Source organism: Embleya sp. NPDC056575 (assembly GCF_042793325.1).
Classification (GTDB): Bacteria; Actinomycetota; Actinomycetes; order Streptomycetales; family Streptomycetaceae; genus Embleya.
The window spans coordinates 32,823-90,493 of the sequence record NZ_JBHTVA010000043.1; the positions used below are offsets into that span (position 1 = coordinate 32,823).

A 57,671-nucleotide genomic window follows, 5' to 3' on the forward strand; every position below is an offset into this window, starting at 1 on the left:
CCAGACGGCGGGTTTACAAAAACTTAAGCCTACCGGGGCGGGGGTGCGCTTCCCGCCCCACGCCCCCGGGTGGTCCGCCCCATCCTCTGGCCCCCCCCCCGCGGCAGGTCATGGGACCGTCGATCATCGGCCGGTGGTCATTCCGTGGAGATCGCGGCCAACACGTTCATCCGCGAGGCCCGCAGCGCGGGCAGCAGGGCGGCGAGCAGGCCGACCACCCCGGCGCCGACGACCACCGCGGCGATCGTCCCCCACGGGATGGTCAGCACGTCCAGGCCCTGCGAGGCGAGCATGCGCTGCGCCGCGACACCCCAGCCCACCCCGAGCGCCAGCCCCAGGACCGCGCCGAACACCGCGATCACCGCCGACTCCAGGCGGATCATCCGCCTCAATTGCATCCGCGACATGCCGATCGCCCGCAGCAGTCCGATCTCGCGCGTGCGCTCGATCACGGACAGCGCCAGTGTGTTCACCACCCCCAGGATCGCGATGATGATCGCCAACCCGAGCAGGCCGTAGACGAGCCGCAGAATTATGTTGGTCTGATCCTGCACGGTCTGTTTGTAGTCGGCCTGATCGCGCACTTTCACCTGCGGGTAGGGCTTGAGCGCGGCCTCCAGCGCGGCCCGTACGGTCGAACTCTTGGCCCCGTCGGCGACGTTGGCCATGATCACCGAGTCGAGCAGGTCCGGGACGAGCTTGGCCAGCGTGTCCAGGCCGACCACGCCGGAGCCGGCGGCCGCGAGACCGATGCCCTCGTCGTCGATCACCGCGCCGACCCGCAACTCGGCGGTCCGGCCGTTGGGCGTGCGCAGCGTCACCGTGCCGCCGACGCCCAGGTCGTGCTTGTTCACATAGGACTTGGGCAGCGCGATCCGCCCCGGGGCGAGCCCGTCGGGGGCGGTGCCGGCGGTGTACTTCTGCTTCAGCATCGCGTCGATGCCCGGATCGGCTCCGGTCACCGTGATGGTCTCGGACGATCCGTTGAACAGCACCTTCGCCTCGGTCTCGCGCTGGCGCACCACGTTGCTCACGCCGGACACCTTGCGCACCGTCTCCGCCACGTCGTGCGTGAAGTTGAGCCCGCCGTCGCTTTCCAGGGTGTAGTCGGCACCCAGGCGCTGGTCGATCTGCTTGCCCACCGAGTCCTTCATCGACGTGGCCACCACGGACAGCGAGGCGACCAGCGCCACGCCGATCATCAGTGCGGCGGCGGTGGCGCCGGTGCGGCGCGGATTGCGCAGCGCGTTTTCCCGGCTGAGCCGGCCGACCGTGCCGAACAGGCGCGGGAACGCCCCGGCCAGCCACGGGATCACCGCGCGGGCCAGCACCGGCCCGAGCACGATGAAGCCGACCAGGGTGCCGATCAGGCCACCGGCCAGGGCGAGCCCGTGCGCCGCGTCCAGCTTGGTCGCGGAGGCGCCGACCGCCAGGCCGATCGCGCCGAGCACGGTGACCGCGGTGCCGCCGACGGCGCGCCCGCGCAGCGACTTCGCGGGCGGCGCGCCGGCCTCGCGCAGTGCCGCCATCGGGCTGACCCGGGCCGCCCGGCGCGCGGGCAGGTAGGCGGCGACCAGGGTCACCACGACTCCCACCGTGTAGGCGATGATCGGCGTCGCGGGTTCGATCACCAACGGGGCGCCCTTGAGGTCGACCCCGAGTGACTTCATCAGCGTCAACAGGCCCTGGGCCAAGCCGAGTCCGCCGAGCAGGCCCAGCGTGGAGCCGACCACCGCGAGCAGCGTCGCCTCCACCAGCACGGAGCGGTTCACATCGGCCCGACCGGCGCCGATCGCGCGCATCAGGCCCAACTCGCGCGTGCGCTGGGCGACCAGCATCGAGAAGGTGTTGAAGATCAGGAATGTGCCGACCAGGAGCGAGACACCGGCGAAGCCGAGCAGTGCGTACTTGACCACGTCGAGCGCTTGACCCAGGTCGGCCGAGGCGGCGTCGGCCTCCTCCGCGCGGGTCCTGACGTCGACGTCCCCGCCCAGCTTGGCGACGACCCGCGCCTTCAGCTCCTTTTGGTCCACGCCGGGCTCGGCGGTCAGCGACACCGACGTCACCATGCCCGGCTTGCCGAGCAGCCGATCACGGGCGGCGACGCCGTCCAGGAACAGCATGGTCGTGCCGGGGTTGATCGTCTTGAAGTCGGCCAGGCCGACCACGGTCGCGTCGAACGCGCCGGGCGCGGCGACCACGTGCACCTTGTCGCCCAACCGCACCTTGTTGTGGTCGGCCGAGTCGCTGTCCAGGATCACCTCGCCGGGACCCTGCGGCGCCTTCCCGTGCTCGAGCACGACGGGGGATTGCTTGGTGGGGAACCAGTCGGCGGCCTGCACCTGGGGATCCGAGGTCAACCCGACCTTCTTGCCCTTGCCGTCGATCACGATCACGTTGGTGACCGTGATGTCGGGATGCGCGTCGGCCACGCCCGGCACCGAACGGGCGGCGGCCACGATCGAGTCGGGCACGGTCGGCTGCTGGCCGCTCTTGCCGAGCCGGTCCTCCCGGAACTCCTTCTTCGGCTTGACCGTGACATCGGCCGCGGCGGTGCGCGAAAGGTCGTGGAACGTCTTGCCGATCGTGTCCGTGAACATCAGCGTGCCGGCCACGAACGCGACCGAGAGCAGGATCGCCAGCGCGGACAGGACCATGCGCGCCTTGTGGGCCAGGAAGCTGCGGAGCGTCGCCTTGAGCATGTCGGCGCCTCAGTTCGCGGAGCGGGCGAAGCGCTGCATGCGCGCGAGCACGGTGTCGGAGGTCGGCGACAACATCTCGTCCACGACTCGGCCGTCGGCCAGGAACAACACCCGGTCCGCGTAGGAGGCCGCGTTCGGGTCGTGGGTGACCATCACGATGGTCTGGCCCAGGTCGTAGACGCTGCTGCGGAGGAAGCCCAGCACCTCGGCGCCGGAGCGCGAGTCGAGGTTGCCGGTCGGCTCGTCGCCGAAGATGATCTGCGGTTTGCTCGCCAGCGCGCGGGCGCACGCGACACGCTGCTGCTGGCCGCCGGACAACTCGCTCGGTCGGTGCCTGAGCCGATCGCGCAGGCCGACGGTCTCGATGACGGTGTCGAGCCAGGCCCGGTCGGGCTTGACCCCCGCGATGTCCATCGGGAGCGTGATGTTCTCCAGCGCGGTGAGCGTGGGCAGCAGGTTGAACGCCTGGAAGATGAAGCCGATCCGATCCCGCCGCAGCCGGGTCAGGTCCCGGTCCTTGAGCCCGGTGATCTCGGTGTCCCCGATCCAGCTGTGGCCGGAGGTCACCGAGTCGAGGCCGGCCAGGCAGTGCATGAGGGTGGATTTGCCGGACCCGGAGGGGCCCATGATCGCGGTGAACCGGCCGCGGCCGATCTCCACGTCGACCTCGTCGAGCGCGACCACGCGGGTCTCGCCCTCGCCGTACCACTTGCTCAGCGCCCGGCAGCCGGCCGCATTGCCCTTGGCCCGATCCTCGTGATCGATGCGCCGGTACGCGTCGAGTTCGGCGGGCCCGCCCGACGGGGAGGTCGGGGTCGGGGGGCGCCGGCGGTTTCCGGGAGACATGCGGGGTGCTCCTTGCGGTGGGGGTCCTGACTACCTCCCCAGCCTTCGCCCCGGGCGGGTGCGCCCGATAGCCGCGAACGTGGCCACCGCCGTCACTAAAGTTGCATCCAAGATTTCCTTTGTTGTCGAAAAGTCGCCCGACCTCACGCCGTCGACGTCAGCCGGGCCAGCACCAACCCGCCCACGATCAGCACCAGCGCCGCAATCCGTCCCGCACTCAGCGTGTCGTGCTGGATCGTGATGCCGAGGGTGATCGCGCCGACGGTGCCGATCCCGGTGAACGCGGCGTACGCGGTGCCCACCGGCAGGTCCCGCATGGCCACCGACAGCAGATACACCGCCGTCGCGCCGAGCACGAAGCAGATCACCGTCGGCAGCGGCTTGGTGAATCCCTCGGTCGGCTTGATGCTCTGCGACCACACGACCTCGACGAGGCCCGCCGCGAGCAGGATCAACCAGGCCATCAGTGCCCCTCCACGAGTGCGCGTCCCAGCTCCGCGGCGCGCTCCAGCGCCTCCGCGTGCGAGGAACGGTGCTGCTCGAGCCGCTCGGCCAGCGCCGGGTCGACGAGCGAGTTGGTCAGTTCGGTACCGAGCACGATCGCGTCCGTGACGGCGTAGTGCCCGGTGAAGAAGTCCAGGAGATAGCGCGTCTGGTGGTCGAACGGCGCCCGGGGGGTCCCCGGCAGGTAGGACCCACCGCGGGCGGAGGCGACCACGAAACGACGCGGCGCGAGCGACATCTTCGGGAAGGTGACCTGGTCGATCCACGCCTTGAGCTGCGCGGACACGCCGAAGTTGTACATCGGCGCGCCGATCAACACGACGTCCGCGGCGACCAGTTCGGCCAACAGCGGCTCGACCGTGGCCCATGCCTTGCGCTGCTCGGGCGTACGCACGGCCCGCGGGTAGTCGGCGATCGCGGTGATTCCCTCGCGCAACATCGTGTCGCAGATCTCGGTCCACGCCTGGTCGATCGGCGGGACCGGCCGTGCGGTGAGGTCCCGGTAGGTGTACTCGGCGTCCGACCGCGCGCCGCGCCAGGCGTCGGCGAAGGCGGCGCCCAGGGTCCGCGAGAACGAGTCGGCGCGGGCGCTGGAGTCGAGGTGGAGCAGGCGAGGCATGGTCACTCCCGAGGTCTAAGTGGACGGGCTGTCCGCTTCATGGGTGAGACCGTAACAGGCAAGCGGACATGCCGTCCACTTAACCGATCGCACCGCCTCGGGTCGTCCTCGGATAAATGGACGCGGCGTCCACTTGCTGGTTAGGGTGGGGATCATGACGAAACGCACCGACTTGCTCACCGGTCTCCCGGTCGCCGCGGACGGTGCGGCGCCGCCACGGGAACGTGCGGACGCCGCCCGCAACCGGGCCCGTGTGCTGGCCGCGGCCGAGGAGCTGTTCGCGACCGGCGATCCGGCCGAGGTCACGATGGAGGACATCGCCAGGGCGGCCGGCATCGGCCGCGGCACGCTCTACCGCCGCTATCCGGACCGGGCCTCCATCGCCCGCGCCCTCCTCGACGAACACGAACGCGCGTTGCAACACGAAATCCTGCGCGGCGCACCGCCGTTGGGCCCGGACGAGGCGGACCCGGCGGCCCGCCTGGCGGCCTTCTACGCGGCGATGGTCGACCTCCTGGAGCGGCACGTACACCTGCTCCTGGGCGCCGAGACGGGCAGCGCCCGCTACCGAACGGGCGCGTACGCGTTCTGGCACACGCACGTACGGGTCCTGGCCGCGGGCACCGCAGACCCGACAACCCTCGCCGACGTGCTTCTGGCCCCACTGGCCCCCGAGCTGTACCGCCGCCAGCGCGACCAGCACATCGAACCGGCACGGATCAAGGCGACTCTGGCGACCTTGGCGCACGCGATGTTGTCGGCGGCTCCGGGGGAGGAGTCGGCGGCGACGTAGCCGGGTGAATCCGCGTGCGATCCGGAGCGTTGGTCGACGTGCTCGGGCGGCGGCGGTGCAGGTCGGGCGGACAGGTCCCGGGGCCGGGGTCGCGGGGTGAGCGCGACGGGGCGGCGGAGTCGCAGGGTGTGCGTGTCGGGGGGGCGGAGGCGAGGGGTGAGGGTCCGGTCGTCGGGTCGGGGCGACTCGGACGTTGGGCGCTCATACTGGGTGCCACGGCTTGGAGTGCACGGTCGATGTGGGGATCGGGGCGGAGCGCGGTGGATCCGGTGCAGGGGCGGTTGTTGGCGACGGCGATCGGGGGCGCGTTGCGGCGGTTGACCGCGCCGCCGGCGGGGGCGCGGCTCGTGGACGCGCCCGTGCGGATGGGTGGGAGGGTGGCGCGGCGGCGGGAGCGGCGCGAGGTGCGTACGGCCGACGTGGATCGGCTGACCCGCACGCTGACCCTGCGACTGGCCGATGTCGAGCCGGACTTCGCCCGCTTGGCGCCGGCCGAGGGTGAGCGCATCGTCGCGGCGGTCGTGCGTACCCTCGACGGCACCGTGACCATGGACGACGTCCAGGCCGCGGGCCTGGATCCGGCCGCGCTGCGGGTGCGGATGGAGGCCCGTGTCGAGGCGTCGGCGGAGCGCTCGGCGCCGCTGTACGGCGTGTTGCTCGACGAGTGTTGCGTGCAGATCGTGGACTTCTTCACGAAGCAGCCTGAGTTCCTGGCCCGGACCATGGTCGAACAGGCGTCGGGGCAGGCCGAGTTGTTGCGCCGGGTGCCGGAAGCGGAGTCGATGGACGAGGAGTTCGCCCGACGCTACTGCGCCGGCCTGCGGGCCAAGTTGGACCAGGCCAGGCTGTTCGGGGTCACCGAACTCGATCCGGAGGACAGCACATACGAGTTGACCACGGCTTACGTGAGCCTCGTGGTGCAGACCCGTCGCGACCCGAGGCCGCTGCGGCGGTGGGACGACGAGACCGCGCAGGCGGACACCACGCGCAGCCTCCTCGAAGACGCCCTCGCCCGCCGCGACCGCATGGTCCTCGAAGGCCCGGCCGGATCGGGCAAGAGCACGTTGCTGCGCCGGCTCGCGGTGCACGTGGCCTCCGGCGATCTGCCGGACCGGCTGGCGTCCTGGTCCGGGCGGGTGCCGTTCCTGTTGAAGCTGCGGGCGATGGTGGTGGACGACCGGCTGGTGCTGCCGAACGTCGCCGACTTCGTCACCGCGTCCGGGTCGACGCTCGGCGGCGAGCAGCCGCCGGGGTGGGCGGCCCGCCGGCTGCGGGCGGGACGGGCCGTGGTCTTCGTCGACGGCCTGGACGAACTGCCCGACGAACACCGGGCGGACGCCCTCGACTGGGTGGAACAGCTGTGTGTGGACTATCCGGACGCGGCCTACCTGCTCACCTCCCGACCCCGAGTGTTGTCCGAGCGGCGGCATCGACGGTTCCGGGAGGCGGGCTTCGTCGCCGGTGAACTCCAGCCCATGTCGAGCGCGCAGGTCGAGCTGTTCGTCGACCGCTGGCACCGCGCCCAGCCCGGAGACCCGGACGATCTCGCCGCCTGCGCCGAGCAGTTGAAGCACACCCTGGACAGCCGCCGGGACCTGGCCCGACTCGGTACGAACCCGCTGCTGTGCGCGCTGATGTGCGCCCTGCACCGCCACGCCGACCAGGCCCTTCCCGAAGGCCGCACCGAGTTGTACCGCTCGGCGATGGCGATGCTGCTCGGCGGCCGGGAACGAGCGCGGCGCATCTCCACGAGCCGGGTGCGTCTCCAGCCGACGCAGATGGAGAAGGTACTGGCCGCGCTGGCGATGTGGATGACCCTCAACGGCCGCCGATCGATCCCGGATCGGGTCGCGACGTCATGCGTGGCCGACGTGCTCACCCGATTCCGCCAGACGATCGAACCGCCCTACACCGCCCGGGAGGTGCTGGACAGCCTGGTCGACCGCAGCGGCCTGCTCCAACAACCGGAGGCGGACGTATACGAGTTCCGGCACGCGAGCTTCCAGGACTACCTGGCGGCACTGGAGATCATCCGATCGGAACACGTCGACCATCTGATCAACCACGCCCACGACCCGCTCTACCACGACGTGTTCATCATGGCGGTGGGTAGGACGCAGGACGACCCACCCCGGCAGCGAGACTTGCTGGACGGGCTGATCACGCGGGCGGACAAGGACGAGAAGCACCGTGCTCGCTTGTGGCTGCTCGGCGCCGCGTGTGTGGCGGGTGCGAGCATGGTGGATCCGGAGCGAGCGCGGAGATTCCGGGACGAGACCTCCGATCTGTTGCCGCCCATGACGTGGACGGGAGCCGGTCATCTGGCCGCCGCCGGCGAGTTCGTCGTCGATTTGCTCGTCGACCTGACCCGAGATCGGCAGGTCTCCGACAGCGAGGCGCGCGCCATCGTGCGAACCGCCGAACTGATCGGCGGCGACCAGGTGATTCCGCTACTGACGCGCTTCCGGGGCCGGACGTCTGCGTCGGTTCGGTTGGCGCTGATCGGAGCCTGGGATGCGGTGTCGGATCGGGACCGATACTACGAAACAGTCCTGAAGCACGTAGATTTCCGCAACTGCGGCGTGCAGGTTCAGGATTCGGCGATGCTGGAAGCATTGTCGGGTCGCACGGACGTGCGGACTGTGCTCTTGTCTGCCGGGATGTCGGAGATCCCGGTACAAAGCCTGTCCACCTTGCCGAAGCTCGAGATGCTCGGCGTCGGTGACACCCTGATCACGGACCTGAGCCCGCTGGTGGCGCTGCCGCGCCTGACGGAGCTGAGGCTGGGACCTACTCAGCTCTCGGATCCGATGGTGTTGGCCCGACTCCCCTGGATCGGCAGCCTGTACTGCGGCCACCCGTCATTCGAAGACTTGGGGCTGCTGCCGGATGCGGAGCATTTGCGGCATCTCTACCTGCACGACACGCTGATCACAGACCTGTCGCCGCTGCGGAAATATCCGAGGCTGGAGACTCTCGGCATCGTGCGCACGCGTGTTCGCGATCTGAGTCCGCTGCGCGGATTACCCGACCTCACACGTCTGTTCGCCGATGGGTCCCCGGTAGGGGACATCTCGCCCCTGGCAGCGTCGTCTCGCCTGACCGAGCTGGGCATCTGTGACTGTCCCACGACCGATCTGACCCCCCTGGTCGATCTCCCGGCTCTGGACTGGCTCCGGATCGACGAATCCCAGCGACGGCACCTGGGTGCTCTCGGTGAGCATGTCGCGAGGGGCCGAATCACCCTGGACGTCTCAGCCGGCATGTCGCGCACCTGACGCCTCCCCGCCGCACCTCACCCCTCCGACGGCGTAGCCACCCGCAGCCGGTTCCCGTCCGGATCCCGCAGACGCACCTCCCGCGCCCACGGCTGCTCCTCCACCACCACGCCGAATTCGCGGGCCACCTCATCCACGTCGGCGACCCACACGTACACCAGCGTGTCCGGGGTCGCGTCGCCGGTGTGTTCGCTGAGAAACAGCTTCACATCGCCCCTCGCGACCTCGACGAAGGCCGGCAGGTGCGGCTCGAACCGATGCTCCCACTGCTCGACGAACCCCAGACGGCCATACCAGGCAACGGACACGGCGGCATCGACCACACGCAAAATCGGGATGACCTGTTCCCTCATACCGCCCACCCTCGCACCCCACTCCGACATCCGACCGGTTCCTCGCCGAGTGCCGTGTCATCCGAGGGCCAGAGGGTAACGGCTCGGCGGAGGCAGCGGGCGGCCCGCTCGGTGCCCATCACACTCACCATCCGCATCCGTGGAGGACCCATGGCCATCGCGTCCGTCAATCCGGCGACCGGGGAGATGATCGAGGAGTTCGCCGAGATTGGGGAAGCCGAGATCGATGCTCGGATCGGGCGGGCCGATGAGGTGTTTCGGGGGCATCGGGGGGACTCGTTCGAGTCTCGGACTCGGTTTATGCGGCGGGCCGCCGATCTGCTGGATGCGGAGCGGGATGAGGTTGCGGCGGTGATGACTGCCGAGATGGGCAAGACGCTGGGTGCCGCTCGGGCCGAGGTGGGCAAGTGTGCTCGGCTGTGTCGGTTCTATGCGGATCGGGCGGCCGGGTTTTTGGCGGATGAGCCGGCCGATGCCGATGCCGTGGGGGCTCGGCGGGCCTATGTGCGGTATGAGCCGCTCGGGCCGGTGTTGGCGGTGATGCCGTGGAATTTTCCGTTGTGGCAGGCCATGCGGTTCGCGGCGCCCGCGTTGATGGCGGGTAACACCGGGCTGCTCAAGCACGCGTCGAACGTGCCGCGTACCGCGCTGTACATGGGGGAGCTGTTCACCCGCGCCGGGTTTCCCGAGGGGGCGTTCCAGACGTTGTTGATCGGGTCGAAGCTGGTCGAGCGGGTGTTGTCGGACCCGCGCGTGGTGGCCGCGACGCTCACCGGCAGCGAGGGGGCCGGGCGGTCGATCGCGGCGATCGCCGGGCGCGAGTTGAAGAAGACCGTGCTCGAACTGGGCGGTTCCGACCCGTTCCTGGTGTTGCCCTCCGCCGATGTCGAGGCCGCCGCGCGGACCGCGACCACGGCTCGGACCCAGAACAACGGGCAGAGCTGTATCGCGGCCAAGCGGTTCATCGTGCACACCGACGTGTACGACGCGTTCGCCGAGGCGTTCACGGCGAACATGGCCGCGCTCCGGGTCGGCGACCCCACCGCCGAGGGCACCGACGTCGGCCCGCTCGCCCAGGAGCAGGGGCTGCGCGACGTCACCGCGCAGGTCGAGGACGCCCGGGCCAAGGGCGCCCGGATCCGGTGCGGCGGCGAGCGCCCGGCCGGCCCCGGCTGGTACTACCCGCCGACCGTGGTCGCCGACCTGACCCCGGACATGCGGATGTACACCGAGGAGGTGTTCGGGCCGGTCGCCGGGCTGTACCGGGTCGCCGACCTCGACGAGGCGATCGACCTCGCCAACGCCACCGCGTTCGGCCTCGGGGCCAACGCCTGGACCACCGACGAGGCCGAACAGGCCCGCTGTATCGCCGAGTTGGCCGCCGGGGCGGTGTTCGTGAACGGCATGGTCACGTCCTACCCCGAACTGCCCTTCGGCGGGATCAAGTCCAGCGGCTACGGCCGCGAACTCGCCGCGCTCGGCATCCGCGAGTTCTGCAATGCCAAGACGGTCTGGGTGGGTGGCGGGTGAGCGGGCGCGCGCTCGCGCCGGCGAGGCGCGTCGGCGCTACCGCTGCCGGATCACCGCCTCCTGCACCACCGAGGCCACCAGTACGCCGTCGTGGTTGTAGAACTCGCCCATCGCCAGCCCGCGCGCGTCCTGCGCGGACGGGGACGCCTGGGCGAACAGCAGCCACTCGTCGGCCCGGAACGGCCGCAGGAACCACACCGCGTGGTCGAGCGAGGCCATCTGGAGTGTCGCCGGGTTGGTGATGTACGGCTTCGCGGCGGTGCCGGCCAGGGTCAGGTCGGACATGTAGGTCAGCCCGCACACGTGCAGCAGCGGGTCGTCGGGCAGCTGCTTGGCGGCGCGCATCCACACCCGCTGGTGCGGGATGCCGTCGACCATGTGGGTGCCGGGCGAGCGGTCCTCCGGGACGAAGCGCAGGTCCATCAGGAGCCGGGTCTGCGACTCCTCATAGTGCGCGCGCTCCTCGGCGGACAACTTCTCGTACGGGTCCGGCAGGTCCTCCGGCAGCGGTACGTCGGGCATCGCGCGGCGGTGTCCGGGGGTGTCCTCGGCCACCTTGAAGGACGCCGACAGGGTGAAGATCGCCGCGCCGTGCTGGACGCCGGTCACGCGCCGGGTCGCGAAGGAGCGCCCGTCGCGGACCCGGTCGACCTGGTACACGATCGGCGCCGTGGTGCTGCCGGGTCGGAGGAAGTAGCTGTGCAGCGAGTGCACGTGCCGCTCCGGGACCACCGTGCGGCCCGCGGCGACCAGGGCCTGTGCGGCGACCTGGCCGCCGAAGGCGCGCAGCGGGGCGCCCGCGTGGCACCAGCCGCGGAAGATGTTCTCCTCGATCTGCTCCAGCCGCAGCAGGTCGAGGAAGGTCTCGGCCCGGCCCGGGCCCTCGTCGGCAAGATCGTGTTCGCTCACCCTGCCCATGATGGACTACGGCCGCTCGGGCCGTCGCTCAGCCCGTCGCCGGCCGCCCGCCCCACCCGTCGCTCAGCCCGTCGCGCTCAGGAGGGCCTTCACGATCGGTCCGGCCGACTGCCCGCCGGTCACGCCCCCCTCGACCCAGACCGCCACCGCGATATCGCCCCGGTAGGCGACCATCCAGCCGTTGTTGGGCCGGCCGCCGCCGACCTCGGCGGTGCCCGTCTTGGCGCCCACGTCGCCGCTCAGGCCGCCGAGCGAGGCGCGGGCGGTGCCCTCGGTGACCACCGCGCGCATCAGTGTGCGCAACTGCCCGGTCACGGCGGGGGACAACGAGTTCGGGGCCCGCCACAGGCCCTCCTGGTCGGTGAGCAGGTGTGGCTGGCGGAAGGTGCCGGACTTGGCGGTGGCCACCACCGAGGCCATGGTGAGCGGGTTCATCTGTACCTGCCCCTGGCCGATCATGTTCGCGGCTTTCATGGTGTCGTTCGACGCGGCGGGCACCCGGCCGTCGAACGAGACGATCCCGGTCTTCCAGTCGCCGCCGATGCCGAAGCAGTCGTGCGCCATCGTGGACAGGTCCGCGCCGGTGAGCTTGCCGGACAGGTTGGCCATGGTGGTGTTGCAGGACTGGGCGAAGGCCAGCTTGAAGCTGCCCTCCGGGAACGCGCGGCCCTCGGAGTTGGTGAACCGCATGCCGCCCGCGTCGGCCGATTCGGGGCAGCCCACCTTCTCGTCGGGGCCGACCACGCCCTTGGACAGCAGCGTGGCGGCCGAGACGATCTTGAACGTCGAGCCGGGCTGGGTGGTGGCCAGGAAGGCGTTGTTCTGGCCGGCGGCAGGGTTGTTGGCCACCGCGACGATCTCGCCGGTGCTGATCCGCACCGCCGCCAGCGACGCCGTCCGCGACTCGCCCTCGACCGCCCGCTCGGCCGCCGTCTGGAGGTGCGCGTCGAGCGTGGTGCGGATCCCGCCGTCCCGGGGCGCGGCGGTGACCGGCTCGCCGAGCGTGGCGAGTTCTTTGACCGGGGCCCGGGTGGCGGCGTCGACCAGTCGGACCACGCCGCCCGGCTTGGCCTGCTCGCCGGGCTTGGCCTTGCTCGCCAGGCCGGTACGGATCGCGGCCAGGGACGGGTTGTCGGTCGGGGACAGCGCCGTACCGTCCTTCGCCCGCAACACGTCGCCGCCCACGCCGCCCTGGTTGGGCGCCAGTTCGAGCGAGGTGCCCGAGGTCAGCTCCGGGTGCGGGGTGGCCGGGGACCAGGCGACCAGGTAGCCGCGATCCGCGCTCCTGGCCACGTCCAGGGACCCGGTGTACGACCAGTCGCCGGCGGATCCGAGGGTCAACTTGGCGGTGAACGGCACCGGGACCGTCCCGTCCGGCCGCGCGGAGGCCGGCTCGCCCGCGGTCAGCGTGCGGGCGGTGACCTTCAGCCCGTCGTTCAGGGCCGGCAGCGCCGTGGACGCGGCGGTCGCGTCACTGGTGAGCCGGGCCGCGCGGGTCCAATTGCCCGCCTGCCATTCGCCGAGGAATAATCGCGCGGCGTCGAGCGGGCTCCGCTCGCCCCGAGCCGCGGTCTCGCTCGACCGCGCGGTCGGGGTCGAGACGTCGTCGTCCTTCAGGAACGAGTAGGCCCCATAGCCGGTGCCGAGGACCAACACCAGGGCCAGGACCAGGAAAATCCAACCGCTCCGGCGTCTGGCCCCGCCGTGGTCCGCGTCGTCGTAGCCGCCGAATCCGCCGTACTCGCGGTCGTCGCGCTCTTCGCTCCGGTAGTGCTCTGCGTCGTGCATGCCCACCCCCATGCGGTGCCGCCGACTCCGGCGGCAGGGGCGTGAGTTTACGGGCCCGCCAAAGAGTCGGTGGGCATCAGGGCCCTTTTGCCCCCGAGAGGAAAGCGCACGTGTTCGAATGACGAGCCGTTCGGCGGCCCGGGGCGGACGCCCCGGGATCACGTCGTCAGCAGCGTCGCCAGCCGGGTCGTCAGCTCGTCGGCCCGCACCGCCATCACCCGGAACGACTCGATCGGCTCGCCCATCGGGTCGTCGAGTTCGTCGGCGGGACGGGCCAGTCGGCTCGCCGGTCGCCGCGCGTCCACCCCGGCCACCCAGTCGGCGAGCGGCAGCGCGCCGCGCGGACCGAACGCCTCGCCCAGGCGCACCAGTTCGCCGAGCAGGAAGGTGCGCGGCAGGGCGTCGGCGGCAAGGGCTTCGATCGCCCAGTGGTGCTCGCGGGACATCCCGATCACCAGGTCGGCGGCGCGCAGCAGCTCGGCGGTGAGCTTGCGGCTGCGGTGCGCGGGCGGGTCGATGCCGTGCTCGATCAGTACCAGCGCGCTGTTGTCCGCCATCGGCCGGGCGTTCCAGTCGATGGTGCCCGCCGAGGACACCTCGCTCGGCAGCGCGGACCCGGCCAACCGGCCGCGCAGCATGGCCTCGACGACGGGGGAGCGGCAGATGTTCCCACTACATACGACCAGCACCGATGCAGTCACGCTGCGGATCCTAGAAGGCCGCGAGCGCGGTCCTCGGGTCGCCCCCGGGGCGGATCCCGGGCGGATCCGTACGGGGATGACGGGTGATCAGTAGGCTGACCGCGCTGAGGGGGCCAGGAATCGGCGCAGTGAATGGGGCGAGGGCTTGTTCGGGATCATCCGGCCGTGCCGGCATCGACTGTCGGAGAAGTTGCAGAGCGAGTGGATGGCGCACCTGTGCGGCATGTGTCTGGCGCTGCGGGACGACCACGGGCAGGCGGCGCGCGTCGCCACCAACTACGACGGGTTGATCATCTCGGTCCTGGTCGAGGCGCAGTCCGCCCGGCCGACCGCGGACGGGCGGCGCAAGGCCGGTCCCTGTCCGCTGCGCGCGATGCGCCGGGCCGAGGTGGCCATGGGCGAGGGGGCGCGGCTCGCGGGCGCGGTGTCCCTGGTGCTCGCGTCGGCGAAGATGCGCGACCACATCGACGACGGCGACGGGGTGTACCGGCGGCGCGCGGTCGCGGGCGGCGCGCGCCGGGTCGCCGAGCGCTGGGCCCGGCAGGGTGCGGGCACCGCGCTCGACGTGGGCTTCGATACGGCGGTGATGGTCGAGGCGGTGGACCGGCAGGTCGAGGTCGAGGCGCTGGCCGGACCGGGCGTGTCGGTGCTGGTGGTGACCGAGCCGACCGAGACGGCCACCGGCGCGGCGTTCGCGCACACCGCGGTGCTTGCCGAACGGCCGGACAACGCCGAGTCGTTGGCCGAGGCGGGACGGTTGTTCGGCCGGCTCGCGCACCTGCTCGACGCGGTCGAGGACGTGCACGCCGACCGGGCGGCCGGCGCGTGGAACCCGCTGTTGGCCACCGGGACCGGGCCGGACGAGGCGTACCGGCTGTGCCGCGACGCGGCGACCGGGATCCGACTGGCCCTGGCCGAGGTCGAGTTCGTCACGGGCGCGCTCGCCCACCGGCTGCTCGTGCACGAGGTCGACGAGGCGATCGACCGGTCGTTCCGGCACGCGGGCTTCCCCGTCGAGAACCCCTCCTGCGCGGTCGGCGGCAAGCACGGCAGTGGCTGCGCCAAGCACGGCGAGCGTGCCGAACCCCGGTTGGCCGCACGCCCCGACGGGTCCTGGCCGAACCAGCCGCCGAACCGGACGCCCACCCAGCCGCCGCCCGGCAGCCCGTACGACCCGAACAGCCCGTGGGGTCCGCCCGGCGGCCCCACCCCGCCCCCGCCGCCGCCCGGCGGGCACAACGTGTTCGTCGCCTGCGCGATCTGGGCCGGGTTGTGCTGTACCTGCCAGTGGTGTTGCCGGGAGACCTTCGAGGACCCGTGCACCGGTCAACAGCGGCAGGGGTGTTGCCACAAGTGTGACTGCGGGGACTGCTGCGACGGATGCGACTGCTGCGGCAGCTGCTGCGAATGCGGCGAATGTTGCTCGTGCGACTGCGGTTGCTGAGCGCGCCCGACCACACGCGGGCGCTCGCGCGGATCTTCGCGCGGGCGCTCACACCGTCCCGCTGCCGAGCGCTCCCGCCGGGCACGCCGTATCCGACAAGGCGCAGGAAAACCGCGAAAATCCCCGAACTGGCATTCGATGGGAAAAACGCCCAACCGTAACGTCTTGGCAAAGCATCTTCGGTCCGATTGACCCTGCTTTCGCCGCCCAACCACGATCGGCGATGACCGGGTGTCGTGTGATCGGCACCCGGTGTCACCGATCTCGGGCCGGTTCCGCCGGCCCGATGCCGTGTGCTCTCCGGGGCACGCGGCAGACGGGAGGGGGCCGTTCATGCACGACACGACGCACGCGACGCACCCGAAACGCCCATTGCCCCGGATCGCCGAACTGCCCGGCGGCGCACCGGTACGAGCCAAACAGGCACCGGCCGACCCGGTGTCGCGGGACCGGGTCACCCTGGTCGTGCCGGCCCGCAACGAGGCCCGCAATCTGCCCTGGGTGCTCCAGCAGATACCCGAAGGCGTCGACGAAGTCCTGCTGATCGACGGGGACTCCACCGACGCCACCTCGCTGATCACCCGCCGCTACCTGCCGGCCGCCCGGGTCATCCCGCAGTCCGGCCCCGGCAAGGGCAGCGCCCTGCGCACCGGATTCCGGCACGCCACCGGCGACATCATCGTCACCATCGACGCCGACGGCAGCATGTCGCCGCACGAGATCCCGCACTATGTGCACTTCCTGAGCAACGGCTACGACTTCGTCAAGGGCTCCCGGTTCGTCGGCGGCGGCGGATCGCTGGACCTGACCGCGGTCCGCAGCCTCGGCAACCACGCGCTGACGGCCCTGGTCAGCCGGCTGTACGGGTATCGGCTCACCGATCTGTGCTACGGGTTCTGCGCGTTCCGCCGGTGTTTCCTGGAGCACCTGGACCTGCGCTCGACCGGCTTCGAGATCGAGGCCGAGATGATCGTCCGGGCCCTGCGCGCCGGACTGCGGATCGGCGAGGTACCCAGCCTCGAACTGCCGCGCCGGAGCGGCCGATCCAACCTCAACGCGCTCCGCGACGGACACCGGGTGCTGCGCACCGTCCTGCGCGAGCACGCCGGCGCCCGCCCGGAGCGAGCGGGGGAGGACGCTTGACGCCCCGCCGAGATCCCGAACCCGACCCGAGGCCGCTGATCCCGAGGCAGCGCCCGGCCGAACCGAACGCCCCGCTGCCCGGCCCGCGCCCACCGGCCACACCGACCCCGATCGCCATCCCGCGCCCGGCCTCGCCGACCGCCGCTCCGCCCGCGGACGAACGGCCCGCGCCACCCGCCGAGTCCGCCGCGCCCCCCGCCCCACCCGGCCCGCCCCCCGACCTCGTGCACGTCCGGGTCCTCGACCTCGTCGCCGACGCCGGGCCGAGGTTGAGCACCCCGGACGGCACCCCCGCCGACTGCCCCGCCGGCGCCGTACTCGCCCTGGTCCGGCACGCCGGCACCCCCGTCGGCCTGCTCGACCTCGAACTGCCCACCCCGGGACCGGATCGGCTGATCGCCCGCGCGACGGCCCGCTTCGGCACCCCCGCCGCACCCGACCACGCCCCCGGCCCGCCCGCCCCGCGCGGCACGCCCCGGGTCAGCGTGATCGTGGCCACCCGAGAGCGGCCCGAACTGCTCGCCGCGTGCCTGCGCACCCTGCTGTGGCAGACCTACCCCGACATCGAACTGATCGTGGTGGACAACGCCCCCACCACCAACCGCACCGCGAGCGTGGTCCGCGGCGGTTGCGCCGGTCCGGTGCGCTACGTGCGTGAACCGCGCCCGGGACTGGCCCTCGCGCACAACCGGGGCATCGCGGTGGCCACGGGCGAGCTGCTCGCGTTCACCGACGACGACGTCCTGGCCGACCCCGGCTGGGTCGCGGCGCTGGTCGCCGGCTTCGCCCGCGCGGGCCGGCCCGCGTGCGTCACCGGCCTGATCCTGCCCGCCGAACTGCGCACCCCCGCGCAACTGATGCTCCATCACCACGGGGGCTTCGCCAAGGGTTTCGAGCCGATCCTGTACGACCCCAAGGCACCGCCCGCCGACCCGCTGTTCCCGTTCACCGCCGGCCGCTTCGGCTCGGGCGCCAACATGGCCTTCCGGGCCGACGTACTGCGCGCGATGGGCGGCTTCGACCCGGCCACGGGCGTCGGCACCCCCGCGTGTGGCGGCGACGACCTGCTCGCCTTCTTCCGCACCATCGTGCGCGGACACCGCATCGGCTACGAACCCGGCGCGCTGATCTGGCACCGACACCGGGCCGATCGAGCCGCGGTGGCCGCCCAGGTGCGCGGGTACGGCACCGGCCTGGGCGCCTACCTGACCGCCGCCGTACTGCGCGAGCCGCGCACCCTCGGCGCGCTCGCCAGACGCGCCCCCGACGGCATCCGGTACGCCCTGGCCCGAACCCGCGCGCCCGGGCGGCCCGAGGTCCCCTGGCCCGCCCGGCTGGCCACGCTGGAGCGCCGCGCGATGGCCGCCGGCCCCCTCGCGTATCTGCGCTCGCGCTTACGGACGCACGGCGTGCGCACGCCCTGGGAGCAGGCGGAGTCCGGCCGGTGATCCAGGCCGGGCTGCGCCGGTGGGCCCCACCCCGGGTGGACCCGCTGCTGCGCAACGGGCATGTGCTGACCGTGGGTTCGCTGGTGACCTCGGCGTTCGGCGCGGGCTACTGGGCGCTGGCCACCCGCTGGTACGGGGACGCGACGGTGGGGCGCACCTACGCGGCGGTGTCCGCGATGATGCTGCTCTCCGGGCTGGGCCAACTCGGCCTGGCCAACGTGCTCGTACGCTTCCTGCCGCAACCGGGCGCGGACCGGCGCGGGCTGATCCGCACCGCGTACGCCGCCGCGTTCGGCGCGACCCTGGCGGCCGTCCTGGGCTTCCTCGCGCTGATCCCGCTGTGCGCGCCGGGCCTGGGCTTCCTGCGCGAACCGGCGGCCGGCTGCTGCTTCGCGGCGACCACGGTGGCCTACGCGCTGTTCGCGCTCCAGGACGGCGCGCTCACCGGCCTGCGCCGACCCGGCCTGGTGGTGGGCAAGAACAGCGGCTTCGCGATCGCCAAGCTGGTCCTGGTCGCCGCGCTGGCCGCGGTGTTGCCCACGCTCGGCATCCTGATGTCCTGGACGCTGGCCCTGGTGTCGACCCTGCTGGTCGTCGACACCTGGCTGTTCGCGCACCTGCCGCCCGCCCGGAAGTCCGTGCGGGCGGCGGGCGTCACCTCGGGTCCCGACCCACGCGTCACCTCGGGTCCGGCCGCGGGCGACGACCCGCGCCCGCCGGCCCGGTACCGAACCCCGCACTCCGGCCCGCGATTTCGGCCCGGAGCCGGGATCGTGCGGTACGCCGGGGCGGACTACCTCGGCACGCTGTGCTGGCTCGCCGCGACCACCGTGCCGCCGATCATCGTGCTCGAACGCGTCGGCGCCCGGGAGAGCGCCTACTTCTCACTGGCCTGGGTGGTGGCGAACACGCTCTACCTGGTCGGACTCAACATGGGGGCGTCGCTGCTCGTCGAGGCCGCCGGCGGCACCGCCGGGCTCGCCGCCGGCTGCCGGCGCGTGTTGCGCCACACCGGGGCGCTGCTCCTGCTCGCCATCGGCGTCCTCGTCCTCGGCGCGCCGCTGGTGCTGCGCGTGTTCGGCCCCGGCTACGCCCGCGACGGCGCCGGGCTGCTGCGACTGCTCGCCCTGTCCGCGCTGCCGCACCTGGTGGTCGCGACCGCGGTCAGCGCCTGCCGGGTGTTGCGCCGGATGCGCGTCGTGGTCGCCATCCAGGCCGGCCTCGCGGCGACCGTACTGACCCTGACCGTCGTCCTGTTGCCCGCGCTCGGCCTGCTCGGCGCCGGCATCGCCTGGCTCGGCGCCCAGACCGCGACCGCGCTCGTGCTGCTCGCGGCCCGCCGGACCTGGCTCCCCACCCATTCCGGGAGGCCCGCATGACGGAGACCCCACCGCGCACCAGGCGCCTGGCCTGGGTGGCCATCCGCGCCGAGGAGGCCGCCGCCAAGCGGGCCCTGGTCCGCGCCCTCGGCGCCGGCCCCGCCGTCGAGCGCACCCCGCCGCGCCCCACCCTGACCGTGGTGGTCTGCGCGTACACCATGGACCGCTGGGACGACCTCACCGCCGCGCTCGACTCGCTCCGGGCCCAGGACGAGGCACCCGCCGAGGTCATCCTGGTCGCCGACCACTGCCACGAACTCGCCGCCCGCGCGAGCGCCGCGTTCCCCGACGTCACCGTGCTGCGCAACCGCGGCCGACGCGGCCTCTCCGGCGCCCGCAACACCGGCGTCGAGGGCGCGCGGGGCGACGTCGTGGCCTTCCTCGACGACGACGCCGTCGCCGAACCCGACTGGACCATGCGCCTGCTCGACGGCTACGCCGACCCGAACGTGCTCGGCGTCGGCGGCCGGATCCGGCCGAACTGGGACACCGGACGCCCGACCTGGTTCCCCGCCGAATTCGACTGGGTGGTCGGCTGCACCTACCGGGGCATGCCCGAACAGGCCGCGCCGGTACGGAACCTGATCGGCGCCAACATGTCCTTCCGGCGCAGCGTGCTGCTCGACGTCGGCGGCTTCCGCACCGACCTGGGCCGCGTCGGCACCCGCCCGCTGGGCTGCGAGGAGACCGAGCTGTGCATCCGCGCCGCGGCCCGACACCGCGGCGGCGTGCTCGGGTACGAACCGGCCGCCGTGGTCCGCCACCGCGTACCCGCCGCGCGCGGCACCTGGCGCTACTTCCGGGCCCGCTGCTGGGCCGAGGGCCTGTCCAAGGCGGCGGTCAGCCGGCACACCGGCACCGGCCGCGCGCTCGCCTCCGAACGCTCCTACCTGGCCTCGACCATCCCGCGCGCCCTGGTGCGCCCGTTCGCCCCGGAACCGGGTCCGCCCAAGGCCACCATCCCCGCGCTGGCCCTGGGCGTGCTCACCACCGCGCTCGGCTACGCCGCGGGCCGGGCGCGCGGTCTGGGCCGGGACCCGCTGCCCACCCCCGCCGCGCTCGCGTTCCGCGCGTTCGGCCGGCTCGCCCTGCCGCTCGCCGTACTGCTGTGGATCCTGGCCATGCGGATGCCGGTCGCGGTGGACCGGATGGGCGGACTCGGGCTGCTCGACGTGCTGCCCGCCCTGTACTGGTGCGCGCTGGCAGTGCTCACCGTCGGCTTCGCGGTGAGCCTGCTCGACCGCACCGCCCGGACCCGGCGCTACGCGCTGTACACCGGTGCCCTGGTGACCATGCTGCACGCCACACCGGCGGTGTTGTACGAGCACCTGCGCTACGCGTGGGCCTGGAAACACGTCGAAGTGGTCGACCAGTTCCTGCGCACCGGCCGAACCCTGCCGGACGCGGGCGAGTTGGCGCCCTACCACCAGTGGCCCGGGTTCTTCTCCGCCGCCGCCACGGCCGTGCGCGCGTCCGGCGCGCCCGACGCGCTGACCATGGCCACCTGGTCGCCGCTCGCCTTCGACCTGCTGCTGATCGGCCCCCTCGTCCTGCTCTACCGCACGCTCACCCGCAACCGGCGGATCGTCTGGGCGGCGGTGTGGATCTACTTCGCCACCGCCTGGGTCGGCCAGGACTACTTCGCCCCGCAGACCTTCGCGTTCGTCCTGTACGTGACCATCCTGGCGCTGGTCCTGGACCGCGAGCGGCGCCCGCTCGCCACCGTCGGACTGTGCGCGCCACTGGTACTCGCCGTGGTGACGGCGCATCAGCTCACCCCGCTGATGCTCGTCGTCGCACTGGCCGCGCTGTCCTGCTCACGCGCCCATCGGCCCGTCGCCCTCCCACTGCTCGGGCTCACCGCGGTGGCCGTGTCGGGCTGGGACCTGACCGTGGCCCGACCCTTCCTGTTCGAGCAGTTCGCATCCTCCTGGGCCCAGTTCGGCGACTTCAAGGCGAACGCGCATGCCGGCATGGTCAATCTGGGCAGCGCCGAACCGGGCCAGGTGCTGGTCGCCCGGGTGGACCGGGCGCTGACCGCGGGCGTCGCGCTGCTCACCGCCGCCGCGCCGATCCGCTGTCCGCGCCTGCGCCGCTCGCCCGCCATGTTGCTGGTGTCGGCACCGCTGCCGCTGCTCGCGGCCGGTGCGTACGGCGGCGAAATCATCTTCCGGGTCTACCTGTTCGCGCTGCCCGCCGCCGCGTTCCTGATCGCCGGATGGCTCGCGCCGGTGTTCGGCGACCGGGGCCGGCCGCGCCCGCGCGCGGTGTTGCTGCCGGTGTTGTTCGCGCTGTTGCTCACCGGATTCGTGTTCGGCTACTACGGCAAGGAGCGCCAGAACCACTTCGACGACGGCGAGATCGCCGCCCGGCAGTGGCTGGCCCGGGTGTCCGCGCCCGGCGACCTGATCGTCGCGGCCAGCAACAACTTCCCCGGCGCCTACGCCGACTACGAGCAACAGCGACACCGCTGGTTCGCGATGGAGACGCCCGCGCTGCGCGAGGGGGTGGTGCGCGACCCGGTGGCCGGGCTGAGCGCGCTGGCCGACGAGTATCCGGGCGAGACGGCGTACCTGTTCCTGACCGCCGGCCAGCGGGCCGAGTGCGAACAGACCGGACTGCTGCCGGCGGGCACCCTCGGGCGCATCGACCAGGCGCTGTCCACCGCGCCCCGATTCACCCTGCTGCTGCGCGACCGGGACGCGGTGATCTACCGGATCGGCCCACGACCGGGGCCCGTGCGATGACCGGCCCGACCCGGGCCCTGTGGCCCGCCGCCGCCGGGTGGTCGGCGTTCGGCGCGCTCGAACTGCCCGCCGAACACCCGCTGCGGGTTCTGGTCGTGGTCGCCTTCCTGGCCGTCGGACCCGGCTACGCCCTCGCCGGCGAGGGCGCGACCGTCCTGGCCACGGCGGTGACCTCGGTGGCCGCCAGCGCGGCGCTGTGCGCGCTGACCGCCGAGGCATACCTGCTCGCGGGCGCCTTCTCCGCGCCGCGCGTGATCGGCACCCTCGCCGGCCTGACCACCACCGCGGCGCTGATTCGCATCGTCGTGCGTACGCACACCTCGCGAGAGGAGCATCGATGAGATCCGAGGCCGCGGTACCGGTCCTGCTCTACCACGCGGTACGGGACGACCCGCCGCCGTGGATCGCGCCGTTCACCGTCACCCCGGCCGAGTTCGGCCGACACCTGGACCGGGTGTCGGCCAGCGGCCGGGTCCCGATCGGCCTGGACCGGTTCACCGAGGCCCTGCACGGCGGTCGCGACCTGCCCCGGGAGAGCGTGCTGATCACCTTCGACGACGGCTACGCCGACTTCGCCCGGTACGCGCTGCCGCAACTGGTCGAACGCGACCTGCCCGTGACCCTCTACGTCACCACCGACGCGCTGTGGCCCACCCCGAACCCGGTACTGCCGCCGGCCGCCATGCTCACCTGGCGCGAACTGCGCGGGATCGCCGACGCGCCGGGCCTGACCATCGGCGCGCACGGCTGCACGCACCGCGAACTCGACACCCTCCCGCTCGAATCGATGCACCGCGAGATCGCCTGTTCGCGGCAGCGCCTGGAGGCCGAACTGGAGCGCCCGGTCACCTCGTTCGCCTACCCCTTCGGCTACAACGACGCCGCCGTGCGGGCCGCGGTGCGGCACGCGGGTTTTCGCACCGCGATGGCGGTACGCGACGCGCACAGCTCGCGCGAGGACGACCCGTGGCGGATCTCGCGGCTGATGGTGCGCGCGGACACCGGTCTCGACCGCCTGGACGCCTGGCTGGCCGGTGCCGGCCCCCGGGTCGCGCCGTTTCGGGACGGGCTGCCCACGCTCGGCTGGCGGGCCTGGCGCCGGATCAGGGCCCGCCGGCGCGGCCGGCCCGATCCCTGGCACGAGTACTCCGACCCGGTGGCAGGCCGGGCCGGTTGAGGTGAGCGCCCGACCGGGGCCGGCGCGCGCGGGTTCAGCGCTCCCAGACCCGCACCGCCCGGATCCGCATCTCCGCGCCGGTCACCGTGTCGGGGACCGGCTCCGGGTAGCCCATCGCGAGGGTGAACAACACCTCCATCGGCTCGTGCGGGACATGCGCCCGGTCGGTCACGGCGAACACCCGCTCGCCGTCGATCGACCACGTCACCCGATCCGGCCGCCAGTCGAGGGTGAACCGGTGGAACCCGCCGGCCCAGTCGCGCTCGGGGGAGGCGTGCGTCTGTGCGTCGGGCCGGCCGTCGGTCCCGGTCCAGTGCACCGTGGCCCGGGCCAGGCCGTCCAGGCCGATCAGTTCGACCACGTCCAGTTCGGGAGGGGTGCGTTTGGCGGCCGGCATCAGCCAGAACGCCGGGAACGAGAACGGCTCGCGAGGCAACCGCAGTTCGGCCTCGACCCGGCCGTAGGTGAAGGTGAACCTCGGCCGACCCGACCAACTCGGCCGCCCGGTGGACAACATGCCCGAGACCCACGGGTAGGCCACGCCGTCCGAACCGGTGGTGGGCCGCCGCGCGGCGGTCAGGATCGCCTGCCCGTCCCGCACCCGGACCTGCTCGGGCAGATACCACTGCTGCTCGTGGTTGCCCGCGTTGGTACAGCCGGCCACGTTCCAGTCGTAGCACGTCACCCAGCGTTCGGCGGCGAGCGCCGACCCGGCGAAGTCGTCGGCGAACAACAACCGCGGCCCGGCCGGCGGCGCGGACTCGCACCCCGCGAGCAGCACCACCGGCAGCACGACCGGCACCACCGCGGCCAGCCGGCGGCGGACCCGCATCGCTCGACGCGTCCCCATCGAACCCACCCACTCTCCTCAGTGCCGCCGCCGGCGCACGGCCAGGGCGAGGGCGCGCACCGCCGTGACCGCCGCCGGCAGCGGATCGTCCAGGGCCAGCCAGGCCGACTCCACCCCGCCCCACCCCGGCGCCCGGCCGGGTGGCCGGGCCACGCCGCAGCGCCCCCGGTAGGCCGCGAACGCGGCGAGATCCAGATGCTCGGCGACATAGCGCCGACCCTCGCGCTGGTCACCCGGGGGAATCGGCCGCCCGGTCAGGTCCAGATGCAGCGCGCGCACCACGTCCAGGCCCCGCGCGGTCTCGAACATGCGGAACTGGGCGCCCACCCGCGGGTTGAAGTCGACCAGCTTGTAGCGCCCGTCGCGCAGGTCGAGCCGCCAGTCCAGATCGGCCGGACCCCGGTAGCCGAGCGCCCGACACAGCCGGGCGGAACGGCGGGCGAGACCCGGGTTGGCCAACGCCCGGGCGTACGTGGTCACCCCCGCGTGCGGCGGCCAGGAGCGGAGCTTGAGCCCGGTGAACACCGGCGCGCACCGACCGTCCGGCGCGGCGTACAGATGCACGATCCAGTCCTGTGCCGCCTCGCGCGGCACGTAGGTCTGCAGCAACACCCCGCGCGGCTCGCCGACCAGCGCGAGCAGCGCGCGCCGGTCGCGGACCAGCGTGGTGCCCGGCACCACCGGCGCCCGCAGCCGATCCCACGGCGCGAGGTTCTTGACCACCACCGGGTAGCCCAACTCGGCGGCGAACGCGGTCAGTTGTTCCCGGTCGGCGGGGAAGCGGGTGTCCGGTGCGGGCACCCCGTGGGCCAGACAGCGCCGGTAGAGCCCGCGCTTGCCCGCCAGCCCGGCGGGCAGATCCGGATCGATCTTGGGCAGCAGGAAACACTCCGCGAGGCGGTCCTGGGCGCCGGCGGCCAGCAGCGCCGCCTCGTCGTCGGTGGGCACCAGGACCGCGCGGGCGGGCAACCGGCGGCCGATGCCGAGCAGTTGCTCCACCAGCGTCCGCGGGTCCTCCAGGCCGGTGGTGGGCCACACGTGCCGCCGACTCAGGTGCCGGGACAGGGCGGTGGGGGTGTACGCGTCCTCGACCACCGCGTGCACCGGCACACCCGCACGCCCGAGCGAGCGCACCGCGCCGACCGAGCCCTGGTGCAGCGGATAGCGGCCGACCTTGAACAGCAGCGCGGGCACCGAACGATCCAGCTCGACTCCTCGGACAACCATTTCGTCGCCTCCCCGTCCGGACCTTTCTAGCAGCGCGAACCGACTTTTCACCGGATAAGCCAATAATCCACTCGAATATCCGAAGGGCACCGCCATGACCGTGGCCATCGTCGGAGCCGGCCCCTACGGCCTCTCGCTCGCCGCCCACCTGCGCCAACTCGGGGTCACCGCCCGAGTGTTCGGCGAACCGCTGGAGAGTTGGCGGCGGCACATGCCGATCGGCATGCTGCTGAAATCCAGGCCCGACGCCTCCTCGATCGCCGCGCCCAGGCCCGGATTCACCCTGGCCTGTTTCCAACGCGCCCGCGGCGAGCGCCCGCTGACGGGCGATCAGCCCGTGCCCCTGGAGCTGTTCGTGGCCTACGGGCGGTGGTTCGCCGAGCGCCTGGTCCCGGACGTGGAGCGCGAGCGCGTCACCGGCATCGAGCCGGCCGGGCACGGCTTCGTGCTCACCCGCGACCGCGGCCCCGACCTGGCGGTCGACGCGGTGGTGCTGGCCACCGGCCTGGCCGCGCACCGCTACGTGCCGGCCGTGCTCGAACACCTCGGCGACGACCTGGTCTCGCACCCGGCCCAGCGCCCCGACCTGGCCGAACTCGGCGCCGGCCGGGACATCGTGGTGATCGGCTCCGGCCAATCGGCGCTGGAGAGCGCCGCGTTGCTGCACGAGGGCGGCGCCGCACGGGTTCGGGTGTTCGGCCGGGCCGAGCACATCCGGTTCGCCGCCCCGCCCCGGGCCCGGCGGCTCACCCCGGACTCGCCGCTGGGAGCCGGCTGGACGATCGCCGCCGCCGCGCGGGGCCCGGCCGCGTTCCGACTGCTGCCCGCCTGCGTCCGGATCGATCTGGCCCGGCGCATCCTCGGCCCGTCCGCCGCGTGGTGGTTGCGCGATCGACTGGACGGGCGGGTCCCGGTCCGGGACGCGCAAACCGTCACCCGGGCCCGGCGCGAGCCCGACGGGCGGGCGCGGATGTGGCTGCGGGATCGGACCGGCTACCAGCGCGAGGTACACGCCGACCACGTGCTCGCCGCCACCGGCTACCGGGTCGACCTGGCCGCCCTCGGCTTCCTGACACCATCCGTGCGGCGCCGGATCGCCACGGTGGGCGGACTGCCCGCGCTCGACGCGTCGTTCGAGACCACCGTGCCCGGCCTGTACGTCACCGGCCCACCCGCCGCCGCCACCTTCGGCCCGGCGATGCGCTTCGTCCACGGCGGCGAGTTCGCCTCCCGCCGACTCGCGGCGGTACTGGCGGCCCGATTCCAAGGGTGACCGGGCCGACGCGGCGGGACCCGGCCGATCGCCCAGGCGCCGGACGGGCGCACGGCCCGTCCGGCGCGACCGCGATCAGTGCGTGTGCGGCTCCAGGCGGACCACGATCGACTTGGACGTCGGCGTGTTGCTCTCGTCGGCCGTGCTGTCCAGCGGCACCAGCACGTTGGTCTCGGGGAAGTAGGCCGCACAGCAGCCCGCGGCGGTGTCGTAGGACACCACCCGGAACGCCTCGGCCCGCCGCTCCGACCCGTCGTGCCATTCGCCGACCAGGTCGACCAGCGCGCCGTCGGCCAGACCCAGGGCGGTCAGGTCGACGGGATTGACGAACACCACCCGGCGACCCTGCTTGATCCCGCGATAACGGTCGTCCAGACCGTAGATGGTGGTGTTGTACTGGTCGTGCGAGCGCACCGTCTGGAGGATCAGCCGACCCTCGGGCACCCGCAACACGGCGAGTTCGTTGCGGGAGAAGTTGGCCTTCCCGGTGGTGGTCGGGAACCGCCGCGCGTCGCGCGGCCCGTGCGGCAACACGAACCCGCCGGGCTCGCGCACCCGGCGGTTGAAGTCGGTGAAGCCCGGGATCACCCGCTCGATCCGGTCCCGGATCAGGTCGTAGTCGCGTGCGAGGTCGCGCCACGGCACCGACACCCGGTCACCGAGCACCCGTTCGGCCAGCCCGCAGACGATCGCCACCTCCGAGCGCAACCGCGGCGAAGCCGGCGGCAGTTTGCCGCGCGACATGTGCACCGCGCTCATCGAGTCCTCGACCGTGACGAACTGGTCCCGCTCGGTCCGCCCCAGGGTGGGCAGGATCAGCGCGCGCCGCCCGGTGACCGCGTGCGAACGGTTGAGCTTGGTGGACACCTGCACGGTCAGCCGGGTGGCCCGCAGCGCCGCCTCCGTGGCGACGGTGTCCGGCGTCGCCGAGACGAAGTTGCCGCCCACCGCGACGAACACCTTCACGCTCTCGTCGCGCATCGCCCGGATCGTGTCCACCACGTCGTGCCCGTGCGCGCGCGGCGGCGCGAAGCCGAACTCCTGCTCCAGCGCGTCCAGGAACGCCGGCGCCGGCTTCTCGTAGATGCCCATCGTGCGGTCGCCCTGCACGTTGCTGTGCCCGCGCACCGGACACACCCCCGCGCCCGGCCGGCCCACATTGCCGCGCAGGAGCAGGAAGTTGACCACCTCACGGATGGTCGGCACCGAGTTCTTGTGCTGGGTCAGGCCCATCGCCCAGCACACCACGATCCGCCGCGAGCCCAGCACCCGCCGATGGATGCGCTCGATCTGCTCGCGCGAAAGCCCGGTCGCCTCCAGCACGTCGGCCCACGGCGTGGTTCGCACGTCGGCCGCGAACTCCTCGAACCCGTGCGCGTATTCGTCGATGAAGTCGCGATCGAGCACGGTGCCGGGCGCGGCGTCCTCGGCTTCGAGCAGCAGCCGGTTCAGCGCCCGGAACAGCGCGAGGTCGCCGTTCACCCGGATCTGCGCGAACTCGTCGGTCAGTTGGGTGCCCGAGCCGAGTACACCGGAGACCTTCTGCGGATTCTTGAACCGCAACAGACCGGCCTCCGGCAGCGGATTGACCGCCACGATCGAGGCGCCCGCCTGCTTGGCCTTCTCCAGCGCGGACAACATCCGCGGGTGGTTGGTCCCCGGGTTCTGACCCACCACGAAGATCAGGTCGGACCGGTACAGGTCCTCGAGCGAGACACTGCCCTTGCCGACCCCGAGCGTCTGGGTCAGCGCCGAACCGCTCGACTCGTGGCACATGTTGGAGCAGTCCGGCAGATTGTTGGTGCCGAACGCGCGGACGAACAACTGGTACACGAACGCGGCCTCGTTGCTGGTGCGGCCCGAGGTGTAGAACGCCGCCGCGTCCGGCGAGTCCAGCGCCGCCAACTCCTCGGCGACCACGCCGAACGCGTCCTCCCACGAGATCGGCGCGTAGTGCGTGGCGCCCTCGGCGAGATACATCGGCTCGGTCAACCGACCCTGCTGGCCCAGCCAGTAGTCCGACTTGTCGGCCAACTCGGCCACCGGGTGCGCGGCGAAGAAGTCGGCGCCCACCCGACGTACCGTGGCCTCCTCGGCGACCGCCTTCGCGCCGTTCTCGCAGAACTCGGCGACGCTGCGGTGGTCCGGCTCGGGCCAGGCACACCCGGGGCAGTCGAAGCCCTGCTTCTGGTTGACCTGCACCAGGGTCAGCAGGCTGCGCTTGACGCCCATCTGGCGGCCGGCGTGGCGCAGCGACCAGGCGACGGCCGGCAGCCCGGCCGCGTACTCCTTGGGCGGCCCGACCACAAGCCCCTCGTCGCCGACGTCGTCCACGGGCGGCTTGCTGACCATGCGGGTGCTCCTGCGGCTCGAAGCGGTCGTATCGACACGGCTCGACACGACCCTGATGACCCGTACGTTACGCCCCCGGGTCCATCCCACCGCAGCTCAGCGGCCTCGGAGCAGCACCGTCCCGCCGGCCGCCCCGTCCAGGCTCTCGGTGCGCAGGCGCTGCGGGGCCACCCCCAATTCGCCGGTCAGCCGGTGCGCGGTGGCCCGTACCAGGGCCGCCGACCCGCTGACGAACACGTCGTGGTCCGCCCAGTCGCCGTACCTGGCCAGCACGTCGGGCAGCGCGCCCTGATCGCCCGCGAACGAGCGGTCGTGGGTGACCGCGGGGATCACGTTCAGCCACGGGTACACGTCGGCCATCGCCGACAGCGCGCCCAGGTCGTACAGGTCCGCCCGGTACTTGGCGCCGATGAACACGTGCGCGCGGTGTGCCAGCTGACGCTGCGCCATGTGCTCCACCAGCGCCTTGATCGGCGCCAGGCCGGTGCCGTAGGCCACGCACAACGTTCGGCGCAGCGTCTCGCCGCGCAACACCAGGCCGCCGCGCGCCGGGCCGAGCCGGATCCGGTCGCCGACCCGGGCCCGGCGTACCAGCGCGTTGCTCACCCACCCCGCCGGCACCGCGCGCACGTGCAGCTCCAGCCGGCCGTCGACGCGCGGGGCGTTGGCGATCGAGTAGTGCCGCCACACCCTGGGCCACCACGGGGTCTCCACCGTGACGTGCTGGCCCGGATGGTAGGGCAGCGGGCGATCCGGCTCGACGGTGATCACCGCGATGTCCCGGCCGCGCGGCTCGTGGGCGGTGATCACCGCGTCCCACCAGGCGGGCGCGTCCTCGGCGTCGTCGGCGGCGGCCTCGATCATCACCGCCGCCGCCCACGTGTACACCTCCACCCACGCGGCCTGAAGTTCCGGCGTCCAGCGCTCGCCCAGGTAGCGGGCCAGCGCGCCGATCAGCGCGCCGCCGACCGCGTCGTAGTGCTCGTCCAGCACTCCGTACTTGCGGTGGTCCCGGCCCAATCCGCGCAGATAGCGGCGTAACTCGTGCGGTTCGTCGCTGCTCCCGCCGACCCGGAGCAGCGCGGCGAGCAGGCGATCGCGCTGGTGGTCCATGGCGGGCGGGAACAGCGCGCGCAGGTCGGGGCGGCGCAGGAACAGCAGCGCGTAGAAGTGCGAGACCAGATCGTGCGCGGCGGGCGCGACGGCCTCGAGGCTGCCGCGGAGCAGATCGGCCCGGGAGGGGTCGGGACTTCCGGACATGACGGACCGCATCCTCGTGTGCTCGGAGAGCGATCCGACGGCCGGACATGTACCACCGAAGCCGGAAACCGCCGGTCGCCCGAAGGGGAAGTGACCCGACGGTATGCGCTGGTCCGATTGCGGAGGGTGGGTAATGCGGTAAGCCCGCCGCGGGCAACCGCGACGGGCTTACGCTTGAGGATTTCTTGCGCCGTGTGGGTGACACGGCAGCCGGGCTCCGGCCGCCCGGCGAGGGGCGGTCTCCCGCTGTGGGTCAGGGCTGGTATCGGCCGAAGGTGCCCGCGATCTTCGCGTCCTGGTCGGCGCCGACGACGACCGGGTCGGCGCCGCCCAGCACGTTCTCGGCGAAGTCCTTGAGCGGAGCGGCCGTCCAGCCCGGTGCCGCCGGGTACGGCTTGCCCTGGGCGAGCGCGGCCAGCGTCGCGGCCCGAGCCGGGTTGGCGGCGCCCGAGGTGGTGGTCAGCCCGCCGAGCGCCGGTACCGTCTCGTTCTCGTTCGCCCAGCGCTCCTGCCACACCGACGAGGACATCACCCGGAGCAGATTGCTCGCCCCCACCGGATGTTCGGTCTTCGCCGACACGGCCAGCACGCCGGCCCACACGCCGACCGTCGCGGGCTTGCCGGCGGTGGTCCCGGGCATCGGGAAGGCGCCCAGGTTGCGGGCCGTCTCGGGGGAGGTGCGCAGCAGTTCGGCCACCACCCAGTCCGGCTGGATCGCCATCGCCGACTTGCCGGCGGTGAGCACGGCGATGATGTTGCCGGCCGGGTCCTTGTACTCCTCGACGTTCTTCGGCGCGCTCGAATAGGACTGGAGCTTTTGGAAGAACGCGATGCCCGCGCGGCCCGCGTCGGTGTTCAGGCGCCCGGCCCAGCGCTCGTTCTGCGGCACGGCTATCTCGCAGCCGCTCGCGAACAGGCACGCGGCGATCGCCTGCCAGGCCCGGCCGACCAGGTGCAGCGCCTCGAACTTCGGGTCGCTCGCGTAGTGCTGCTTGAGCTTGTCCAACTGGGTGATCCACTCGTCGCGCGTGGTGGGCACCACGAACCCGGCCGGATCGCACAGCCGCTTGTCGTACAGCACGACCGGGGCGTACACGTCCATCGGCAGCGCGTACAGCTTGCCGTCGAGGGTGCAGGCGGCCCGGGCCGCCGGATGCCAGGAGTCCGCGTTCAACCGCTTCGCGTACGGCGTCAGGTCGAGCAGTGTGCCCTGCTTGACCCGGCGGGCCAGGCTCGGGCTGTCCACCTGGAAGAGGTCGGGGCCGTTGCCCGCGGCGAGCGCGGTGTCCAGCTTCGTCTGGTCGATGTACTCCTGGACATCGCTGCGCACGGTGCCCAGCGGATCCGCCTTGACCAGGGCGGCGGTCAGGTCGGTGGTGGTCTTCGCCTGGTCGACGCCCGGGGTGTAGATCTTCTCCAGCCACACGGTGAGCGTGTACGGGCCGCTCTCGGTGGTGGGCGGTTCGGGCAGGGCCGGCGGCCCCGGCGGCACCGGTGCGGGGGTGGTCGGGTTCGGCTTGGGCGGCGGGGCGGCGCTCTTGTCGTCGCCCCGGGTGAGCAGCCACGCCGCGACCCCGCCGCCGGCCGCGACGGCCGCCGCGACCGAACCGGCCACGATCACCCGGCGCCGGGAGGTGCCGGCGCCTGCGGCGGGCTGCGGGGGTTGCGGGCCCCAGCCGCCGGGCGCGCTCGGGTACGGCGGCGGGCCGGGGTATTGCGGGGCGGCTCCCGGGTACGACGCGCCCGCGCCGTACCGCGCCCCCTGGGCGGGGGGTTGCGCGGGCTGCCCCGCCGGGTATTGCGGTGCCTGGTTCGGGTATTGCGGGGTCTGGGCGGGGGGTTGCGCGGGCTGCCCCGCCGGGTATTGCGGTGCCTGGTTCGGGTATTGCGGGGTCTGGCCGGGGGGCTGCGCGGATTGCCCCGCCGGGTATTGGGGGGCCTGGCCGGGCGGGTAGTTCGGCGCGGCGCCCGGCGGCGGTTGCGGCACCGTGCCCGGCGGAGGCTGCGCCCCCGCCGGGTACCCGGGTGCCTGGCCGGCCGGGTGGCCCGCCGGCTGTTGCCCCGCCGGTTCGCCGGCGTGCCGCACGGGAGGTCCGGCCGGCTGTCCCGGAGGCGGCGGCACGGCCATCGGGGCGTACGTGGGCCGAGGCGGTGGTTCGGCCGACGGGTCGTCGTCCCTCGACGCGGGTGGTTCCTCGTTCCACGACGACACGGTGCGGCTCCTCCGAGAGTGGGCGACCGGCATGGCCGGATGCCATGCCTGCGCAAACCCTAGGTGGCGCGGCGATCCCTGCCGGCGGCGAGATCCGTCACGTGGGGTCGACGCCGAATTCGCGGGCCACGATCGTGTTCGCCGCGGCCGCCGCCGCCAGCGGGTCGGTGCCCGCCAGCGTCTGCCGGGAGAGTTCGGTCAGCGGACGCTCCGACCACCCCGGGGCGACGGGATACGCCCGACCGCCCACGGGCAGCGCGGACAGTGCGGCCTGGATCATCGGATTGTCCGACGGCACCGCTCGATCCAGGCCGCTGCGGACCGGAACCAGACGGGCCTCCGTCGCGATCCGGGCCCGCCAGCGGTCGGTGGCGACCAGGGAGAGCAGGTCGATCGCCGCCTCCTTGAACAGGCTGGCCGCCGACACCGCCAGCACCGTGCCGCGCACCCCGACGGCGGCCGGCTTGCCCGCCGTACGGCCCGGGATCGCGAACGCGCCCAGCACCGGGCGCAGCGCCGGATTCGCCGCCACCACCGCGTCGTACAGCGAGGCGTCGGCGATCACCGAGGCGACCCCGCCCTTGGCGACGCGGGTCGTGGTCGCCGGGTCGTCGTTGCCCGCCCCGACCGCGTCCGGCGCGTACGACTGGAGGTGTCGGAAGAACCGGGCCCCCTCGACCGATCCGGGCAGGTCGAGCGTGCCGCGCCAGGCGTCGCCCTCCTGTACCGCGATGGTTCCGTCGTCCTCCCACACGCACGAGGCCAACACCGGCCAGGCCCCGCCGGGTACGTACAGCGCGCGGTAGTCGGGGTTGGTCGCGTTGGCCTGGCGCAACTTCTCCAGGTCCGCGACCCAGGTCACCCGGTCGGTCGGCACGCCCACCTGCGCGGCCTGGAACAGCCCCTTGTCGTAGAGCACCACGGGCACGCCGGCGCCCAGCGGCAACGCCATGATCCGGCCCCCCGAGGTGACCGCGGCCCGCACGGCGGGGAACCAGCTGCCGCCGTCGAACCGGCTCTGCAGCGGGGTCAGGTCCATCACCAGGTCGGCGGCCTTGAACCGGGCCAGGGCCAGCAGGTCGAGTTCGAACACGTCGGGTCCGCGGCCCGCGCGCAGTGCCTGTTCGAGGGCCTGGGTGTAGCCGGCCTTCGGCTGTACCCGGGTGCCGATCCGCACCCCGGCGCCGGTGGTGCCCAGTTTGCCGAATTCCAGGCCGAGTTCGCCGAGCAGCGCGGCGGGAACCAGGCTCTCGGTGGTCCAGACGGTGAGTTCGCGGACCGCGCCGGGCACGGCCGGTCCCGGCGTGTGTGCCGTCGGACTCGGCGCCGTCGCCGACGGCTTCGGGGCGGTCTTGGCGGTCTTGTCGCCGCCCCGGCTCAGCGCCCATGCCGCACCGCCGCCGCCCAGGAGGGCGGCGCCTGCCGCGACGGCGAGGAAGCCGCGGCGGGACTTGGCCCGGGAGGAGCCGGCCGCCCGGTGTGCGCGGGTGGGCGGTTCGCCTCCGGCGGGCCCGGCGGGTTCGGTCCGGGCCGCGCGGTGGGTCCGGGCCGGTGTGGTGGTGGACGGCGCCGGTTCCGGCTCGGGGGCGGGCGGCGCGGCCGGGGAGGGGACGGGCGTGGGCGTGGGCTCGGGCTCGGCCGGCGGGGTCGCGCCGGGCGGCGGGGCCGGTACGGTGTCGGCCGCGTACGGCTCGCTGCCCGGCATCGGCTCGGGCGGCTCCCACGGGTTGGCCACCCGCTCGGCCACCCACGTCGCGGTGGCCGCGGGCAGCCAGCTCGGGCCGGGAGTGCCGGCCGCGACCCGGGCCACCTCCTCCGGAGCGGGGCGCCGGTCCGGGTCCTTGACCAGGCAGGCCGCGATCAGGTCGCGCAACGACGCGGGCACGTCGCCCAGTTCCGGCTCGCCCTCGGCGACCCGATCGGCCGGCGAACGCTCGTCACCCCGGTCGAACGGGCCCGCGCCGGTCGCGGCGAACACCAGCACCGATCCGAGCGAGAACATGTCGCTCGCCGGACCCACCGTCAGATCCCGTACCTGCTCCGGCGAACGAAAGCCGGGGGAGTCGAGCACGGTGCCGATCACCACGCCGTCGGCGGTCACCGACGAGCCGAGCGAGGCGTGCGCGATCCCGACGTGCGGCAGCCGGGGGCCGTTCGGATCGAGCAGCACCGCGCCCGGGTCGAGCCGCCCGTGGTACAGCCCGGCGGCGTGCAACAGGCCCAGCGAGGCGGCGAGTTCGCCGGCCAGCGTGCGCAGCGAATGGCCGGGGAGCAGGCCGTGCCGACGGACCGTCTCGGCCAGCGTCGGACCGGGCACGTGCGTGGTGGCGTACCAGAGTTGCCGGCCGGTGGTGTCGGCGTCCAGGAGCACGGCGGTGCCGGGACCGGGCAACCGTCGTGCGGCGTCCACCTCTTCGCCGAAGCGGGCGCGGAAGGCGGGATCACGCCCGAGGTCGGCCCGGATCACCCGCACGACGACGGGGGCGTCGTCGGGCGCGGCGCCCAGATAGGTCCGAGCCGTGGTCCCTTCGCCGAGCCGGCCCACCAATCGGTAGGCGCCAACGCTCGAAGGGTCCTCGTCGTGCAGCGGCCGCATGGCAGAAACTCCGTTTCGCTCACCGGTGTGAACGGTGCCGAAGTCTGCCATGAAGCGCGCCCGCTTCCGGCCACCCGTTCGGCGGCACCCCCGCCGAGCCCGTCATATCCGTAAAACACCGGGCGGCGCGCCCGCGAGCGGCCCGTCCGTGCGGCACGGGACCCGCGCGACGCCGCGGGCGGGTCCCGCCACACCTATCGCGACCGGGGCAGCCCCAGCCGGTGCTCCGCGATGTTGTTGCGCTGGATCTCGCTGGTCCCGCCGTAGATCGTGGTCACCGGCGCGTCCCGCGCGGCGTGGTCGACGAACCACGCCTCACCCGGCTCACCCAGCAGCCCCTCGGGGCCGGCCATGTCCAGGCACGCCTCCGCCGCCCGGTTGTACGCCTCGCTCGCGTACAACTTGGCGATCGAGCCCTCGGTGGTGGGCAGGCCGCCCGCGCTGGCGATCAGCGCCGGGCGCAGCGCGAGCAGCGCGGTGATCTCGTTGTCGATCGCGATCCGGGCCAGCCGCTTGCGCACCGCGGTGTCGTCGATCGCCCCGGTCTCGCTCGCCCACCGGGTGAACCGGCGCAGCAGCGACACGCCCTGGTTCATGTTGCCGAACACGCCCCGCTCGTAGGCCAGCGCCACCTTCATCACCTCCCACCCGCCGTGCACCTCGCCCAGCCGCCAGCGGTCGGGGACGCGGACATCGGCGAAGTAGGTGATGTTGGTGCGGTCGCCGCCCATCGTCTCCACCGCCTGGAAGGAGATGCCGGGCAGGTCGGTGGGCACCAGGAACATGGTCAGGCCGCGATGTTTGGCCACGTTCGGGTCGGTGCGGGTCAGCAGGATCACATAGCCGGCCTCGTGCACGAGCGTGGTGAACATCTTCTGCCCGTTCACCAGCCACACCGGCTCGTCCCGCGGGTCCCCGGGCACGCGCTCCGCGCGGGTGGCCGCCGCCGCGACATCCGATCCCGAGCCGGGTTCGCTGTAGCCCAGCGCGGCGATCGCCTCGCCCCGATGGAACCGGGGCAGTACCTCGGCCAGATGGAACGCGCTGCCGATCTGCTCCACGACTCCCGCCACCAGCATGGTGTTGGCCAGCCCGTAGAACGGTGCGTCGGCCAGCCCCAGTTCGTCGAAGAAGACGTACAGCTCCAACGGGTCGCGCCCGCCGGTCCGGCCGGGCCCGGCCATGCCCTCGGCGATCACCCCGGTCGCGGCCAGCGCGCGGTGGAACTCCCAGTCGTGGAAGGTGCCGGTGCGCCGAGCCCGCTCGATCATGTCCTCGGTCAGGTGCTCGGCGACGAAGCCCCGGATCCACCGCCGGAACTCCTCGACCGATTCCTTGGGCCGAAAGTCCATCAGACGCCTCCCACCGCTCCGAAGAGATCGTCGGCCAACGCCCGGTACTCCTCGTCCGGATCACCCAGGACCAGCGGCCAGCCCCGGGCGCGCCGGAAGTAGAGCTGGATGTCGTATTCGAGGGTGACGCCGTATCCGCCGTGGAAGTGCACCGCGCGATAGGTCGTGGTCCGGGCCACCTCCGTCGCGGCCAGGAACGCCATCACCGCGAGCCGGCCCGCCTCGGCCGGGTCGCCCTCGTCCGCGCACCACGCGGCGCGCGCGGTCAGCAGCCGGATCCCGTCCAGCGGCCCGACCAGATCGGCCAGCCCCTGCTGGACCGCCTGGAACGCGCCGATCGGCTTGCCGAACTGCTCGCGCTCCAGCGTGTACGCCACCGCCGACTCCAGCGCCCGCTCGGCGAGCCCGACCAGTGTGGCGGCCGTATACAACTGCCACTCCCGGCGCAGCGCGGCGTGACGCCGGGCCGCGTCCTCGCCGCAGGCCAGCACCACCCGCCCGCCCCGGTCGTCGCGCACGTACCGGTCGGCCAGCGGCGCCGCCGCGTGGTTGACCGGCCCGCTCATCGGCGCCTCGCCCCGTACCGCGACCAGTTCGTCCTCGTCGAGGGCCACCACCACGTCCGCCACCGCGCCGCCGGGCACCAGTCGGGCCAGCCCGTCCACCGTCGGCCGCAGCGCCGGCGCCGCGATCAGCGTGCCGTCGGCGACCCCGGCGCACCACGGCGTGTCGAGCAGCAGCCGGGACGCGGCCAGGTGTGCGCTCAACGGCACCGGCGCCAGCACCCGACCGGCCTCGTGCAGCGGCAGGACCAGATCGGCGCGGCTCGCACCACCACCACCGGCGCCTTCGGGCAGCGCCATTCCGGGTACGCCCATCGCGGCCAGGCGCCGCCACAGATCGGCCGCGAAGCCGAGTGGTTCGGCCGCGCGTACCACGGAAATCGGGCATCGGTCCGTGAAGAACTCCGAAAAGGCGCTCCGTACCGCCTTTTGATCTTCCGTCGGTTCAAGATCCACCGGCGACCTCCGTTCACACCTCACCGCTCGCACGAGCCGGCCGGCGCACGCTAGCCGGTGTCGGCGCACCCTTCCATGGCATCGCGGGGGCGAAGTGACCGATGTGCCGGAGATCTCGATCCCATGACATTACTTGCCGGTAGCTGACTGGCGGGTTGCTCTTTGCGAAGATCGGCTGCCCGAGTGACATCCGACGAGAACAGCTGCTTTCCGCCGTACGGTCCTGGGGGATCGAGCCGATCACCCATACGATCCGAGGAACAACGGAAAGCGAAGGGAGAGCCCGCTGTGCGTGCATATCGCCACGTGGCGCTGGTGTTGATCGCCTTGCTGGGTGCGGCCCTGATCATCTTCCCGCTGGCCGCCGGCCTGCCGAAGAAGACGCAGGCCGTCGACGACCTGACCAATGCCTTCCGGCCCGCCTTCACGCCGCAGGCCATCGAGCAGAGCCGGACCGACCTGGCCACCATGAACCAGATGCTGGAGCAGCTCCAGGCGGAGACGCTGCCCGGACTCGCCCAGCAGGCCGGGATCCCCACCCCGACGCTGATCAACGTGATGGGGCAGACCACGCCCGAGGTCGGCAAGGGTCTCAAGGAGATCCCGACGATCATGCCGCGGTTCAACAAGCTCGCGGGCACGATGGACGCGCAGGCCGGGAACTTCCGCCAGGCCGACGACATCCCCACCGCGGACGCGCCGAACACCGCGGTCACCTACCTCTATCTGATCCCGGGCATCGTGCTGCTCGTGGTGGGCGCCGGCGGGCTGCTGTTCTCCTTCGTCGGATCGCGCGCCGTGGTGAGCACGGTGTGCCTGGTGATCGCCGCGGTGGTCGGCCTGGGCATGGTGGTGGGCACCCTCGCCACCGGCGTGATCGGCAAGACCAAGGCCTCCGAGAAGATGTTCACCGCGTTCCGGCCGACCTTCACCGACGCCGGGTACAAGCAGGCGCACGACGACCTGGACACGCTGGGCAAGATGGCCGTCGGGATGAAGACCAGGTCCATCCCGTCGATGGCCGCGCTCCTGCGCAAGCCCATCCCGCAGTTCACCGCCGAGCTGGCCACGCAGTACCCCAAGGTCGGCAAGGGCCTCGCGGAGACCGACCGGATCCTGGCCAAGTTCAACGCCCTGGTGGAGAACATCGGCGCCAACATCGACACCTTCGACAAGGCGGACAGCATCCCCAACAAGGACACCGAGGTCTCGGTGATGCCGTGGCTGCTGCTCGGCCCGGGCGCGGCGGTCTTCCTGCTGTCCGGCGTCGCGCTGGTGATCCAATTCACAGGGCGCGGCAACGCCTCCACCGACCCGAACGCGGGGGCGCCGAGGCAACCGTCCGGTGCGGCGGTCTGACCCTCGACGGCCACGCGGTGGAACCGTCCGTCAACCGTGTGTCTAGGTTGTCCGGATTATTCCTGATGTAGGACCAAAAGAAAGAAAAGACTGGTTCCCTGAATGTCCGGGAACCGGGTGTAAAGCGGCCCTTGGTCGAACGAAATGCACGTGCATCGGCGCGGTGCAGACGCAGAAATCGTCGATGCACGTGCATCCGGTCTTGCAGTTGGGGTCGGCATCCTCATAATGAAGTGTGTGCATGTGCACGCGCATGTGCATGGACGCTCTGTGAGGCGAGTCCTCTGGCGGCGTTCCCAACAGGCCGGGGACCAGTACCCGCTCGGAGGCACGGATGACCGTCGCGAGTCCCGCAGGGTTCCGGACGTCGACGTTTCAGTGGATGGAGCCTCTGGCCGGGGATATGGGCCCAACATCCGATATCGCGATACAAGCCCTCGCCGCACGTCGCGAGTCGGTCAAGGCCGCTCGTGACTTCACGCAGTCGGTGCTCGCCGGCTGGGGCGCCGCCTGTCTCGAGGACGACCTCGCCCTGGTCGTGTCCGAGCTCGTCACGAACGCACTGTGTCACGGTCTGGGTGCGGGCCGCGACGACGCGACGGATGTCGCGCACAACATCCAACTGGCGCTTTTGCGCAAGGGCGAACGTGTCATGTGTGCGGTGCAGGATCCGGGCGAGAGCCTGCCCGAGGCCCAGGCCGGCGGCGAGGACGAGGAATCGGGCCGCGGGCTGTATCTGGTGGGCTGCTTCAGTGATTCCTGGGGCTGGTTCCCGCTGAACGGTATGGGCCGACGCACCGGAAAGGTCGTCTGGGCCATGTTCGAGATACGCGGCTGACCCACACGTTCCGCAATATGGGGACCGCATTGCGTGGCGACATTACGTTGCAGCGAAGCGGCGAGTTTTAATTCACATTCGCCGGCGGCAACGAATGCGGCGGTATCCGAGTCACCCGGCGCCAAGCGTTTACCCGTCGATCTCGTCGACGGGTTTTCTGCATTCTTACGCCCGTTTCGTCCCCGCCGGCTTAAGCAGCTTTTACGCTTCCTTTGAAACCTTGAGGAATGCATGAGCCCTCACGTGTGGGTGAACTCCGGCTGCGCTATCATCGCCGTTGTACGCTGCAAATGCATGGTCAGATGCACGTGCATGCGTAAGTCGGACCGGTTTTGGAAGAAATTGCGACGGACCGGGACGAAGGAACGACACGTGCCGCAACCGGGGGGCGGGCGACCGCCGTCGGGTCGCTCGGCGAGAGGTCCAGGAGAAGCGTCATGCAGGCAACGCACAACGGGGTATCGGCGACCGCGCTCGACGGGGTCACCTGGCAGAAGAGTCGCCGCAGCAACTCGCAGGGAAATTGCGTCGAAATGGCCGCGCTGCCGGACGGCGACGTCGCGGTCCGCAATTCGCGTCACCCCGACGGGCCGGCGCTGATCTATACGCGCGCCGAGATCGAGGCGCTCATCCTCGGGGTCAAGGACGGGGACTTCGACAACCTGCTGGCGTGACGACCCGCCCGGGGCGCTCCACCCGGGTGGGTGTATCCCCGGCCGCGGCGGCCGAGGGACGGGGCGACCGTGTCGGTCAGTTCTCCTTCAGGATGCGCTGGAGAAGATCCACGCTCTTGTCCGGCGGCATACCGTCCACGCTCAACCGGTCCATCACCTCGGTGTACGCGTCCACCTCGTCCCGCTTGTCCAGATAGAGCGCGCTGGTGAGCTGCTCCAGGTAGACCACGTCGGGGAGGTCGCTCTCCGGGAAGCGCAGCAGCAGGAACGGACCACCCTCGGCCGCGTGCGCGCCGAACCTGAACGGCATGATCTGGATCGTCACGTTGGGCAGGGCGGCCATCTCGATCAGATGCCGGACCTGATCGCGCATCACGTCCCGGCCGCCGATCGGGCGACGCAGGGCCGCCTCGTCCAGCACCACCCAGAGCCTGGGCGGCTTGTCGCGGTAGAGGATCGACTGGCGCTGCATCCGTAGACCGACGCGCCGGTCGACCTCGGCCGCCGACGCCGAGGGTTGTCCGGCGATCACCACGGCCCGCGCGTACTCCGGCGTCTGGAGCAGGCCGGGGACGAACTGCACCTCGTAGGTGCGGATCACCGAGGCGGCCTCCTCCAGGCCCACGTACACCTGGAACCAACTCGGCAGGATGTCGTTGTAGTTGTGCCACCAGCCCTGGGCGTTGGCCTCCGCCGCGAGGCCCAGGAGGGCGGCCCGCTCGGTCTCGTCGCCCACGCCGTACATGGTCAGCAGATCAGCCACGTCTCGCTCCTTGAAGCTGACGCGCCCCAGTTCCATTCGGCTGATCTTCGATTCGGAGGCGCGGATCTCGTAACCGGCCTCCTCCCGCGTAATGCCCTTCGCTTCGCGCAGACGGCGAAGCTGGGAACCGAGGAGAATACGGCGAACCGTCGAGCCGCTCCCCGGCTGCGTTGCGGGCATCTGCTACCTCCGGCTGAATGGACCAGCGCATAGTATGCCGGCGCGTTGCCACGCGTCCTCGGATCATGGTTACAACAGCACTCTCTTGACGATGTGCCACCACCCACCCGGCTCGACCATGTGCCGCACACTCGGCTTGTCATGTTCGGGCTCCGGGCCCCAGCCGCCCATGCTCGCACAGGTGATACCACCTAATCGATGCCGTGGCACCGCGAATCCCCCTCTACTGCCGGGTAATCCGGAAGTTTGCGACGAACCGACGGCCCGATACACACGCTGCGCGCGCGGTTGGTGACACGCGTCGCATCCTGCGCCGAGCGAGTGACGTGGGCGCACTCGTGCACTCGGGTGAAGCGGCCCGCATCCTTTCGGCCGAACTCGCCGCCGAAGGCGGCACGAAAGCACCCCGGCGCCCGCGCCGAGACCACCCGAGAGGACGCCGACGACATCCGATTCCCGCTGTCGGACGGGCTGTCTACGGTCTTCACATGTCCTCCCCGGTACATTCCTTCACCTATCTGCGGCCGTCCGCGCTCGGCGCCGTCGACGGCTCCCCCTCCCTCGGCCTGCAGACCTGCGGCGGGCTCGGCTCGCGTGGCCTGACCCCCTTCCCGCGCTTCTTCTCCGGTTTCCTGACCGCGCCCGAGGCGGCGGCCGGCGGCCTGCTCGCGGTCGCCGACGTCGCGGCGGCGCGCTACTACCAGCCGCTGCGGCCGGGTTCGCTCGATCCGGTGGTCACCGGCAACGGGGACCGGCTGCGCTTCGAGTCGTTCTCCGCCTGCTGCGGGGTGCACGCGCGCCTCGACGTGCTGCCGGCCGGCATCGACGGCGAGATGTTCGGCACCGGCACCACCAACGTGGACGTCAACGCGCCGCTGCGCGAGGCGCTGGCCCGGGTCGGCGGCGCCGATCCGCTGCACCTGGCGGTCGGCCCCGACGACGTCACCGTCACCACCTTCGACGGCCCCGTGGTGGAGAAGAAGGTGCCGCTGCCCGAGCGCTGGCTGCGCGGCTTCGCCGAAGTCCAGGTCATCTCCGGCGGGTTCGACCTGCGCGCCGAGGTCGGCGCGGGGGAGGCGGTGCGCTTTCTGCGGGCGCTGCCGCGCGGCTCCCGGCAGGCGCTGTGGGCCGTCCCGGCCGGGCGTTCGTTGCGGCTGACCGCCCGCCCCGTGCCGGGCGCGGTGTGCCTGCCCGGGCCCGATCGCCTCCAGGCGCTCGCCAGGCTGCTGCGGCACGCGCTCGCACTCCGTATATACGGACCCGCCGTGCAGGCGCGCAGCACGGCCGTGTCGTCCGCCTGGGAGGTCGAATTGCCCGGCATGCGGCTGACGTTGACGCTGTCCCCGGATCCGGCCCGCGGCTTCTCCGGCGAGGGCGCGGTGCTCACCGGCCTGGCGAGCGGGACGAGCGGCGCCGACGCGGACCTGATCTCCGCCCTGCTGGCCTGGGAACCCCGGGTCGAGATCGGCGAGTTGGCCGCCCGCTCGGGTCTGGACGCCGAGCGGGTGCGGGCCGCGCTGGTGCGCCTGGGCACCTCGGGCCGGATCGGCTACGACGTCGCGGAGGCGGCCTACTACCACCGCGAGCTGCCCTACGACACCGGCAGCGTGGAGCGGATGAATCCGCGCCTGCGCGACGCGCACGCCCTGGTCGCGGCCGGCGCCGTCACGCTCACCGGCGGCGGCGAGGAGGCGTCGGTGCGCAGCGGGGACCGCACCTACGGCCTGCGGTTGGCCGGGGACGGCAGCTGCACGTGTCAGTGGTGGGCCGAGTATCGCGGCGGGCGCGGGCCCTGCAAACATCTGCTCGCCACGCAGATCGTCCGCGGCCGGGCTGGGGCCGACACCGGCGGCGGGCCGCACGGCGGCGCGGACCCCGGCACCGCGATCACCACCGGCACCGCGAACGGCGGCGCCGGCGCGACCGCAGCCCAGGAGGCGAACCGATGACCGGCACCACATCCACCGGCACCCGGCCCACCGGCGCCGGCCCGGCGGGCGGCGAGTCCGCGCGCGAGCCCCTGACGTGGGAGCGGGTGCTCACGGTCGTGGACGCCCCGGAGCGCCACCAGGACGACCCCGCGCCGATCGTGGCGCTGTTCGCGGGCCGCACCGAGGCCGAGCGCCGCGCGCTGGTGCCCGCCTACAAGGAGGCGGTCCGCCGCCGCCGCGACGGCAGCCCCGAGGTACGCCCGCTGCGTCCGCTGCGCCACGTCGGTGTCGCGCTCCTCGGCGGCCCCGCCGGCATCGCCCAGTGGCTGCTGCGCGAGGACATGGCATGGCCCGAGAAGTTCGGCCAGGAGGCGATATACACGATCCTCGCCGAGCGCGATCCGGCCTGGATACCCGACATCGCCACCCGCATGGCCGCCCGGCTGCCGCTGGATCCGTGGGGCAACCAGTGGCACGTGGTCGACGCCCTGGTGCGCGGCGCCGGGTTGCCCACGCCGACCACGCCGGGCTTCGTGCTGCGGTGGATGTTCGAGGTGGCCGGCCGGTGGCGCGGCTCCGGGCGTGCGCTCGCCGAACACCTCGCCGCCGACCGCTACTTCCCGGACCTGCTGCCCACGCTGTTCGAGGTCGCCGGGGTCGGGCAGAACCTGGACACCCCCACCACCGGACCGAACGCCGTGCGGCCCGGCTGGGACACCGCGCTGGCCGCGCTCGCCGACGCGAAGACGATCGAGCGCGACGTGGTCCTGGACGGCTGCCTGTCCCGGCTGCTGCGCGGCGAACGCCCGGGCGCACTGCGCGGGTTCGTCCGCCTGCACGAGGCGCTGGCACCCACCGACGACGAGCTCGCCGCCCGCGCCGAGGGCTACCTCCGGCTGCTGCCCGACGCGCCCTCCACGGTGGCCGCACTCGCCCAGGCCGCGCTGCGCCGGGTGGACGGCGCGGACCTGCTCGATCCGGAGCGGATCGCCGAGGCGAGTCGCAGTGTGCTCTTCCGTGCCGAGAAGACCCTGGTACGGACCCAACTCACCTGGCTGGGCGCGGCGATCAAGCGGCACCCGGAGCATGCGGGCACCCTGCTCGCCACCGCCTGCACCGCGTTCGGCTCACCCGCCGGCGACCTCCAGGAACGCGCCGTCGCGCTGATCGCCAAGCACGTACGCACGCTGCCGCCCGACCAGGTCGACCTCGTGCTCACCGAGGTGCGCGACGCGCTGCCGACGCTCGGCGACGCGATCCGCCCCGAGGCGGCCGCGCTGATCGGGGAAAGCGGGGCACCCGAGCCCGCGTTCGTCGTCCCGCTCGGCCCGCCGCCACCGCGCGAGCTGCCGCCGCCGATCTCCTCCACGGCCGAACTGGTCGAGGAACTGGCGGTGTTCTTCGGGAGCACCCCCAACCCGTGGGTCAGCCCGCGCGGCCAGGCCACCGACCCGCTCGCGGTGGAGCGGATCGTGGCCGCCCTGCTGCGCGAACACGCCCGGGACCGCGAGGCGCTGCACACCGCGCTGCTCCCGCTCACCGAGCAGCACGGGCACATCGTGCACCAGCAGTGGTTCGCCCAGCAGGTCCGGGGCGCGGTCGGCACCATGGTGGCCGCCGCCACCGGTCACGGCAACCGACAGGGCTGGTTCCGCAGCCTGTTCGGCAAGGGCGACGCGGCCGAGCACGACCTGATCCCCGGCGAGAAGCGCGACATCGAGCGGATCGCCCCGCCGCAACGTTTCCTGCTCGCCCGGCTGTACGAGGTGGGCACCCGGTTGCGGGTGCCGCACTCCGGCCCCTACCTGGCCGAGATCGCCGACGCGGCCGGCTTCGTGGACCCCGAGGCCCTGGTGGCCGGCCTGGAGGAGTGGGAGGCGTCCGGACACAGCCCCTGGCGGCGCGACGTCGACCAGGCGCTGCTGCGGCTGCCGTCGCACCTCGACCCCGCGCCGGTCGCCCGTGCCGGCTGGCTCACCTCGCCCGCGGGCCGGCGGGTGGCCCGGACGATGGCGGCCGGCGGGCCCGCCCCGGGTCTGATCGGGCGCGGTCGATTCGACCGGATCCACCGCGAATACTCCGCGCCGAAGGGCGGCTGGATACACAGCGACGGACCCCTGGCCACGGTCGCCCCCGGCGACCCGGACACCGTGCCGGAGACCGCGTGGGCGCTGTACGGACTGGCCGACCCGGGCGCCGCCGCACGCACCTCGGCCTGGTCCGAGGACTCCGGGCCGGACCTGCACTGCTGGCCGCTGCTGCTGCCCCGGGACCGGGACGTGATCGCGGCGCACCTGGCGATCTGTACCCAGCGCGGCATCGACGGCACGAGCCGGGGCGCGGAGGTGCTGCCGGCGCTGGCCGAGTCGTTCGGTGCGCTGGGCCCGGGCATGTCGTTGGCCCTGGCCTACGCGCTGGGCGCGCAGGCCGCCGAGGACCGCACCGGCGCGGTGGACGCGTTCGTGACGCTGAGCGCCCGGGACGACGCGTGGGACACCGAGGCGCTGGGTCGCGATCTGGGCGAGGCGGTGCGCACACGCGGGCTCAAGACCACCCGCGTGGTGGCCTCGCTGCGCGACGCGGCCCGGGCGGGCGCGACGGGCACCGTCTGGGGCACGCTGAGCGGCTTCCTGCCGGACCTGCTCGCCGGGACGAAGGCCACCGGGCTCGGCGACGTGCTCGCGCTCGCCGCGGAGACCGCGGCCGGCTCGGGCGCGCGGGGGGTGTGCATCCCCGGCCTGGCCGAACTCGCCGAGCGCAAGGGCTCGTCCCGGGCGGTGGTGGAGGCACGGCGGCTGCGCAAGGTGCTCGACGGCGACACCGGCTGAGGCGCGCCGGGTGCGCGGTGCCGGACGGGTCGGGGTCGATCCGTCCGGCACCGCGGCGCCGGCTCGCCGGACCGGTGCCCGGCGTGCGCCCGGGGCGGGTCAGTCCTCGTCGAGCGCCTTGACCCGGGCCAGCGTGATCCCGTCCGCGACCGGCAACATCACCGGCTCCACCCGACGGTCGGCCTTCACATGCTCGTTGAACGCGTGCACCGCCGCCGGCGTCGGGTCGCCGTTCGGCTTGAGCACCTGCCCGTCGTAGAGCACGTTGTCCGCGATCAGCAGACCGTTCGGCCGCATCCTCGGCACCAGCGCCTCCCAGTAGGAGATGTAGCCGTCCTTGTTCGCGTCGATGAACGCCAGATCGATGTGCGGATGCGAGGGCAGCGCGTCCAGCGTCTCCAGGGCCGGCGCGATCCGCAGGTCGATGCGATCGGCCACGCCTGCCTCCCGCCACGTCTCGCGGGCGATCTCGGTCCACTCCACGGACACGTCGCAACACAGCAACCGGCCGTCCGCGGCCAGCCCCTTGGCGATGCACAGCGCCGAGTATCCGGTGAAGGTGCCCACCTCGACCGCGACCCGCGGCCGGACCACACCGGAGAGCAGCGTCAACAGCGCGCCCTGCTCGGCGGGCACCTGGAGCTGGGCCAACCCGCCCATGCCCCTGGTGCGTTCGATCACCGCGCGCTGCGCCGGGTCGGGCGCCAGCGAGTGGTCCAGGACGTAGTCGTACAGCTCCGGGGTGACGCGCACCTGCTTGTCGAAGGACATCGGTCAATTCTCCTCGGGTCGTTCCGGGCGCTCGGGCGGTTCGGGGAAGGCCGTGTCCCAGGGCAGCAGCAGACCGAAGTCGCGGACCAGGAGCCGCAGCACCTCGTGATCGTCCGCGAGCCGGCGCTCCTCGGTGGAGCCGTCGCTGCGCACCACGGTCAGCAGCCGGTCCACCACGTAGGCACGCTCGTGCGGGCCGCTGCGCTGCACCCGCAGGGTGTGCCGGAACGGGGAGCCGGGATGGGTGGCGACGTACCAGTTCGCCACCTCGTAGTCGACCTGCTCCCGGCGCTGGAGCGTGAACTCGTAGACGGTGAACCACCCGTCGTCGCCGTACACGGTCTGCAGCAGCCACAGATCGTCCTCGCGCACCAGTCGGTAGCGCCACGCGCCCTGCGGGCTGGACACCCCCGGCAGCAGCGGCAGCGGCTCCAACAGGCCGCCGCTGCCGAAGCCGACGTCGGCGATGTAGGGGTGCGCCTCGCCGGGCACCTCGACCGCGAGCAGTATGTGGGTCAGCGGCCGGATCGCCTCGGAGCCCATCCGCACCCGCGCGGCCAGCCGGGTCACCCCGAAGCCCATCGCCTCCAACACGCCCGCGAACAGCAGGTTGTGCTCGAAGCAGTAACCGCCGCGACCCTGCCGGACCAGCTTGTCCTCCAGGTCGGCCGGCTCCAGCGACGGCACGCCGCCCAGGACGACCTCGACGTTCTCGAACGGGATGCCGACGACGTGCGCGAGGTGCAGCGAACGCAGCGTCGCCCACGTGGGCGCGCGCCCACCGGACCAGCCGATCCGGGCGAAGTAGGCGTCGAGGTCCGGATGGTGCTGATGGCGTTGCCGGCGCAAGAGCCGTCTCCTTCGGATCCGGGGCCCGGGGCCGGGCGTGGACCGATTCTCACACGCGTGTCCGCGCGGGTGGGACGCCTTGCGCGGTGTGCCACCCGATAGGTTCGGATCGGGCCGCACGGCGGCCCGGCCCGCGCCGTGCGGGCCGTCACGTGCACGGAGGTCGTCATGAGCGAGCAGCAGCCCCAGTCGCGGCCGGAGTCGCCGTCCGCCGCGGACGAGCGCGCCATCGAGGAGTTGGCGGGGCGCATGTTCGAGGCGGCGCGGGTCGGCGACGCCGAGACGCTGGGCACCTACCTGGACGGCGGGCTGCCGGCGAACCTGGCCAACGACCGGGGCGACACGCTGGTGATGCTCGCCGCGTACCACGGACACGCCGACGCGGTACGCGCGTTGCTGGAACGCGGCGCGGATCCGGACCGGGCCAACGACCGCGGCCAGACGCCGCTCGCGGGCGCGGTCTTCAAGAACGAGCCGGAGGTGGTGGCGGCGTTGTTGGCGGCCGGCGCCGACCCCGACGCGGGCACGCCGAGCGCGCGCGAGACCGCGCGGATGTTCGGCAAGGAGGACATGCTTTCGGCGACCGGTGGGTAACAAAACCATGACCCTCCGTCAGTTCCCGCTTGCGCCAGGGACAGCCGGGCGTGAGGGCATCGGGGGAGGCGCACACGATGTCCGACCAAGCCGCGATACCGCGACTCGACCTGGACGGATTCCCCACGGGCGCGGGGCTGCTGCACCTGCGATCGGATCTGCCCGAGGCCCTGGACGGAACGTTCTCCCCCTGGTGCGATCGACACCACGACGACCTGCTCAAGGTGCCCGGCTTCCGGCGCGCCCGCCGCTTCGTGTTGTGCGGCGCGTTCACCAACGGTGAGGCCGAGGCCGGGCCGCCGGCCGCGCGCTACCTGACCGTCTACGACCTCAAGCACGTGGGCGTGCTCGCCGCCGCGGGCGACGACGTGCACGACACCGCGCGCACCCCGCTGCCGCCCGAACTGATCGGCGCGATCACCTCGTCCCGGCTGGACTGCCGCGAGGTGCGGCGCTGGCCCAACGTGTCGGTCAGCCGGCTGTTCCCGGCCGGCGACAAGGTGTTGCACCTGACCGCGCACGGCTCCGGCACGGCGATGGGCCGCTGGTTGCACGAGGAGGCGGTGGCCGAACTCCTGCGCTCACCGGGCGCGGTGGGCCTGCGCTGGTTCGACGCGGGCAACGGCCTGCACGTGCTGCTGTGCGAGGTGAGCGGCCCGATGTGGCCACTCCCCCCACACGTACCGCAGGACCTGGGCCCGGCGGTATGGAGCGGCTACCGCCAGGTGTACCTGGCCGACGCCCCCACCTGACCACCCCTTCGCCGACCGATCGACCAAGGGACCCGATCGGCCGCGCCGAAGCCCGCGAAACCCCGGCGTGGAAGCTCGAGGCACCGGGTGGAGCGGGCGGGCACACCACCCAACCGAGCCGCACCCGCAGCGTCACACCTCGGACCGCACCACCTCGAAGCCGGCCGCCTCCAGGTCCGGAACCACCACCGAGGCATCGCCCTCGACCACGACGGCAAGCTCGTCGGGCCGCAGATGCGTCGCAGCCGCCCGAGAGACCGCGGCCCGATCCGTGGACCCGATCTCGGCATACTCACGCGTCACGTGATCGTCCGGCAGGCCATGCACGATCGCCTCGATCAACCTGCCGCCGATGCCGCCCGGCGTCTGCAGGTTGATCGGCATGCTGCCCAGCGCGTGGGCACGGGTCGCGGCAAGCTCGTCGTCGGTGACCCCGTCGGAGTGCATCCGGCGGATCTCCGCGATCGTGTCCACCACCGCCGCGGCGGTGACCTCGGTGTGTACCGCGGCGGACATCGTGAACGTGCCCGAGCGCCGGCCGTGGCCGAAGCTCGCGTGCGCGCCGTAGGTGTAGCCCTTGACCTCGCGCAGCAGGTGGTTGAGCCGGGAGCCGAAGCTGCCGCCCAGCACCTCCGCGCACAACTCGATGGCGATCAGATCCGGCGTCGAGCGCGGCGCCGCGGTGTGTCCGATCCGCAACACGGACTGCACCGCGCCGGGCCGGTCCACCACGATCGCCTGCCGGGTCGAGGGCGCGCCGGTGAACTCGGCGAGTTCGGCGGGGTGTCCGGTGCCGGTCGCGCCCGCGAAGACGATCGTGCCCAGCGCCCGGAGGTCGATCGTGTCCAGGTCGCCGACCACGGCCAGGGTGCCGGGCGCGGTCATCCGGGCCGCGTGGAAGGCCCGGATCGCGTCCGCGGTCAGCGCGGCGGCGGTGTCCGGGGTGCCGCCGAGCACCCCGCCGAGCCGGTGTCCCGGTCCGAACAGGGCCTGTCGGAAGGCGAGTTGGGCGCGGGTGCCGGGCTGGGCCCAGGCGGTCTTCAGGGAACGCTCGTGGTCGGCGAGGAAACGCTCGACGTCGGCGTCGGTGAAGGCCGGGCGGCGGATCGCCTCGGCGACCAGGTCCAGGCCCTCGGCGAGCCGGTCGGCGGGCAGGTCGATGCCCACCTCCTGGGTCTCCCACCCGCAGGCGATGCGCCATTGCGCGCCCAGGGCCTCGACGGCCACGCCGAACGCGTCGGCGTCGCGGTCCAGGCTGCCCTCGTCGAGCAGGGAGCAGGTGATCCGGGCCAGGCCGTCCAGGCCGACCGGCTCGTGCAGCGCGCCGCTCTCCATGACCGACTTGGCCCAGGCCAGGCGGTGTCCGGGCAGGTGCGCGCCGACCACCTCGCCGCCGGCCACGGTGACCCGGCGGACCTCGGGGAAGCGGTACGGGCGCGGCTCGGTGCCGGTGGGCCGCTCGGCGACCAGGGTGTGTCGGGTTCCGATGTGTGCGCTCATGCGGCGGCCTCCGGCTCGTTCGTGTCGATCCGGGCGCCCGCCTCGGCGGCCTCGGGCAGGAACTCCAGCACGATGCGGTTGTCCGCGTGCAGGATCTCGCGGGCGACGCGGTGCACGTCCTCGGTGGTGACCGCGAGCAGGTGGTCGAGGTGGTCGCGGATCGACTCGGCGTCGCCGAAGCGGGTGGTGAAGCGGCCGATCGCGTCGGCCCGGCCGCCGGCGGTGGACAACTCGCGCAGCCAGTCGCCGGCGAGCATCGCCCGTACCCGGTCGAGTTCGGCCTCGGTCACCCCCTCGTCCGCCACCCGGTCGCACACCGCGACATAGGCGTCGAGGAGTTCGCCGGGTTCGGTGCCCTCGCTCGGCGCGCACGAGCCCATCAGGACCGACTCGTGGTTGAGGTAGCCCCACGCGGACAGGAACGCGCCGGTGGACTGGGCCAGATTGCGGGCGGTGACCAGCTCGCGGTACAGCCGGCTGCCCCGGCCGCGCCCGACGACCGCGGCGAGCACGGTCGAGGCGGGCGCGTCCGGGGTGCCGAAGCGCGGCGCCCGGTGGCACAGGAACAGGCGCGGCGTGGGCACGTCCCGGTACACCGTCACGTGCCGCCCGGCGCCGAAGCGGGCGGGCAGCGGGTCGGGGGAGGGCTGCGGGAAGGAGCCGCGCGGGGCGATGCCGCCGAAGTAGCGCTCGGCGAGCGCGACCACCCGGTCCGGGTCGACGTCGCCGACCACGGTCAGCACCGCGTTGTCCGGCGCGTAGTAGGTCTCGTGGAAGGCGGTGAAGTCGGCCAGTTCGGCGCTGTCCAGCTCCTCCATCGAACCGATCGTGGACGTCGCGTAGGGATGGCCCGCCGGATAGGCGAGGGCCGTCATCTCCTCGCTCCAGGTCCCGTACGGCACGTTGTCGTAGCGCTGCCGGCGCTCGTTCTTGACCACCTCGCGCTGGTTGTCCAGGGTCTCCTGGGTCAGCGCGAGCGAGCCCATCCGGTCGGCCTCCAGCCACAGCGCGAGGTCGAGCCGGCCCGAGGGCACCGTTTGGTAGTAGTTGGTCCGGTCCGGGTTGGTCGACGCGTTGATCCCGTCGCCGCCGCAGCCCTCCACGGCGGCGAAGTGGCCGCCCTTGTCGACGTGCGCCGAGCCCTCGAACATCAGGTGCTCGAAGAGGTGGGCGAAGCCGTGCTTGCCCTCGACCTCGTGCCGCGAACCCACGTCGTACCAGAGGTTGACCGCGGCGAGCGGCACCGTGCTGTCGGGGCAGACCACCACACGCAGACCGTTGGCGAGCCTGGTCCGGTGCAGGGCCCACGGGAAGTGGGCGGAAGTTGACGGCACGTCAGGTTCCTCCGGGGGTGCGGCGATCGACGACGGACCGCCATTGTTTCAGGCGGACGCGCCGAGCGGGCGCGACTGCGGACGCACGACGACCACCCGCCCCGGGTACGCGCGCGGGGCGGGTGGTCGTCGTGCGCGGTCGTCGGGCGTGCCGCGCGGGGGAGCTACTTGACGAGCGCGGCGAACTTGGCCAGCGACTCGATCAGCGCCTCCTGGGTGGCCTTGGTGACCTTGCCGGCCATCATCTGTACCGCGCCGCCCTTGACCTCGGACTCGATCCGCAGGATCGAACCGTCGCCGGACGCCTCGACGATGAAGGTCTCGGTCATGATCACGCCCATCGGGCCCTTGCCGTCGAGCGCGAGGGACTTGCCCGCCTCGACGCCCTTGATCGTCCACTTGATGTCCGCCGGGAAGCCCATCAGCTTCATCTTCTCGTCGTACGCCACGCCGGCTTCGAGCTTGTCCGGGGCGCCGTTCGGGAACTCGACGTGCGGGACCATCCATTCGCCGAAGACGCTGTAGTCGGTCAGCTTCGCCCACACGGCCTCGGGACTGGCAGCGACCTCGACCTGCTCGTTGATGACGGGCATGCGTGTGTCCTCACGGTTTCGATCTGTTTCGATCTGCGGAGAGCTTGCGGCTCGGAGCCTGGAGTGCACGGAACGTACCGCCGATATGTGACACAGTCAATGGTGTCGGGGAGCAAAAAGAGAACGTGTTCTAGTTACCGTGTCGCCCCCGTTGACTACGCTCGGGCGGCATGACGAGCACGCTGCCGGGGATACCGCCCGGCCCGGAATCCGGGGCCGGGGGAGGGGCCGTCCTCGAAGCCGTGCTGGAGCGGATCACGTACCAGAACGACGAGAACGGCTGGACCGTCGCCCGGGTGGACACCGGCCGCGGCGGCACCGAACTGCTCACCGTGGTCGGCGCGCTGCTCGGCGCCCAGCCCGGCGAGTCGATCCGGATGCGCGGCCGGTGGGGCAGCCATCCGCAGTTCGGCAAACAGTTCCAGGTCGAATCGTTCAGCACCGTGCTGCCGGCCACCGTGCAGGGCATCCGCCGCTATCTCGGCTCCGGGCTGATCAAGGGCATCGGCCCCAAGACCGCCGACCGCATCGTCGAGCACTTCGGGGTGCGCTCGCTGGACGTGATCGACGAGGACGCCACGCAGCTCATCCAGGTCCCGGGTCTGGGACCCAAGCGCACCAAGCTGATCGCCGCCGCGTGGGAGGAACAGAAGGCGATCAAGGAGGTGATGGTCTTCCTCCAGGGCATCGGCATCTCCACCTCCCCGGCGGTGCGGATCTTCAAGGAGTACGGCGACGCGTCGATCACCGTGGTGCGCACCGAGCCCTACCGGCTCGCCGCCGACGTGTGGGGGATCGGCTTCAAGACCGCCGACGCGATCGCCAAGGCGGTCGGGATACCGCACGACGCGCCCCAGCGGATCAAGGCCGGCCTGCAGTACACGCTGTCCGAGGGCTCCGACAGCGGCCACTGCTACCTGCCCGCCGACGTCCTGGTCGCCGAGGCGGTGAAGATCCTCGACGTGCCCTCCGACCTCGTGGTGCGCTGCCTGAACGACCTGATCGGGGAGGAGGGCGTGGTCTGCGAGGAGTTGCCCGGCCCGGTGACGGTGTCCGGGACCCAGGGTGATCCGGTCCAGGCGGTCTACCTGGTGCCGTTCCATCGCGCCGAACTCTCCCTCGCCGGGCGGGTGCGCGCGTTGTTGGGCGCGCGCGAGGACCGGCTGGCCGCGTTCGCCGACCTGGACTGGACCCGGGCGCTGACCTGGCTGCGCGGCCGGACCGGCACGGCGCTGGCGCCCGAGCAGGAGCAGGCCGTACGGCTCGCGCTGACCAGCAAGGTCGCGGTGCTCACCGGCGGGCCGGGCTGCGGCAAGAGCTTCACCGTACGATCCGTGGTCGAACTGGCCCGCGCGCGCGACGCGAAGGTGATCCTGGCCGCGCCCACCGGCCGGGCCGCCAAGCGGCTCGCCGAGCTGACCGGATGCGAAGCGGCCACCGTGCACCGGCTGTTGCAGCTCCAGCCCGGCGGCAACGCGGCCTACGACCAGGACAAGCCGCTCGACGCGGACCTCGTGGTGGTCGACGAGGCGTCGATGCTGGACCTGCTGCTCGCCAACAAGCTGATCAAGGCGATACCGGCGGGCGCGCACGTGTTGTTCGTCGGCGACGTGGACCAGTTGCCCAGCGTCGGCGCCGGCGAGGTGCTGCGCGACCTGCTCGCGGCCGAACGGGTGCCCCGGGTGCGGTTGACCCAGATCTTCCGCCAGGCCCAACAGTCGGGCGTGGTGACCAACGCACACCGGATCAACGCCGGCCGCCCGCCGGTCACCGACGGGCTGAGCGACTTCTTCCTGTTCCCGGCCGAGGAGACGGAGGACGCGGCCACGCTGACCGTGGACGTGGTCGCCCGGCGCATCCCGCGCAAGTTCGGTCTGGACCCGCGCCGCGACATCCAGGTGCTCGCCCCGATGCACCGCGGCCCCGCCGGAGCCGGCGCGCTCAACCTGCTGCTCCAGCAGGCGCTCACGCCCTCGCGCGAGGGCCTGCCGGAGAAGCGGTTCGGCGGGCGCGTCTTCCGGGTCGGCGACAAGGTCACCCAGATCCGCAACAACTACGACAAAGGCGCCAACGGCGTCTTCAACGGCACCGGCGGGGTGGTCATCGCGCTGTCCCCCGAGGAGCAGAAGCTCGTGGTGCGCACCGAGGAGGACGAGGAGGTCGACTACGACTTCGCCGAACTCGACGAGTTGTCGCACGCGTACGCGGTGACCATCCACCGCTCGCAGGGCAGCGAGTATCCGGCGGTGGTGGTGCCGGTGACGACGGGCGCCTGGATGATGCTCCAGCGCAATCTGCTCTACACCGCGATCACCCGCGCCAAGCGCCTGGTGGTCCTGGTCGGCTCGCGGCGCGCGCTCGGCCAGGCGGTGCGGACGGTGTCGGCGGGCAAACGGTTCACGGGGCTGGCGCACCGGTTGCGGTAGGGGTGGTCCGGGACCTCGGCTCACCCGACCCCGTGAGGCCCGACCCCGGGCCCGCAAACGCCGGACGCCGCCACCCCGAGGGGTGACGGCGTCCGAAGCGGTGGTGCGGGTGCCGGCCGCTAGCGGATCATCCGCAGGCCGATGCGCTCCACGCCCTTGCGGGCCATCGCCATCGCGGGCACGAGCAGGGCCAGGGTGACCTGGGTGGTCGCGCCCATGTTGAGCATCCAGTCGCTGCCGGGCGCGTCGGCCGCCCAGGCGATCAGGCAGCTCATGCTCAGCGCGATCCCCGCCATGACCAGGATCGCCATGTTGCCCTGCGGCTTGGGGTACTCGATCCGACTGACCATCAGCCCGGACACGGCCACGATCAGCACCGCGGCCGGCGTGAACGGCAGGTCGAGCAGCACGATCGAGACGACCGTCATCGCGCCCATCGGGATGGGCATGCCCTGGAACACCCCTGGGCGCCCCGGCGTGGTCGCGAATCTGGCCAGCCGAAGGACACCGGCGATCAGTACCGACAGCGCGACCAGCACCGCGGCCGGCGCCTGACCCGCGTTCACCGGCACGGCGGCCCAGGTGACCACGAAGAACGCCGGCGCGACACCGAAGGTGATCACGTCCGCGAGGTTGTCCAGCTGCGCGCCGAGCGAGGACATCCGCAGCTTGCGGGCGACCATGCCGTCACACAGGTCGCACAACGCGCCGACCAGCATCAGCACCACGGCCGCCGCCATGCCGCGCTCGGCCGAGACGCCGACGTCGCCGCCGCGCTGCGCCATCACCGAGCAGGCGAGGAAGTAGATCGCCATGAAGCCGCACGCCGCGTTGCCCAGCGTGAGCACGTCGGCGACCGAGATCCGCGAGGACAGGCACGCCTGCGGATCGTCCTCGACCGGAGTGCCCAGGATGTTCAGCTCGGCGACATCCAGGTCGGCCGTATCGTCGTAGTCAGTCCCGGTCAAGACGTGTCTCTCCCGCCGTCGTCCGTTGTCCCACGGTCACCGCGGGCTCGACGCCCGGCGGCAGGTACACGTCCACGCGCGAGCCGAACCGGATCAGGCCGATGCGGTCGCCGCGGGCGACCTCGGTACCCGGCTCCAGATACGGCACGATGCGTCGCGCGACGGTGCCGGCGATCTGCACCAGCTCCACGTCGCCGATCGCGGTGTCGAAGATCCACACAACGCGCTCGTTGTGTTCGCTTTCCTTGTTGAACGCCGGAACGAATCCGCCGGCCTTGTGCTCCACGGACTTCACGACGCCGTCGAGCGGCGCACGGTTCACGTGCACGTTCAACGGGCTCATGAACGTCGCGACCCGGGTGCGGCCGTCGGGCCAGGGGTCGATGCTCTGGACCACGCCGTCGGCCGAGGCGATCACGCCGTCGCCGATGACGCGCTCCGGGTCACGGAAGAACCACAGCATGCCACCGGTGAGCGCCAGCGTCGGCACGGCCGCGAGGGCCCAGCGCCGGTTGCGCAGTGCGGCCAAACCGGTCAACGCGCCGGTCACGGCCGTCGGCACCAGCCAGGGAGAAGCTCCCTTGGCCAGGCGCGGCCGTTGCGTCGGCACGAACCCCGCCGAAGCCGGCGAGGGGGAATCGTCACTCATCGAGAACCTTTGTCGGGGGGCGTGCCCGTCGGTAACGGGCGGCACTCGGCGGATGCTACCTAGACGGAGGGCCATCGCGCTTCCGGCGGTGATTGCTCACGACGTACCGACATTGCCCAAATCGGTGCAATTCGGACGCCGATCGAGCCATTTTCGGTCGTGGAACCGGTTGCCCGTATCCACAAGGTTGCCCTCCGCGCATGCCCGCTGTGAAGAGGCCGCGGTCCCGCTCCCCGTACGCGGTCCGTGGCATCGATCACGTTGGCCGTAGCGTCCCTGTGGCGCCTGCCCCATGGTGAAGGCCAGGCCGGATCGTCACGAAACCGTGACACGGCGGGGGGTCGGTGACCCACCGCCGTGTTCCAAGGGTAAGGGGAGTTATGTGACGTTCCGTCAGTCGGGCGACGAAACGAGTCCGACCATCGTGCCCGGCCGCTCCCCGGTCGGCTCGGCGTCGAGCACGGTGGGCACGCCGCGCACGATGGTGGCCCGTACGCCGGCCGGTCCGCGCGTGAAGCGCCACGAGCCGTCCGGGTTGTCGTAGCGCTTCTCCTCCGGCCGCACCTCGATCTCGTCGAGTGCGAACACCACGAGGTCGCCGGCCAGGCCCGGGGCGATCACGCCCCGGTCGCCCAGGCCGAAGAAGCCGGCGAGCTTGCCGGTGAGGTTGTGCACCGCCTGCTCGACGCTCAGCAGGCCGGTGTCGCGCACGTAGCGGGTGAGCAGGTAGACGTTCTCGCCGGAGCCGCAGAACAACTGCAGGTGCGCGCCGGAGTCGTTGATGTTGGTCAGCGTGTGCGGCTCGGCGAACAGGCCGGCCACGACCGGCTCGTCGAACGCGTCCGGGATGCCGCGCAGGCAGGACAGGATCCCGTTGTGGCCGATCCAGGTGGCCAGTGCGTCGGAGATGTGCAGCCCCTCCCGGTCGGCGTACTCCTTGAGCGAGATGCCGAGCGGGCCGTGCCCGGTCTCCGAGATGGCCAGGATCAGCGACTCGGGGCGATCCAGTCGAGATGTCGACGACGAGACCCGGTTGTCCCAGTCCTCGCGGGCCTGGGCCCGCCACCGCGGATCGGCCAGGGTGGCGAGCTTGGTCTCGGCCGGACCGTTGATCCAGTGGTTCCACGCGGCGACCCGCTGGAAGGTGAGCG

General features: G+C 72.4%; 44 protein-coding genes (1 of these 44 only partly in view). 19 read left to right on the plus strand and 25 right to left on the minus strand.

Going from position 1 to position 57,671, the window contains the following annotated elements; all coding sequences use genetic code 11:
* Window positions 1-137 precede the first annotated feature (137 nt).
* The 4 genes from ACFRCG_RS30155 to ACFRCG_RS30170 form a co-directional block, all read right to left on the minus strand.
* Complete coding sequence (locus ACFRCG_RS30155; RefSeq protein ID WP_380037209.1) at window positions 138-2,702, minus strand: ABC transporter permease; 2,565 nt, start codon at window positions 2,700-2,702, stop codon at window positions 138-140.
* A 9-nt stretch (window positions 2,703-2,711) separates the two neighbouring features.
* The gene (locus tag ACFRCG_RS30160; RefSeq protein ID WP_380037211.1) at window positions 2,712-3,548 is read right to left on the minus strand and encodes an ABC transporter ATP-binding protein; all 837 of its coding nucleotides are present in this window, start codon (window positions 3,546-3,548) and stop codon (window positions 2,712-2,714) included.
* A 143-nt stretch (window positions 3,549-3,691) separates the two neighbouring features.
* Window positions 3,692-4,012, minus strand: a complete 321-nt coding sequence (locus ACFRCG_RS30165; RefSeq protein WP_380037213.1) for a DMT family transporter — start codon at window positions 4,010-4,012, stop codon at window positions 3,692-3,694.
* Window positions 4,012-4,671, minus strand: a complete 660-nt coding sequence (locus tag ACFRCG_RS30170) for an FMN-dependent NADH-azoreductase (protein WP_380037215.1) — start codon at window positions 4,669-4,671, stop codon at window positions 4,012-4,014. The genes ACFRCG_RS30165 and ACFRCG_RS30170 overlap by 1 nt, the downstream gene beginning before the upstream one ends.
* A 154-nt stretch (window positions 4,672-4,825) precedes the next feature.
* Here ACFRCG_RS30170 and ACFRCG_RS30175 point away from each other — a divergent pair, with 154 nt between their 5' ends.
* Window positions 4,826-5,464, plus strand: a complete 639-nt coding sequence (locus tag ACFRCG_RS30175; protein ID WP_380037217.1) for a TetR/AcrR family transcriptional regulator — start codon at window positions 4,826-4,828, stop codon at window positions 5,462-5,464.
* A gap of 260 nt (window positions 5,465-5,724) precedes the next feature.
* Window positions 5,725-8,742 (plus strand): NACHT domain-containing protein, encoded by a 3,018-nt coding sequence (locus tag ACFRCG_RS30180; RefSeq protein WP_380037219.1) that lies wholly within the window; start codon window positions 5,725-5,727, stop codon window positions 8,740-8,742.
* 17 nt (window positions 8,743-8,759) lie between these two features.
* On the opposite strand, the gene ACFRCG_RS30185 is transcribed toward ACFRCG_RS30180, so the two are convergent.
* On the minus strand, window positions 8,760-9,095 hold the full coding sequence (locus tag ACFRCG_RS30185; RefSeq protein WP_380037221.1) for a glyoxalase superfamily protein: 336 nt from the start codon (window positions 9,093-9,095) through the stop codon (window positions 8,760-8,762).
* A gap of 150 nt (window positions 9,096-9,245) precedes the next feature.
* On the opposite strand from ACFRCG_RS30185, the gene ACFRCG_RS30190 reads away from it, so the two are divergent.
* On the plus strand, window positions 9,246-10,625 hold the full coding sequence (locus ACFRCG_RS30190; protein WP_380037223.1) for an NADP-dependent succinic semialdehyde dehydrogenase: 1,380 nt from the start codon (window positions 9,246-9,248) through the stop codon (window positions 10,623-10,625).
* A gap of 36 nt (window positions 10,626-10,661) precedes the next feature.
* Here ACFRCG_RS30190 and ACFRCG_RS30195 read toward each other — a convergent pair whose 3' ends face one another.
* From ACFRCG_RS30195 to ACFRCG_RS30205, 3 genes are all read right to left on the minus strand, one after another.
* The gene (locus ACFRCG_RS30195; protein ID WP_126643663.1) at window positions 10,662-11,543 is read right to left on the minus strand and encodes an acyl-CoA thioesterase II; all 882 of its coding nucleotides are present in this window, start codon (window positions 11,541-11,543) and stop codon (window positions 10,662-10,664) included.
* A gap of 63 nt (window positions 11,544-11,606) precedes the next feature.
* Window positions 11,607-13,331 (minus strand): penicillin-binding transpeptidase domain-containing protein, encoded by a 1,725-nt coding sequence (locus ACFRCG_RS30200; RefSeq protein ID WP_380037225.1) that lies wholly within the window; start codon window positions 13,329-13,331, stop codon window positions 11,607-11,609.
* 158 nt (window positions 13,332-13,489) lie between these two features.
* A complete protein-coding gene (locus ACFRCG_RS30205; RefSeq protein WP_380037227.1) occupies window positions 13,490-14,032 on the minus strand; it encodes a low molecular weight phosphatase family protein in 543 nt (180 codons plus the stop codon).
* Window positions 14,033-14,177: 145 nt separating this feature from the next.
* Between ACFRCG_RS30205 and ACFRCG_RS30210 the strand changes: the two genes are divergently transcribed.
* The 7 genes from ACFRCG_RS30210 (at window position 14,178) to ACFRCG_RS30240 (ending at window position 23,370) form a co-directional block, all read left to right on the plus strand.
* The gene (locus ACFRCG_RS30210; RefSeq protein WP_380037230.1) at window positions 14,178-15,476 is read left to right on the plus strand and encodes a DUF5685 family protein; all 1,299 of its coding nucleotides are present in this window, start codon (window positions 14,178-14,180) and stop codon (window positions 15,474-15,476) included.
* 333 nt (window positions 15,477-15,809) lie between these two features.
* Window positions 15,810-16,619, plus strand: coding sequence for a glycosyltransferase family 2 protein (locus ACFRCG_RS30215; protein ID WP_380037232.1), 810 nt, complete (start codon window positions 15,810-15,812; stop codon window positions 16,617-16,619).
* Window positions 16,616-18,067 carry a glycosyltransferase family 2 protein gene (locus ACFRCG_RS30220; protein WP_380037234.1) on the plus strand — a complete coding sequence of 484 codons (1,452 nt, stop codon included), beginning with the start codon at window positions 16,616-16,618 and terminating at the stop codon, window positions 18,065-18,067. Before ACFRCG_RS30215 ends, ACFRCG_RS30220 begins: the two co-directional genes overlap by 4 nt.
* Complete coding sequence (locus ACFRCG_RS30225) at window positions 18,064-19,446, plus strand: hypothetical protein (RefSeq protein WP_380037236.1); 1,383 nt, start codon at window positions 18,064-18,066, stop codon at window positions 19,444-19,446. Before ACFRCG_RS30220 ends, ACFRCG_RS30225 begins: the two co-directional genes overlap by 4 nt.
* Window positions 19,443-22,193, plus strand: coding sequence for a glycosyltransferase family 2 protein (locus tag ACFRCG_RS30230; protein WP_380037238.1), 2,751 nt, complete (start codon window positions 19,443-19,445; stop codon window positions 22,191-22,193). Before ACFRCG_RS30225 ends, ACFRCG_RS30230 begins: the two co-directional genes overlap by 4 nt.
* Window positions 22,190-22,534 carry a hypothetical protein gene (locus tag ACFRCG_RS30235; protein ID WP_380037240.1) on the plus strand — a complete coding sequence of 115 codons (345 nt, stop codon included), beginning with the start codon at window positions 22,190-22,192 and terminating at the stop codon, window positions 22,532-22,534. The genes ACFRCG_RS30230 and ACFRCG_RS30235 overlap by 4 nt, the downstream gene beginning before the upstream one ends.
* Window positions 22,531-23,370, plus strand: a complete 840-nt coding sequence (locus ACFRCG_RS30240; RefSeq protein WP_380037242.1) for a polysaccharide deacetylase family protein — start codon at window positions 22,531-22,533, stop codon at window positions 23,368-23,370. Before ACFRCG_RS30235 ends, ACFRCG_RS30240 begins: the two co-directional genes overlap by 4 nt.
* 34 nt (window positions 23,371-23,404) lie before the next feature.
* Here ACFRCG_RS30240 and ACFRCG_RS30245 read toward each other — a convergent pair whose 3' ends face one another.
* Together ACFRCG_RS30245 and ACFRCG_RS30250 are read right to left on the minus strand one after the other, a co-directional pair.
* Window positions 23,405-24,220, minus strand: coding sequence for a family 16 glycosylhydrolase (locus tag ACFRCG_RS30245; RefSeq protein ID WP_380037244.1), 816 nt, complete (start codon window positions 24,218-24,220; stop codon window positions 23,405-23,407).
* 18 nt (window positions 24,221-24,238) lie between these two features.
* A complete protein-coding gene (locus ACFRCG_RS30250; RefSeq protein ID WP_380037246.1) occupies window positions 24,239-25,447 on the minus strand; it encodes an ATP-grasp domain-containing protein in 1,209 nt (402 codons plus the stop codon).
* 94 nt (window positions 25,448-25,541) lie between these two features.
* Here ACFRCG_RS30250 and ACFRCG_RS30255 point away from each other — a divergent pair, with 94 nt between their 5' ends.
* Window positions 25,542-26,720, plus strand: a complete 1,179-nt coding sequence (locus ACFRCG_RS30255; RefSeq protein WP_380037248.1) for an FAD-dependent oxidoreductase — start codon at window positions 25,542-25,544, stop codon at window positions 26,718-26,720.
* A 75-nt stretch (window positions 26,721-26,795) separates the two neighbouring features.
* On the opposite strand, the gene ACFRCG_RS30260 is transcribed toward ACFRCG_RS30255, so the two are convergent.
* From ACFRCG_RS30260 to ACFRCG_RS30285, 6 genes are all read right to left on the minus strand, one after another.
* Window positions 26,796-29,072, minus strand: coding sequence for an FdhF/YdeP family oxidoreductase (locus ACFRCG_RS30260; protein ID WP_380037250.1), 2,277 nt, complete (start codon window positions 29,070-29,072; stop codon window positions 26,796-26,798).
* A 96-nt stretch (window positions 29,073-29,168) separates the two neighbouring features.
* The gene (locus ACFRCG_RS30265) at window positions 29,169-30,332 is read right to left on the minus strand and encodes a globin domain-containing protein (protein WP_380037252.1); all 1,164 of its coding nucleotides are present in this window, start codon (window positions 30,330-30,332) and stop codon (window positions 29,169-29,171) included.
* Between the two features lie 253 nt (window positions 30,333-30,585).
* Window positions 30,586-32,544, minus strand: a complete 1,959-nt coding sequence (locus tag ACFRCG_RS30270; RefSeq protein ID WP_380037254.1) for a hypothetical protein — start codon at window positions 32,542-32,544, stop codon at window positions 30,586-30,588.
* Window positions 32,545-32,641: 97 nt separating this feature from the next.
* Window positions 32,642-35,140 carry a protein kinase gene (locus ACFRCG_RS30275; protein ID WP_380037256.1) on the minus strand — a complete coding sequence of 833 codons (2,499 nt, stop codon included), beginning with the start codon at window positions 35,138-35,140 and terminating at the stop codon, window positions 32,642-32,644.
* A gap of 194 nt (window positions 35,141-35,334) precedes the next feature.
* Window positions 35,335-36,492 carry an acyl-CoA dehydrogenase family protein gene (locus ACFRCG_RS30280; RefSeq protein WP_380037258.1) on the minus strand — a complete coding sequence of 386 codons (1,158 nt, stop codon included), beginning with the start codon at window positions 36,490-36,492 and terminating at the stop codon, window positions 35,335-35,337.
* Window positions 36,492-37,580 (minus strand): acyl-CoA dehydrogenase family protein, encoded by a 1,089-nt coding sequence (locus tag ACFRCG_RS30285; RefSeq protein ID WP_380037260.1) that lies wholly within the window; start codon window positions 37,578-37,580, stop codon window positions 36,492-36,494. The genes ACFRCG_RS30280 and ACFRCG_RS30285 overlap by 1 nt, the downstream gene beginning before the upstream one ends.
* 219 nt (window positions 37,581-37,799) lie before the next feature.
* On the opposite strand from ACFRCG_RS30285, the gene ACFRCG_RS30290 reads away from it, so the two are divergent.
* From ACFRCG_RS30290 to ACFRCG_RS30300, 3 genes are all read left to right on the plus strand, one after another.
* Window positions 37,800-38,870 (plus strand): hypothetical protein, encoded by a 1,071-nt coding sequence (locus tag ACFRCG_RS30290; RefSeq protein WP_380037262.1) that lies wholly within the window; start codon window positions 37,800-37,802, stop codon window positions 38,868-38,870.
* Between the two features lie 382 nt (window positions 38,871-39,252).
* Window positions 39,253-39,708 (plus strand): ATP-binding protein, encoded by a 456-nt coding sequence (locus ACFRCG_RS30295; RefSeq protein ID WP_235618757.1) that lies wholly within the window; start codon window positions 39,253-39,255, stop codon window positions 39,706-39,708.
* 437 nt (window positions 39,709-40,145) lie between these two features.
* Window positions 40,146-40,382 (plus strand): DUF397 domain-containing protein, encoded by a 237-nt coding sequence (locus ACFRCG_RS30300; protein WP_020554482.1) that lies wholly within the window; start codon window positions 40,146-40,148, stop codon window positions 40,380-40,382.
* 76 nt (window positions 40,383-40,458) lie between these two features.
* Here the strand turns inward: ACFRCG_RS30300 and ACFRCG_RS30305 are convergent, their stop codons facing one another.
* On the minus strand, window positions 40,459-41,325 hold the full coding sequence (locus tag ACFRCG_RS30305) for a helix-turn-helix transcriptional regulator (RefSeq protein WP_126643644.1): 867 nt from the start codon (window positions 41,323-41,325) through the stop codon (window positions 40,459-40,461).
* A gap of 488 nt (window positions 41,326-41,813) precedes the next feature.
* Here ACFRCG_RS30305 and ACFRCG_RS30310 point away from each other — a divergent pair, with 488 nt between their 5' ends.
* Together ACFRCG_RS30310 and ACFRCG_RS30315 are read left to right on the plus strand one after the other, a co-directional pair.
* Entirely contained in the window at window positions 41,814-43,274 is a 1,461-nt protein-coding gene (locus ACFRCG_RS30310) for an SWIM zinc finger family protein (RefSeq protein WP_380037264.1), read from the plus strand.
* Entirely contained in the window at window positions 43,271-46,084 is a 2,814-nt protein-coding gene (locus ACFRCG_RS30315) for a DUF6493 family protein (protein ID WP_380037266.1), read from the plus strand. Before ACFRCG_RS30310 ends, ACFRCG_RS30315 begins: the two co-directional genes overlap by 4 nt.
* A gap of 99 nt (window positions 46,085-46,183) precedes the next feature.
* On the opposite strand, the gene ACFRCG_RS30320 is transcribed toward ACFRCG_RS30315, so the two are convergent.
* Together ACFRCG_RS30320 and ACFRCG_RS30325 are read right to left on the minus strand one after the other, a co-directional pair.
* Window positions 46,184-46,855, minus strand: a complete 672-nt coding sequence (locus ACFRCG_RS30320; protein ID WP_380037268.1) for an O-methyltransferase — start codon at window positions 46,853-46,855, stop codon at window positions 46,184-46,186.
* 3 nt (window positions 46,856-46,858) lie between these two features.
* Window positions 46,859-47,704, minus strand: a complete 846-nt coding sequence (locus ACFRCG_RS30325) for an arylamine N-acetyltransferase (RefSeq protein WP_380037270.1) — start codon at window positions 47,702-47,704, stop codon at window positions 46,859-46,861.
* A gap of 168 nt (window positions 47,705-47,872) precedes the next feature.
* Between ACFRCG_RS30325 and ACFRCG_RS30330 the strand changes: the two genes are divergently transcribed.
* Window positions 47,873-48,298, plus strand: a complete 426-nt coding sequence (locus ACFRCG_RS30330; protein WP_380037272.1) for an ankyrin repeat domain-containing protein — start codon at window positions 47,873-47,875, stop codon at window positions 48,296-48,298.
* Between the two features lie 77 nt (window positions 48,299-48,375).
* On the plus strand, window positions 48,376-49,050 hold the full coding sequence (locus ACFRCG_RS30335; protein ID WP_380037274.1) for a hypothetical protein: 675 nt from the start codon (window positions 48,376-48,378) through the stop codon (window positions 49,048-49,050).
* 132 nt (window positions 49,051-49,182) lie between these two features.
* On the opposite strand, the gene ACFRCG_RS30340 is transcribed toward ACFRCG_RS30335, so the two are convergent.
* The 3 genes from ACFRCG_RS30340 to ACFRCG_RS30350 all read right to left on the minus strand — a co-directional run bounded on the left by ACFRCG_RS30340 (window position 49,183) and on the right by ACFRCG_RS30350 (window position 52,477).
* A complete protein-coding gene (locus ACFRCG_RS30340; protein WP_380037276.1) occupies window positions 49,183-50,550 on the minus strand; it encodes a M16 family metallopeptidase in 1,368 nt (455 codons plus the stop codon).
* Window positions 50,547-51,884, minus strand: a complete 1,338-nt coding sequence (locus ACFRCG_RS30345; RefSeq protein WP_380037278.1) for a M16 family metallopeptidase — start codon at window positions 51,882-51,884, stop codon at window positions 50,547-50,549. The genes ACFRCG_RS30340 and ACFRCG_RS30345 overlap by 4 nt, the downstream gene beginning before the upstream one ends.
* Window positions 51,885-52,048: 164 nt before the next feature.
* Window positions 52,049-52,477: an SRPBCC family protein gene (locus tag ACFRCG_RS30350; RefSeq protein ID WP_380037280.1), complete on the minus strand. Its 429-nt coding sequence runs from the start codon at window positions 52,475-52,477 to the stop codon at window positions 52,049-52,051.
* 170 nt (window positions 52,478-52,647) lie between these two features.
* Here ACFRCG_RS30350 and ACFRCG_RS30355 point away from each other — a divergent pair, with 170 nt between their 5' ends.
* Window positions 52,648-54,903, plus strand: coding sequence for an ATP-dependent RecD-like DNA helicase (locus tag ACFRCG_RS30355; RefSeq protein ID WP_380037282.1), 2,256 nt, complete (start codon window positions 52,648-52,650; stop codon window positions 54,901-54,903).
* A 119-nt stretch (window positions 54,904-55,022) separates the two neighbouring features.
* On the opposite strand, the gene pssA is transcribed toward ACFRCG_RS30355, so the two are convergent.
* From pssA to ACFRCG_RS30370, 3 genes are all read right to left on the minus strand, one after another.
* Window positions 55,023-55,871 (minus strand): CDP-diacylglycerol--serine O-phosphatidyltransferase, encoded by an 849-nt coding sequence (pssA, locus tag ACFRCG_RS30360; protein WP_380008098.1) that lies wholly within the window; start codon window positions 55,869-55,871, stop codon window positions 55,023-55,025.
* On the minus strand, window positions 55,858-56,520 hold the full coding sequence (locus tag ACFRCG_RS30365; RefSeq protein WP_078977923.1) for a phosphatidylserine decarboxylase: 663 nt from the start codon (window positions 56,518-56,520) through the stop codon (window positions 55,858-55,860). The genes pssA and ACFRCG_RS30365 overlap by 14 nt, the downstream gene beginning before the upstream one ends.
* A gap of 393 nt (window positions 56,521-56,913) precedes the next feature.
* Window positions 56,914-57,671, minus strand: the end of a protein-coding gene (locus tag ACFRCG_RS30370) for an amidohydrolase family protein (RefSeq protein ID WP_380037284.1). It continues 943 nt past the right edge of the window; only the last 758 of its 1,701 coding nucleotides appear in the window; its start codon lies beyond the right edge, outside the window; the stop codon is at window positions 56,914-56,916.

Bases quoted from the DNA above. Each gene is read 5' to 3' on its own strand.
- ACFRCG_RS30155 (WP_380037209.1), bottom strand. From the start codon at position 2,702: ATGCTCAAGGCGACGCTCCGCAGCTTCCTGGCCCACAAGGCGCGCATG.
- ACFRCG_RS30160 (WP_380037211.1), bottom strand. From the start codon at position 3,548: ATGTCTCCCGGAAACCGCCGGCGCCCCCCGACCCCGACCTCCCCGTCG.
- ACFRCG_RS30165 (WP_380037213.1), bottom strand. From the start codon at position 4,012: ATGGCCTGGTTGATCCTGCTCGCGGCGGGCCTCGTCGAGGTCGTGTGG.
- ACFRCG_RS30170 (WP_380037215.1), bottom strand. From the start codon at position 4,671: ATGCCTCGCCTGCTCCACCTCGACTCCAGCGCCCGCGCCGACTCGTTC.
- ACFRCG_RS30175 (WP_380037217.1), top strand. From the start codon at position 4,826: ATGACGAAACGCACCGACTTGCTCACCGGTCTCCCGGTCGCCGCGGAC.
- ACFRCG_RS30185 (WP_380037221.1), bottom strand. From the start codon at position 9,095: ATGAGGGAACAGGTCATCCCGATTTTGCGTGTGGTCGATGCCGCCGTG.
- ACFRCG_RS30190 (WP_380037223.1), top strand. From the start codon at position 9,246: ATGGCCATCGCGTCCGTCAATCCGGCGACCGGGGAGATGATCGAGGAG.
- ACFRCG_RS30195 (WP_126643663.1), bottom strand. From the start codon at position 11,543: ATGGGCAGGGTGAGCGAACACGATCTTGCCGACGAGGGCCCGGGCCGG.
- ACFRCG_RS30200 (WP_380037225.1), bottom strand. From the start codon at position 13,331: ATGCACGACGCAGAGCACTACCGGAGCGAAGAGCGCGACGACCGCGAG.
- ACFRCG_RS30215 (WP_380037232.1), top strand. From the start codon at position 15,810: ATGCACGACACGACGCACGCGACGCACCCGAAACGCCCATTGCCCCGG.
- ACFRCG_RS30230 (WP_380037238.1), top strand. From the start codon at position 19,443: ATGACGGAGACCCCACCGCGCACCAGGCGCCTGGCCTGGGTGGCCATC.
- ACFRCG_RS30235 (WP_380037240.1), top strand. From the start codon at position 22,190: ATGACCGGCCCGACCCGGGCCCTGTGGCCCGCCGCCGCCGGGTGGTCG.
- ACFRCG_RS30240 (WP_380037242.1), top strand. From the start codon at position 22,531: ATGAGATCCGAGGCCGCGGTACCGGTCCTGCTCTACCACGCGGTACGG.
- ACFRCG_RS30245 (WP_380037244.1), bottom strand. From the start codon at position 24,220: ATGGGGACGCGTCGAGCGATGCGGGTCCGCCGCCGGCTGGCCGCGGTG.
- ACFRCG_RS30250 (WP_380037246.1), bottom strand. From the start codon at position 25,447: ATGGTTGTCCGAGGAGTCGAGCTGGATCGTTCGGTGCCCGCGCTGCTG.
- ACFRCG_RS30255 (WP_380037248.1), top strand. From the start codon at position 25,542: ATGACCGTGGCCATCGTCGGAGCCGGCCCCTACGGCCTCTCGCTCGCC.
- ACFRCG_RS30260 (WP_380037250.1), bottom strand. From the start codon at position 29,072: ATGGTCAGCAAGCCGCCCGTGGACGACGTCGGCGACGAGGGGCTTGTG.
- ACFRCG_RS30265 (WP_380037252.1), bottom strand. From the start codon at position 30,332: ATGTCCGGAAGTCCCGACCCCTCCCGGGCCGATCTGCTCCGCGGCAGC.
- ACFRCG_RS30275 (WP_380037256.1), bottom strand. From the start codon at position 35,140: ATGCGGCCGCTGCACGACGAGGACCCTTCGAGCGTTGGCGCCTACCGA.
- ACFRCG_RS30280 (WP_380037258.1), bottom strand. From the start codon at position 36,492: ATGGACTTTCGGCCCAAGGAATCGGTCGAGGAGTTCCGGCGGTGGATC.
- ACFRCG_RS30295 (WP_235618757.1), top strand. From the start codon at position 39,253: ATGGAGCCTCTGGCCGGGGATATGGGCCCAACATCCGATATCGCGATA.
- ACFRCG_RS30300 (WP_020554482.1), top strand. From the start codon at position 40,146: ATGCAGGCAACGCACAACGGGGTATCGGCGACCGCGCTCGACGGGGTC.
- ACFRCG_RS30305 (WP_126643644.1), bottom strand. From the start codon at position 41,325: ATGCCCGCAACGCAGCCGGGGAGCGGCTCGACGGTTCGCCGTATTCTC.
- ACFRCG_RS30310 (WP_380037264.1), top strand. From the start codon at position 41,814: ATGTCCTCCCCGGTACATTCCTTCACCTATCTGCGGCCGTCCGCGCTC.
- ACFRCG_RS30315 (WP_380037266.1), top strand. From the start codon at position 43,271: ATGACCGGCACCACATCCACCGGCACCCGGCCCACCGGCGCCGGCCCG.
- ACFRCG_RS30320 (WP_380037268.1), bottom strand. From the start codon at position 46,855: ATGTCCTTCGACAAGCAGGTGCGCGTCACCCCGGAGCTGTACGACTAC.
- ACFRCG_RS30330 (WP_380037272.1), top strand. From the start codon at position 47,873: ATGAGCGAGCAGCAGCCCCAGTCGCGGCCGGAGTCGCCGTCCGCCGCG.
- ACFRCG_RS30335 (WP_380037274.1), top strand. From the start codon at position 48,376: ATGTCCGACCAAGCCGCGATACCGCGACTCGACCTGGACGGATTCCCC.
- ACFRCG_RS30340 (WP_380037276.1), bottom strand. From the start codon at position 50,550: ATGAGCGCACACATCGGAACCCGACACACCCTGGTCGCCGAGCGGCCC.
- ACFRCG_RS30350 (WP_380037280.1), bottom strand. From the start codon at position 52,477: ATGCCCGTCATCAACGAGCAGGTCGAGGTCGCTGCCAGTCCCGAGGCC.
- ACFRCG_RS30355 (WP_380037282.1), top strand. From the start codon at position 52,648: ATGACGAGCACGCTGCCGGGGATACCGCCCGGCCCGGAATCCGGGGCC.
- ACFRCG_RS30365 (WP_078977923.1), bottom strand. From the start codon at position 56,520: ATGAGTGACGATTCCCCCTCGCCGGCTTCGGCGGGGTTCGTGCCGACG.